We start from the raw sequence: 56070 nt of genomic DNA, 5'->3' as shown, positions 1-56070 counted from the left end.
TCACTAAAAATCAAAAAGGTACATTATGAATACCCTTAACTTAATGACATTGAGCTTTCGCTGGAATGACATGCATTTTTTAGTTTTGAGGAGATCCTGACTTTCGTCAGGATCGCAGTGCATAAAAAAAAGCTTTTGGGTAGCATGATATAAAAGCAGGCAGTGATACGACTCAGATTCCGGCGAAGGCCGGAATCTCCTTATTCTACCCCCAGACCTTGTCATTCCAGCGAAAGCTGGAACCTCTGTCTACTTTATGTAATTTCATTTCGAAACTTTTACCCTAGACAAGTGAAAGTCCACTCTCCCCTCATTAAAACCGATAACTCACCCCCACCTTCACCTGGTAATTCGCAAAATCCATCCCCGGCACATAAAACCCACCCGTAGCCGGAGTATAAAGCACATAATTGTAATTCAGTGTTCTGACCATACTCCCATTAAAACTGACGAGCAAATTTTTATAATCCCAATCAGCATATAACGAATAACTCATATCCACCCAGTGTTTAGCAGGATTCAATGTCTCGATAAAAATCGGATAATAGAGATCATTATTATGAAGATAACGTTCGATCTGGAGACCGAATCGTTTGATATCTTTTACCCAGCCAATATTCAGGGACTGCAAGTTGCTCCCCGGACCGATACCTGCACCGAGGACCTGCCCATGATTCGTGTGTCCTTGGCGAATCTTATTGCTGGTGTACCAGCCCCCTAAGGCCGGGATGTTTGTTTGCTGTATTTCTGTAAGTTCTATGCCTGCCTGGAGAAACTCTCCGGGGCGGCGAGCCAGTGGGACTAATTTGCGCAGCCCAATAAGCCAGGCAGCGCCCTTATTCGGTTCATATAAGAATTCTTTAAACGACCTGGGAGAATTATGGCCATACTCCCCATAGATCTCCGCGTTTGACTCTTTCCACACCCAGCGGAAGAACATGGACGACATGTATTCGCGTGTTTCACTATCATCCTTTTTTTCAAAGGGCTGCAGCAGGGGGATGAAATCTCCGACCTTCTTTCCGGCATCTTGACTATACACCTGTGAAGTACGGCTTGCCCCAATAAACAAACCCGGTACGCCTTTAGGGTTATATGTCAGAACGAAGCCTGAGAGATATCTTTGATCCTCACGCTTGGGAACGTATAATGTCCTCCCCTCATAGATCCTGTTAATTTCAGGCGGATTGAATCCGGAGTTATCCAACATTCCCACAACCATTTGCCCTTCAAAGGAACCTATCGGAGTGCTAAGCGGTCGAGTCGTATTCAAAGTGATATGTTTAAACCCCGGTGCATTATTGCTCATTAGCAATGAACTGCGAATACCCGGCCCCCAGAATAAATTCTCTGTCGAGAGTCCTATCGATACCGGAGCAAAATTTAAGCGTACACTGCTTTGTCCCCAGAAAGCTTTTGAGTAAGTCTCTTCTCCAAAACGCTCAGGAATATCCGTTACATTGAAATATCTGTCATAATAATTCGCCCAAACCGGGTCATGGTAGTCTGTTGGAAGGCCCTCAAATTCATTGTTTTGAGCAGAGACAAATTCCGGCTTTAGCTGAATGCTAAGAGGCCCATATTTTGCATATATGCCAAGACTTCCCTGTGTTTGATGGCCTCCGGCAGGGATCATCGCTCCATCATTCCAGCCATAGGGCACCCGGGAGTTGTACTGATGCAACAAGGTTACAGGAAGCAGCTGAAGGTATCCTTTGCTACCTCCGACACTCAGGGTACTTGCCAGTTTGGTAAAACCCCTTTCCTCTATCGTATCGAGTGCCAGCCCGCGAACACCTGCATCTAAGCCGGTAAATAGTGGCCGGACAGTAAAAGATATCGTTGAGTCTACTTTCCCCAGCACCTGCTCCCGGCGGTAAAGGTCTTCAAGGATATGCATGCCAGCAGGAAGTGATTGTGAATATCCGGATGTAGTCCAAAAAAATAAAAGTATGTAAACACTATATAAAAGCTTCATTTTAATTCCCGGGTGTCAATAGCTGTTATACGCATATTATCTACAGACCAGCTTTCATTACAGTTTTTGTTTGCCGGATCAGGATCTTCCAGTCCCGCAAAACAACCCAGGTCGAGTGTGCTGGCCGTATGGAGAAAGGTCCGCTGGATACGGTACATAGAAGTGCCACCCTTACTGTCTTTGAGAGCACATGCCCCTGGTAGGTCAGTCTTGATCGCATTACTATTGGGTTTGTTGAGAGCAAAGTTGAAAATGTTGTTAAAGAATGCAGGTCGAATGTCGGGATAAGACTGGGTACAATTGGTGCAGCCGCCATTTGCGAAGCTCGCATAAATCACACTTCCCCGATCGATGTTCATAATCCAGATGTCCTTTCCATTGGGGCTGACAGCATTCCCATCCCAGGTATCATGAATATAAAGGTCGAAAGTGATCTTAATCATATCATGTGCTTTCATGTCTTTAACCTCTACTGTAAATCCTTCTTCGGAATATCTGCCCAAGACTCCAGTACCGTTATATTCCTCGACCTTACCATTAACTATATTTACTGGAACGCCCTTTTCAAAATCGTTGGTGAAAACTACAGCCTCCTCAGGTATGCCTTTACAAGCCGCAAAGAATACAATCAGTCCCAGAAATAAAAAATATTGTTTAAAGAGTCCGGTAATCATTTGTCTATTATACAATATCTGGTTAAAAGCTATACATAATTCCCAGCTGGGCATTCACATTAAATACATTTTGCTTTGGACGCCTGTTAATTCCGTCGTTCCATTGGTAGTTCATCGATTGGATACCAGATAATTTTCCGTTTATTAGAAGCTTATCAAAAGTCCAGTCTGCCACGGCCCCCAAGCTGAAATCCAGCCATGGAGCATAACCATAAGCAGTCGCCAGATCCCCATTATGCTCATAGCGTTCCAACTCCAACCCTATTTGCTTCAAGCCCTTAACCCAACTAATATTTAAGGACTGTAGATTTCCTCCGGGCCCTATCCCCGCTCCGAGTACCTGCCCACGATTTGTATAGCCATGAAGAACCTGGCTGTGAGTATACCACTCGCCTGCTTCGCGAATCGTGCGATCGATAGATTGCTCCATTCGCGTGATCTCTGCAGAAAACTGTATAAATTCATCGGATCGCTGCTTATAAGGTATAACTTTTTTCATGCCAAAAATATAGGATCGTGAATGTTCAGGCGACATTAAAAAATCACGGATATTAGAAGAATGATCATTTAACCCATATTCGAAATAAACTTCAGCTTTAGCTGACGGAAGTAGCCAGCGTGTAAAAATAGAAGTAAGCTGGTCCCGCCGCTTCGCATCCTCGTTTGTATTAGCTTTTTGAAACGCCTGGAGAAGGGGAAAAATATCGCCAAAACTGCCATCCATGTCATCATGATAGATCTGGAAGCTTCGTGTCAAACCCAGGAATAAGCCCCGAATCCATTTTGGCTGATAGCCAAAAGCAAAACCGGAGAGATACCGCCAATCATCCGGAAGAGTTTGGTTGAACCCGGATCCTTCAAGCCTGCCTGCTACAACCTGGGATTCGAAAGAGCCTACAGGTGTTTTTACAGGCCGACTAGTGTTTAGAGTGATGTGCTTAAAACCAGGTGCAGTGTTAGACATCAGTAATGAATTGGATATCCCAGGGCCCCACCACAAGTTTTCATTAGATATTCCAACTGAAATAGGGTCAAAATTTAATCGGATGCTGCTCTGTCCCCAGGAAAGCTGTGTATAGGGCCTATCACCAAAACGCGGTGGAAGATCTGCTGAACCTAGTAAATTTGCGCGAGTCAGGAAGTCATCGTTTCCAGCAAAGACAAAATCTGGCCTGATCTGGACTGTAAACGGACCCAGTTGTCCGAAAACTCCAGCACTCAACATACTCTGATACCCTCTTGCTGGTATCACTGGCCCGTCATTCCTTGAATTGAAAGGGCTAGAACTATATTGTTGCTGCCATGTAACTGGAAGGATGGCAATAGTTCTTATAGCGTCTTTTGATTGAAAAACCTGGGTAATTGCTCTTTGAGCTGATGTATCTTTTAAAAGATTTGGTAAAAGCAGTGGACGAATTGTAAAAGAGAGTGAGGAATCAACTTTCCCAAGCAATTGTTCCCGGCGGTAATAATCCTCAAAGGATCCCAAACCTACAGTTAAGTTTTGAGCCTGAGAAGGAGTAAAACCGAAAATCAGGCAACTACAAACGAATAAACCTGTTTTACATCTTTGCCATAAACTCCCCAAGTCATTCCCAATGTTTCCCCTAATCATATAAAACGCAGCCCTCAAATATCGGAAAGAGATTTTAAAGGTTCTTCTGCCCGTATGTCGAGCTCTTCGTAAATTGAATTGTTACTCTTAAACTCTGGTACGATCTCCTTCATTTTTACGACTACCTGCCGGTCTTTATATTCGCAACTTAGCTGGACCAATTCCTTAATATGTTTACTGACGGTTTGAAAATTATACTCTCGTACCTGAGCCACCATAATCTTTTCATGGTGAGTAGGCATGGTATTTTCAAGATCGTTTAATAACTCCTCGTAGAGTTTCTCGCCCGGTCTTAAGCCGGAAAACTCGATTGCAATATCCTGGTTAGGTACGAGTCCAGATAAACGGATCATCTTTTTGGCCAACTCGATGATCTTAACAGATTTACCCATGTCAAAGATGAAAATTTCGCCCCCGTCTCCCATTGATCCAGCTTCAAGCACCAGTCGGCAGGCTTCAGGGATGGTCATGAAATAGCGTGTTATATCCGGGTGGGTAACTGTAATAGGACCCCCTTTTTGAATTTGCGCCTGGAAACGAGGAATTACAGAGCCATTCGATCCCAGCACATTTCCAAACCGGGTAGTAATAAAGCGGGTATTTACTTTGGAACGGTCGCCATTCAGATGGCTCAGGCCGTTGGTATAGGTTGTGGGTTCATTATAGCGATATGAATTATATAACGATTGAACATAAATTTCGGCTACACGTTTGGAAGCTCCCATTACGTTGGTTGGATTCACAGCCTTATCCGTAGAGATCATTACAAATTTACTAACGCCATATTTAACAGAGAGATCCGCCAGGGTTTTGGTACCCATTACATTGGTTCGGATAGCTTCTGCAGGATTATGTTCCATTAAAGGGACATGTTTGTAGGCGGCAGCATGATAAACATAATGAGGCTTGAACGTCTGAAAAAGCATTTCCATCCGGCACAGATCCCGAACGTCCCCTATAAAGGAATGGAAATTGTTTTCCAAATTATTTTCCTGCAATTCCAGTTGAAGCTCATGCAGGGGTGTTTCACTCTGATCATTTAGAATGATCATCTGAGGGTTGAATTGCGCAACTTGTCTTACTATCTCCGAACCAATTGACCCGGCAGCACCGGTGACCAATACCCGTCTACCTTTTAGCTGTTCACCAATGGTATCGTTATGGATCTCAATCGGCTCGCGTTCCAACAGGTCTTCGATCTTGATATTTTGGAGCTGTTTAGCCGTGGGTTGGCCATTGATCCAGAAACGTACGGGTGGCAGGGTTAACACCTTAACGTCATTTTCAAGGCAAATATCCACAATGCTATTCTTGCGATCAGGCGGAACATTTTGTGTAGCAATGATCAAATCATTGATTTTTTCCTGCCTAAGAAGAGATGACAGTTCCCTTGTATTAAATATCTTAATTCCATCAATTGCTTTACCGGCTTTCCGCTCATCATCATCAATAAATGCCGCCAAAAGCATATTAACTCTGTTATCATGGTCAAGTGTACGTTTAGCAGCAATGCCTGCCTCCCCTGCTCCATAAATAATAACTTTACGTTTATCCATCCGGTAATTCTTTATATACATAAAGAAATACTTCACCATGACCCGGTAGGTAATTAACAGTAAAAATCCGGTTAGGCCGTTAATGATTAGTATAACATTAGAGATGTAAGCTTCTTTATGAAAGCTCACGAGGAATAGATTCACAAAGAAAAATAGCCCATTACTGATTATTATAGAGAAAAGTATCCGGAATGAGTCTTGAGCGCTCGTATAACGAATGATGCCCGCGTAGGTTTTTATACTGAAGAAAACAAAGCTATTTAATACCGTGAATACGAGAATATTCCGGCTCAACTCGTTCATATCAATTTCTGAGATATTAAAATTATATTTCAGAAAATATGCAAAACAGAGTGCAAATACGCATACTACCAGATCGAGACAAAAAATGATCCACCGGGGTACAATATTGATGAGGTTAAACAAAAGCTTCCTGTTTACTGGTTTACTCTACCCACAAATATAGTAAAATTAGTGTTCCATTTAAATGTAATTTTTTGCTGCTAACGGTAAACCTACTCCGGATATATTTTAATGAACAATTATTGAATTGCAAACCAACTCAGATGTTCCGGCCAGTTATTTGTCAGGCGCTATTAGTATCGATTACTTTTTTACTAAGCAAATACCCCCGGCCCTCTACCAAAAATCGGATACAGACAAAAACCGACCCACATATTATGAAAAATAAGAAAAGCTGAATCAGGCTTAGATCGATATAGATTATTATTGCACTAATCAACAGTTGTACTAGCGCATATAAGACTGACACGCTCAATTGCGGCCATTTTTTCACATTGGCAAGGTATTGGTAAAAATGGCTGCGATGAGCTTTAAAAATATTCTCTCCTCGAATTAGCCGGAAAATAATTGTTATAACCGAATCCAAGCCGTATACAAGCAGTAAGCCTATATATTTTAGATCTCCTGCACTAAGGATCAGAAGTAAAAGAAAAAATATAATGACAAAAGCGATGCTGACGCTTCCTACATCTCCGGCAAAACACCTGGCCTTCTTTCTAAAATTAAAGAAATTAAAAACCATCAAAGCCAGGATCGATACAATGAGCCATTCGTTTAAAACAAATGTCAATTCCCATTGATTAATAAAACATAAAGCCAGCAGGGTGACGAGGCTGTACGATCCAGTTATACCATTAATCCCATCCATGAAATTATAGGCATTAATAGCACCAATAACAAGAATAAAAGAGAGTATAATTATCCAGAACGGATACGATATTAAATCAGCTTCCTTAAAGAGCAAAAAAACCGCGATTAGGTGGGCCAGAACCCTGATCTTGTTGGAGAGAGGGCGCAGATCGTCATAGAAACTTACAAAACTGATAAGAAGCAGTCCTGAAACAAATAATGGGTAATCAAACCCGGTTAGTAGGGCATGCGTTATAACGGCGATGGGGAAAATTATTCCAGCGCCACGTATGGTGACATGTTTATGAGAACTACGATGATTTGGCTCATCGATAATGTTGAAACGATCGGCAAGCCAAAAATATACATGAAGCAATAGAAATAAGCCGGGCAGGTATAGCAAATAGAGCATAATGGCAAAGGTTAGTCAATTCATTGAAATAAACAACTGCTAGCCGAATTAACTCGCCCTTTTTTATCGAAAAAACCTTCAAAACTATAACCCCTTGTAATCCTTTACGTCCAGATCTTATATCCTTTTAGTACAGGTATTGGATTCCAAGACAACTCTTTCCTTGCTTTGGAATCATCAAACGTCAGATCCGAAGTGATCTTCAAAAGTTTATCTGAATTTATTGGTGCCTTAGCTCCAATAAGATCCCCCATTTTTGCAATAGTTTTTCCGACCCAACTTGGAATATTATAAGGCCTTTCTTTCCCTAACTGTTTTGCTATTAATGACGAAAGCTCTGCAAAAGATGGATGATACCCGTCTGTTAAATGATACACTCCCCCCACTCTTGCAACAACGGGGAGAATTAATACTATATCTTCAGCCATAACAATACTTTTCCTGGCTTTGCCATTTGAAATATTAAAATAATAACCCCCCTTGATTGCCCTTATCATCGCCCCTAAATTTCCCGGCGGATCTTGACCTGCAATTAATGGTAATCTTAATATCGTACAAATTACATTGTTCCTATTACACCATTCTAAAATTACCTTTTCGGCTTCTATTTTACTTAAGCCGTATGCGTCCCGCGCTAAAAGCGGGCAATTTTCATCAATTAAACTCCCTTTTTTTAACCCATATACGGCCACCGAACTTATAAAGATAAACGACCTCGGTACGCCTGCGTTTTCAAGGCCTCTTAATAGATTTTGAGTTCCCTCAACGTTCACGTCAAAAAATAGCTTACCTTCTTTAACGAGTTTTGGTATAACGTGGGCCATACCTGCGGCATGGATAACCATATCAAAATATTGCAAGAGCGGAACTCTCGAAGCAAGATCAGCATTGATATCAGCATTCTTTTTAGAAAGGGTCACAACACTATCTCTGGAAAGCCCTTTCAATAAAGCTTTCCCAAGAAACCCTGTGGCACCGGTTAAAAGGATCATAAACTTATTTTAATAAATTTAAAATAGACCTATATGCAAGGCTTTCTTTTTGTAATAAGTCATTTCTTATTGTTAAAGCCATATTTTTTTTTTTCAATAAATCTTTCATGTCTAAGGTATCCAAAACACTTTCTATGGCATCTACCCGGGCAGAACTTTTATAACTACAATGTCTAAACATGTTCCATGTATCGACAAATTCATCACCACAAAACCAGAGAGCCCCTCCAGAACATACTGCGCTAACAGCTTTTGAAGGAACAGAAATATTATTCCAGCTTTCTTTTAAAGAAACTAAGTGGATATCTATCAAACTCAGATCTGACTTTTCTATAAAATCGACCAATTGAATATTATTACATTTAATTGAATTGATATGGTTCATTAAACTGTCCTTATGAAATCCATATATGGAAAGTACTAGTTTAAACTCCGGTCTATTTGCTATGCAACTGATCACATTTTTAAGAAACTCTAATGAATGAGCCCTACCTAAATTACCCAGATACCCTATTGTAATCACATTTGAATCTTTCCAGAATGGTTTAACCAGTTCAGATTCGCGCATTTCATCATGAATGCCACAGGGCAAAATAATTTTATTGATAGGCTTCTTGTATTGATCTAAAAGAAATTCATACTGATGCTCTCCCAATGCTATAATTGAGGCTGGACGATTTGCATATGTAATTCTTTTTAATAATATGTAAAAAAGATTGTTGCTTTTCAGCATTCCATGTGCAACTAATGCTTCAGGAAAGATATCAAACGTCCAATAGAAAAAATTCGTTCCTTTTAGTAACAGTGAGTGCCATAATGAAATTAAAGGAGGATTCGACAAAGATATCACATTATTGATTTTAAGATCTCTGGCACCCATAACTAATCTGTATCCATCTATCAAATCTACAAGGATCTTCATTAAAGATGACTTAGGATCTGAAATTAACCCTTTTATTCTGTATATTTTAATATCTTTAAGTAAATCCACAGAATATTTCCCATCATCGATAAAATCGCCTTTGTATTTACTGGCCGTGGTCACAACATGGATACTGAGCTTTGGATCCAGTGTTTTAAGGCCCTTGATCATTTGATATACCGAATCTGAATCTACATTTAAACTTGGCAAGAAATACTTTGTTATAAGGACGACCTCTCTTTTCACGCTAATTTCTTCGAGTCCAGGCTTCATATATTTCCTCAAAAGTGACCTGCAGCGATTTTGTGATATCCCAGCCCGGGTAGTGATCTTTCATTTTCCTTAAATCACTATAATAGCAGATATGATCGCCGATTCGGTTCGTTTCGTCATATACATACTTCATTTCTTTCCCGCTTATCCCAGAGATGATATCAAACGCCTCTAAAATGGAGCATGTGTTTGCTTTGCCTCCACCCAAATTATACACTTCTGCAATTCTTGGGGCTTTAATAAACTCTTCTATAAATCGGGCTACATCATATGAGTGGATATTATCCCGCACCTGCTTACCTTTGTAACCGAAAATGGTGTATTCTTTACCCTCTAAATTGCATTTCACCAAATAACTCAAAAAGCCATGGAGTTCCACCCCAGTATGGTTAGGGCCTGTCAGACACCCACCCCGTAAACATACGGTTGGCATGTTGAAATATCGTCCGTACTCTTGAACGGAAATATCTGCTGATACTTTAGAGGCTCCAAAAAGGGAATGCTTGGTTTGGTCGATCCTGAATGTTTCAGGAATGCCATTTTCAAATTCGATATCTGCATAATCAAACCTTTTTTCCAATTCGTTCATTGCAATTTCGTTAGGGGCATCACCATACACTTTGTTGGTAGACATATGCACAAACGGAACTTTCAGGCTATATTGTCTGGTCGCCTCCAGCAAATTAAAGGTGCCTACTGCATTTGTATCGAAATCATCGAAGGGGATGGCTGCTGCTTTATCATGACTAGGCTGTGCCGCTGTATGTACAATCGCATCCGGGCGTATGCCCGCAATTAGATCTATAACACCTCGCCTGTCTCTGATATCCAGCTCGTGGTGTGTGAATTTGCCTATTGTCTCCTTCAACCTGCTTTCATTCCATCTTGTATCTCCACTTGGGCCGAAAAATACAGCACGCTGGTTATTATCTATACCATGAACTTCCCAACCGATATTTCCGAAATGAATACATACTTCCGAACCGATTAAACCCGATGAACCCGTAACTAATAGCTTTTTCATATTTATTTAACTGCTAATGAGATTGCTTGATCAACTCATTAATCTTTCTCATGTTTGTATTTAAATTGAACTTCTCTTCGACAATGGCTCTGCCGGCAATTCCATATTGCTTTCTTAGAGCTGCATTCCTTATTTGATCGATTACAGCAGCGGCCATCATATTTACATCGTATGGCTTTATCAATCTTCCAGATACCTGATCCTCGACGATTTCAGTCATTCCCCCTACTGCAAAAGCAATTACCGGTAGACGTGATGCCATTGCTTCTATTAAAACATATCCAAAAGATTCGCTCTCGGACGGATGAAGTAATATATCCGCATTCGAATATTCATAATGCATACTGTCTGTACTGCCCTTAAAAGTTATATACTGTTGTAAATTATCCAAAACGGCTTTATCTTCGATCATTCGCTTATACTCATTATCATGCTGAGGGCTTCCCCATCCGATAATTGTACAATGAAAATTTTTTTGCAAAAGTACTACTTGTTTTAACACCTCCAAAAGATAATGGGCTCCTTTATGAGGCAAGGAGTGTATGACTGTTATAATATTGATTATTTTTTCATCTCTCATAACCACCCCCACTGGAACAAACTCATTAAGGTTCAATCCATTATAAACCATATGGATCGGTCTTCTTACTCCGCATTTAACTAATGAATCTTTAACAGCTTTTGACACGGCAACGTATTTATAAATTATCAAATGCTGGATTCTGAATACAAATTTACTAAGGGAGCTAGCCTCAAATGAGAGGGAATGGACAATCGTAATAAGTTTTACAAAAAGTGAAGGTAAAATGAGGGAAAAAGATAACAGTTCGGTATTAACAAGACAAAAAGTATAGCGCTTCCTCATTAACAAAAAAGGGAAAATAAAAAATAAGAGCGCCTCTGACAAAAACCTCCGGGCAATTTTAAGGTAAATATTCGAGACATGAGAGAGCATTAAGGACTTAACATATATCACATTGCAGCCCCTCTCGCTAAAATCCTCGGAAATTTTATCCTTGAAAGGATAAAGAATTGTTATTTTATTACCATGAAATAAATTCTCTCTAATAAATCCCGTTATGAAGGTATTAGGGCCAATTCTTCCTACCCAGGGGCTGATTATTATTATACTTTCCAAATTATGAATGTTGACCCGATTTTATGTATGCGTTTATATAGAAGCTCTATATCAGTTAATCGCGGATAACTAAATCCTCATAGATTTTGCCGATTGAATTTACAGAGAATGTTTCTGCGAACCGTTCATTCACAGGTATTCTGTTTGAGGTGAGTAATTGACAGATCATTAGCATAAAGGCTTCGCGATTCTCGATGGATTCAAAAAAGCATCCCTCACAATTCTCCAGGACTTCCCGTACACCCCGAGTAGGTGTAGATAATACAGGAATACCTGCAGCGATGGATTCAACCCCTACCATTGAAAAAGTTTCCGAAATAGAAGGTATAATTACCAGGTCTGAACGAGATATGTACTTCAACGGATTACTGACGGCCCCGTGTATGTCAATATACTTTGCCATTTTCAAATCGCTAACCAAATCTTTTAAAAACTGATGCTGTTCTCCATCACCGATCAGAATCAGTCGGCAATCGATCATTTTGACGAGATCTGGCATTAACCGCACTAAAGCGTCCGGGTTTTTAACACGAGACAAACGTCCGACACACACTATTACCTTAAAATCACGGTCACCAGTAAGCCATTTATGTGAGGTTTTCTCCGCTTTCAGATCCCTAAAATTACTTTCTATAACCGGATTGTAGATCACCTGAATTTTGTGTTCGGGAATGGGGATATCATTGACAAGGTGATCTTTTACCGCCTGGGAAACTGCGATTACGACGTCGCTATGCTTATAAAACGATCTCAAGGAAGACTTATAAAACTTCTTCCAAACAATCATTTTTTTTACGTCAAAATCATAGAAGCTGTGATGCGTCAGGATAACTTTTGTCCTCCTTCTTAAAATGAATTTAAGAATGACTACCGTCAGAATATTTATAACTTGAGGGCCACAAATTACCACCGACGGACTTTCACGCCTAAAAAACTTCAGGGATTCGAAAAAACACTTCCCCACCCTTTTGTTTAATGAATGGATAATTACACCTTTATTTAAATGTGTTTCCAGGGGACCAATTTGCCGGCAAACGAGGAAAGATGTGTTATAACCTCGTTCGCAAAAATAATTCGCGAGATTAATTAATACCTTCTCAACACCACCCGAACTGAAAGTTGGACAAAAAAAAAGAACTGAGGGTTTCATTAAGAAAGTTTCAATTTAGTCTTGACCAAATTTTTTGCGTACAAAACAAGAACATTTCTAATAGATTTGTCAGTAATTTTTGCGCCATGCTTTATTAAAACATCGTAAATGTTCTTATAAAACCTTTCGGCACCCGTACTCGTTTTTGTTAATTCCCACTCCCGGTAGGCCGCAATAGCAGTACCTTTAATGTCCACAATACCACCAAAGTTTAGAAGCTTAAGCCAAAGGTCCAAATCCATGCAATAATGGATCTTATCGTCCAGATAGTTTACCTTTCTTACATTCTCCGATACGTAAAACGAACCTGGCTGAAGTACATCAAACTTCCTGCGTAACAGGTATTCCCTATTATATACGTTTAATGTCGATTCACTAATTAGCTGTCCATCCGTATCTATCACACTATAATTACTATTGTAATATATCGCTGCCTGAGCATTGGCCTGATATGCTGCAACAATTCGCTCAACACAATCAGGATATAATAGATCATCGGAATTGATCCAGCCGACCAGTTCGCCCGAAGCCATTTTGAAACCTTTGTTTATTGCGTCAGACTGGCCCTTGTCCTTTTCGCAAATGATAGCCGCTTTATGCCTGTACTTCTCCAGAACATCAGCCGTATTATCAGTTGAACATGCATCAAGTATGATATACTCAATATTTTTATACGTTTGATTTAGCACAGAATTAATTGTTGCCTCTATAAACTGCCCTTGATTATACGAAGGCGTAATAATACTCACTTTAATCATCCAAATTTTTTACTGGTCGCGCTATAGCGCTTTACCGCGTTTTAATAAGTTTGCCTGGATTTCCTCCCACTACTGAATATTCGGGGAAGTCTTTAGTTAGAACAGCTCCGGCTGCAATAATGGTACCGCGTTTAATTGTCCTTCCCGGCAACATAATGACGTTCATTCCAATCCAAACATCATCTCCTATAATACAGAGCTTATTTTCAGTAAACCCCTGGGCTATCATCGGTATATCGGTTCTTGTAAAAAGATGGTCCCGAATGAGGATGTGAACGTCCGGGCCCATCATCACATTAGAACCTATATGGATATTATTAGGCACAATGGCGTTAATCCCAATTCCAGAATTGTCCCCTATATGAATCGATCTGCCATGTCCAAACCAGGCACCTCGTTCCACATTTACATTTTTTCCGCAGTACTCAAATATATTTTTAGCGCAAATATACCGAAACTCTTTCGAAAACTTGCCTAATAAGGGGAAGTTTGAATTAGGGAAGAAGCGAAACAAGCCGTAATACAGGCACAAAAAAAATATTCTAATCATGGTTGAGATACATGTATTTGCCGTATGTAAAAATAAAAAAACATGGGTAGCAGGAAAAAATCCGCCTGGGAAAAGCGGCCACTCGCGAAAGTAAGTACTAATGACATTATCAAAAACATCAGCGCTGCAGATCCCACTGAGAAACTTCGATTCTTAAAAAACCAGATACAAAACGCAAAATAGACAAGGAGATAAAGAGACGTCCCCAAGATGCCATAACGCAAAAAAAGATTCGACCAGGAGATATCATCCTGTTCCAGTTGGGTTGACAGGTTATTTTTATCCTTATGGCCTAGTAAAAATGTTTCCTTCGGAAAATCCCGCTCATGTATAAATCCGACGCCAAATAATTTCATTTTCGTCTCCGCGGAGATGTATAAATATCTTTCCGTCATATGAAAAATCCGGTAGGCAAACGTCATATTGCTGCCCTGCTCGACGGTTTCGGCAGCTGCAGCGGCGGCAACGTCTTCACCCGAAGTCATCAGCCTTGCCCCAATTACCGGCAGAGTCAGGATGAACATGACTCCAATCCAGAAAACCACCTTTTTTTGCGTTTTGAAAAGCCCTAAAAAAACCGAGACAACAACAGTTATTATCAAGCCTAAAATCAGCGTCCGGGTGAGGGTAAATAAGAGTGTTATTAAGAATAGAATTGTAATAAGGTTTTTATTTGGGATTTTCAACTGCCTATTCATCAATAGGATAAACAGGCAGGGAAGTATAAAATATGGAATATTAGTGTATCGGATCCAATGAAAGCCTAGTTCATCAAAATTCGATATTCCACCATTTGTTAAAAGTCTTATACCCGTAGGTATCTGCATTAAACAAAGTACTGATTGAACTACCGTTATTATAAGTACAAATTTAAATAAGCGTTCGAAGAGGGGCTTATCTACCTTAGCAAGCCAAAAATAAGTCAACAGGAAGAGGTTGACCCTGAATATAAGGAGAAAGCCAGCAAGTGAGGGGTTGAAAGCCGATAGATCAACAACCGCAGCAATAAACAGGAAGATTATGAAGACAACTAAGGCGACAAAGACGATCGATTTATAAGGAAAAACGATCTGCTGTGTAATTAAATAGCTGAGCAGGATGCTTAACGAAAAGATCAGCGCATAATCTTTCCCATAGATATTCAAACCGAAAAGCATTATTGGCTCAGGAACTAGTTGAAAGCCATCCGTTAGCAGAAATAAAAATACGGTTAAGCCCAGAAATTTATTACCGTTTAAGAATAATATAACGCCGAGGATTGTTATTAATAAGAACATTAAGACTGCATTAATTTTTTAATCCTTTTATACGCTATCACGATTACAGGTGAACAGAAAAATAATATAAACGCTCCCCCGGTAATCGCAACAGCAAATTGATTTAGATTAAACACATCCTGCAAATATCTCATTAAAAAGTTAAAATAGATTAAACATCCGAGCGCTGTCCACAACCCCGGCAGCATTTCCCGGATAAAATAAATTATGAAAGCACCATTACTTCTGTTAAGCGATTGAAACACGGTCCTTAACATTAGAAAATCCAGAATTCCAAAAACAAATACCGTAGAAATTGCAACGCCAACGATTCCATATCCATATATTACGCTTAGGTAACATAATAACGTTTTTAAAATCCCAACAATGATAAAGATAAGAGCGGTTTTTCGCTGTTTATCCAGAACAAACAGTGCATTGGCAGAAAAGCTGTTTAACAGGTACAAGAACGTTGCAAATAAAGCAATTTGCGCAGAGAGTACACCGGGTAAATACTTGGGTAAGAAAACTGACACAACCCATGGCAAAATCATAACTGCAAGCCCCAAAAAAGGTGGAATTACATAGGACAAAATACTGTGGGGTATGACCACGTGTTTCTCAATTACTTCCTCACTTTTAGAATACCCATAACGTTCGTTGAGCTGAGTAAACAATACTACACTAAAACTCGCTATAAATAATCGTAGCGGAATGATAACTAAGCTCGCCAAACTATAAAACCCCACTTCTTTAAAATCCAAATATCCGGCGATGATCAATCTGTCTACGCTGTCAAAAATTGTCGTGCTAATGTCCTGCAGATATAGGGGAAGCGAAATGACCAATAATGACTTAAAAAGTTTATTATCCCAAAATATGTTATAGTTGAAAGGCCTCTTTACATAATAATAAATCGAATTGCAGATTGCTATAACCACTGTAAAGATTAAGAGCCCCTCAATTCCCCATATATAGACCACGGGTATGGATAACACTGTCAAAATACCATTGAAAATGCCGGCATTTTTTAAGAGCTGGTAGTTATTTAATCCTTTGGCAAGAATATTACTATATCCACCAATAAACTGAAACAAATAGATAAAAGCCACGGTAACAACAGATATTTTAAACAAATAATTGGTTATGAAAAGTATCGCATACAACAATAAACTAATTGATAATAAGGGAGTTACAAAAAGTTCGTAAGTAAATACCAGATCAGCTATTTTTTTTGCTTCATCATGCCTGCCTTCCGATCTCAGCATTACGAAATCTCTTCGCATTACAAAAGGTAAACTGAAAGTGAACACAATAGAATAGGAAATAAATACCTTTGCAGTCTGCCATACCCCGTAGTCATTTGGGCCCAATATGAGAGCATAAGAATATCCTGCAATGAAGGCAGCGAGAAGGACGATCGACTCACCGGTAAGCAAATAGCTAAAACTTTTGCCAATCTTTAGTTTAAGTTTTTCGTCCAATTTCAGTTAGTTACGTATTTTTTTTATTCCATTTTGAAATAAGATTATTCCGGGCCTTTATAAAAGGAAGTTCAATAAACCTTTCCGAAAGCAAAGCGATAAGAAACGATATTGAAATACTCCCAAGAAAGTATAAAAAGAATCGCAGATACACACTGGATATTAATTGCCTTGTACTTCCGTCAATAAATCCCAAAAAATATACAAAACCAAAAATGAGAAATATAAAGAGAGTAGTTAACCTTTCCAATCCCCCTCAAAGCATCTATATACCTAATTTTTTCTGGTTTCAAACGCTTTTTACTGGTTCATCTTAGTGCCTGTTGGCAAGTGGATGATTTTATTTAGTAAAGGGTTACATTCTTTTTATTGTTTCTTGTTCAATCGCATCAATAAAAACATTTGCCTTTTCGAAATAATTTTCGTCGACATTGTATAAATCGACTGGGTAAGTATTTTTCCAGACCCTATAGATAAATTTTTCTACTGAAGTTGCATCGATATTATGGGTGTCAATCTTTCTGAATACATCCTCAAGTTCATAAAGTGAGTTTATATCAATAGTGAGTCCCTGCTCCCTGTAGAATGATCTTCCAAAAGTTACTACAGGTTTTCCATACAGTAGCCCTTCATATCCAACGCTTGAATTGATCACAAATATCCCTTTTACCTTCGGTACAATGTTATGGGAATTAGCATATGCCGGCAGTAAAATCACATTCGGCAATTTCGACAGCTTTCGCATATCTCTAATACTATATAATCCTCGCCCCATAGGATGTTCCTTGACAATTAATTTAGAAGGGTAAGGCAAGTATTGAGTTATGGTTTCAATTAAGGAAACCTGATCGTAAAATGGAAGGCCCCGCTGAGTCAATTGAGAATCATAGGGAACATGCATTGGAAAATAATAGCAGTTACTGATATCATTCAAAGATTCTTCATCGGCATACTTTGTATAGGCATATTGCCTCCGTAAAATTCTTCTGAAGTACATGAATATCGAGTGGCCCAGGTAACGCCTCGGATCCGTTTCCTCAGATTTCACATACTTGACAAACTTCCTCCAGGCTGCTCCTATATAAAACAGTTCAAATCTGACATCGTGTTTCTTAGGATCTCCCCACAAATTGGTTTGGTTGGAAGTGTATTTTTTTATGTAATCCCTGATCCAGTCCAACTGTTCTTCAGGGATTACATCGATTGGCTCCATAGGTGTTTGAGAATACCTGGTTTCAGCATCATGGAAATGTATTCTAAGGTCCAAATTAGAAATACCCCAATAAATTTGCCTACCCTTGTTCATCCTGCAAAGTATCCTAAAAATACTGTGGTCAAACTCATCACCCTCATATGTTATGTAAAACTTTGCTGCGGGCTTGTCTTTCAGTAGTTCAACTGAGTGTACTAACCGAGAAAAATATTTTATGCACTCTGATTCACTGAGGTCGTAGAACTTCTGTTCGCTGACATATAAGCTCTTTGGATTATGAAAACCTAAACTCCCCACAAATTTTAATGCCCAATCAGTATCTACTTCACCAGTATATTCATCCAGGAAAATGTACCCTGTCTCTTCATTGGCAACAAACACATCTTTAACCTCATTATTAGTTGTGTAAAGGACTACAGACAACCCTTTTCTTTCTAATTCCTTTTTGATGTGCAAATAAAAATTACCCAACCACGGGCCTCCCGCACCAACGTGTAAACAAATATCATAAATCATAATAAAATTGGAGTCACGTTATAGATCGTTAAAACATAAAGGAATCAATAGGAGAACCTTTGCTGATATTTTTAGTTGCCTTCTTTTCAAGTAAATAATCATATAACTTTGGCTCTAAACCTAATCCCGGCCGGATGATCCGGGTATTTAATTTAGTGAAATTCTCCCCTTCGGCAATATCCTCTACAGCGAAAACAGATCGCTTAAAGATCCGGCTTTTCTCTTCAACTCGCAGAATCTCGTAATTTATTATCCCCAGGGATAAAAAGGCTCGTTCTGTTTCTACGACCAAGGCTTTCAACTCGTCTGGTTCCAGGGAAAATGATGCGTCAACTCCGCCTGCGGCCCGATCAAGTGTAAAGTGCTTTTCAATGATCCGCGCGCCTAATACGACGGATCCGACCGAAACCCCAATACCCATTGTATGGTCAGAAAGGCCCACATGGCAATTGAACAGCTCCGCCATATGAGGGATTGTTCGAATATTGGTATTTTCCGGACTAGCAGGGTAAGTGCTTGTACATTTCAACAATATCAGATCCTCACACCCATTCTCCCTTAAAACCCGAACAGACTCAGCTATATCGGTCAAATTGCTGACACCTGTTGACATAATTACTGGTTTTCCTGTCGCGGCAACCTTCTTGAGCAGGGGCCAATCAGTATTTTCAAATGACGCTATTTTGTAAACAGGAACGTCTAAAGTCTCCAGGAAATCAACCGCTGTTTCGTCGAACGGTGAAGAGAATGCCAAAATACCTTTTTCTCGTGCCCTGTCAAATATAGGTTTGTGCCATTCCCAGGGAGTGTAAGCTACTTTATACAGATCATACAACTCCATTCCGTTCCATATTGAGTCTTTATCCTGAATGGTATATGCGCCCGGAATTGTCATGGTGTCAGCCGTGTAGGTTTGCAATTTTATTGCATGCGCCCCTGCATCGGCAGCTGCATCTACAATTGCCAAAGCTGTATCTAATGACTGATTGTGGTTTCCCGACATCTCTGCGATAATAAAAGGAGGATAACCCCTTCCCACAACTTTATTTGCGATTCTAAAATCTTTCATCATATTCCTTTGTTAACCTAAATAATGATATGTTGTTATATGCTTTTTTCTCAGATTCCACAAAACCCACGTTTCGGAAAAGCTTATATGAAGCAATGTTAGTTTCTTTAATATAGGCTGTTATAGTTTCGGTAGGATACAAATTCAGAAAGTTTGTGCAAGCCAAATTCAGCATCTTGGCTCCTAAACCCTTACCCCTGAATGTGCTGTCAATTGACAGTCCGATAATGGTTTCCTCTGGAGATTGGTCAATTCGGACTTGCCCAACCGGTACCTCCTCCGCATTGAAGAATAGATAAAAATGGCAACTCTTATTCTCAAGCTTCTGGCCGAACCAAATGATATGATCTTCGTAAGTAATTAAGGATTGCTGTATAGAATTTTCTCGAACTAAAGGATCATTAGCCCATTTGAAGTAGAGCTCGCTATCCTTAATGTTAGCCTTCCTAAATGTTAATTCTTTCATAAAGATCTAAATGCTTCTCTGATCCGATCTGGAGATTTGCCATCAATTAACTTCCTTTGATTCTTAATCATTCTGTTAGTTCCCTTTGGGTCATCGATTATAGCCTGCAAAGCTAGCGTAATATCTGCGTCAGATAACAAGTTAAAATCATTTCCATTAATTGCACATTCCCTATTTATTAGTCCTGTAAGTAAGTTCTTTTGATTATCGGCCGTATATCCGGATAACATTCCAAGGCCAATAGTTGAAATTTCCATAGAAATGCCGCTAGCGGGACATATCGCAACCTGGCATTTCAAAAGTATTTCGTTCAGTTCTTCATCATCCACATTATAATACAAAAACGTGGCAGGGTGCCCCTTATTGATCGTCAGATAATTTTCAAGGGACTCCTTGTGTTCATATAAAAATCCGACAACAATATGGATCTCATTTAAAGACTTTATATGAGAGACCGCTTTTAAAAATTTTAATGTATTATTTGGTGAATCAGATCCTCCCATATTCAAAAATACTGAAGAAATATCTTTGACTGAACGGCAAGGCAAAAGAGCATTTTGAAGAAAAGTTCTTCTCATCATAATATATTCCGTTCCTAACAACAACCGGGTATAACTTTCACAAGAATAATCGTCTTTGTGTACATGGTTCGAAACGTTGACTACTACATCCGCATAAAAATAAATGTTGTGATAGTCATCGATACAGACGATTTTATAATTCTCTTTCTTAAAAGATAATTGATAATCGCTGGTGATATCGTAAAAATCAAACACAAGGATTTCCACTTTGTCTTGTAGAAGCGTTAAAATAGTGGACGAACTGCCAATATCAGATAGCTTGTCTAACAGCACCAAATTGTAGCCCCTGATTTTAATAAGTTCCAAAGCCCGGCTATCCTCGGCGTATATTATGAAATTGATGTTAAATTCCGTATCTAATATATCAGCCAGCGATAATGATCTCATCAAGTGACCTAATCCAATTCTGTTAGTAGCAACAGTTACAAAAGTTATATTCTTTTTCAGGCTTTTTTTTGTTCTATATGACCATTAATAAGAGAAAGGCTTGGGTTATTGCCCATTACATCACATATCTGATCCATATTCAACGTATGAGCTTTATATTTTTCGATTAATATGCTGAGCAATTCCAGATCTTCAGGAGTATCGAGAGTCAGACGATAAGTGCTTGAGTCTTTATCTTGTTTAAGCTGCCGGATAATTGTTCGGCCGGATTTGTTCTTCCAAATATAAGGGGTAACATGCTCTTTGTCTGAAACTTCTGTTGCGTTTTCATAAGCAAATTGTAGCTGTTCGAAGGAAAATATCTCAAAATCGCATCCTCTGGGGAAGGTCCTTTCAAGCGTATTAGAAAGAAATAATTGTGGATTCTGCGCTTCAAGGAATTCACTAATACCCTGATTAATAATATCTGCGTCAATTAAGGGACAATCGGAAGTAATCCTGACAATTGTCCCTATTTTAAAAAATTTGGCACATTCAAAGTATCTCTCCAATACATTATCTTCACTCCCCTGAAAATATCGATGATTATTGGAAATGGCAAAGTCTACTATTGTTTTATCGTTAGGGTTGGTAGTAGTTGCAATGTAAACTGGATAAGTTAAAGAGCTTAGCCTTTCGAGCTGGTACTTAAAGAGCGGCTTTCCCTGAACATTCAGCATTATTTTGGATGGGAGACGTGTGCTTCCCATGCGAGCTTGTATAATTATCCCTACTTCTCCGTTGAATATCATATGCGTACAGGGAAACCTTTCGAAGCCAATTCCATTTTTATATCATGAGGCGTAAATTGAGTGAAGTGAAATATGCTAGCTGAGCCAACTGCACCAATACTAGTTTTTGTAAATAAATCGCTGTAATGACCTAGCTCGCCGCCTCCGCCCGCAGCAATAATTGGTATTTTAGTATTTTCCGATACGTATTCAATAAGCTCAATATCGAAACCAGACATCATCCCATCATTATCTACGCTGTTAAGCACAAACTCCCCTACCTCACACTCCTCCATTTTTTTAATAAACTCATCGAAACCTATACTCAATCCCAAAGTATTATGGATCATATATCTGCCTTCCTTCTTAATAGCGTCAACAGAAATAGTGATGCACTGGCTTCCAAAAAATCCTACTGCCTCCTTAATGAAATTTACATCAGTTAAAGCCTTAGTTTTAATAACCACCTTATCAGCGCCTATTTTAAGTAAATCTTTAATGTCAGAAATGCTTGCTATTCCCCCACCGATTCCAACAGGCATATAGCACTCCTTGATTACGTCACCAACTAATTTTAGATTTATCTTCCTGTTTTGCCGGGATGCGAATATGTCGACAAATACTAATTCATCTACTCCCCTGCTATTGTAAACTTTAGCCGCCTGGACGGGATTGCCTACCATCCGAGGGTTGGAGAACTTCTTTGTTTTAACTAAACCAAATCCATTGAAAGTCAGGATCGGTATAATCCGCACTTTAAGCATGAGTTAAAAAGGATTTAAGAACGGCCAGGCCGGAATTTTGACTTTTTTCAGGATGGAATTGTGTGGCAAAAATATTATCATGCTGGATACTTGCCACATATTCTAATTCATAATTTACTGTCGCCGCTATGATGTCTGGTGATTCCGGCACAAAATGATAACTATGAATGAAGTAAAAGTCATTGTTCGGTATACCTTTGAAGAAAGTATCATTGCGAACTTCGATATTATTCCAGCCCATATGTGGAATTATCTTCGATTTCGGATCCAGGCGAACTACTTCCCCTTTAACCCATCCCAAACCATCGCTCTCACAAGATTCGAATCCTTTTTCTGCCAGAAGCTGCATTCCCAAACAAATCCCCATGAATTTTTTCTTTTTCCGCAAGACTTCGTTTGAAAGGAGTTCAATGAGGCCCCGTTCTTTCAGATTTTTCATCCCCTGATAAAAAGCGCCGACACCAGGTAAAATAATATGCGTTGAGCCTTCTATTACTGAAAAGTCGGACGTTATGCAGCAATCAATCTTAAGGAATCTGATAGCCTTCTGTACAGAAGCTACGTTACCCATTCCGTAATCTATTATTGCAACCATAATTTATTCAACTGAAAAAGTTCTAATGAGATTGCCGTTTACATCCTTTTTAAAATTCCCATTCTCATCATGCTCAAAAAGAACGGGATTGGTAAATGTATCAATTACCTCGTCGATTTCCTGTTGGCTCATCCCCGAATACTCAATAAAATCAGCAATCGCAATTTTCGGATATTTACCATCGTGGTCATTTACCAGGCCCAGGGCAGCCTCTCGTGTTAACCTATTGTTTCTTATGTCGATACATGCGTGGTCGGTTGCACGACCAAAACCATACTTCACAAATTTGAGATAGTCATGCAAGCCAACTAACTTTTCATCTAAATTTTCATAATTAGTGTAGGTTCCCTCTATAAAACCATCCTCCTTTACAGAGAACCCATGCTTCTTTACAATTTCAAGCTGCTTTCTCGCATCCCAGAAAAAATAATGTCCCAGAAATATACCTGTTACGCCAACTCGCTCTATATCTTCGTCTGACGGATAAAAATAAGGGGTAAGCTCCTTAAGCGTTATCCCATCCACACCAACCATATCCTGAATCCTGTTCCCTAACAGTCCTCCAAATTCCTCCAACCATGTACGATTTAGAACCCTGTTTTTTACGGACTCCAGGGAGGGGCCCCCATATTCCTGCTGTGGATTCTCACCCCAAATGATTAATGGAATATTAAACTTAACAGCAATCATTACAGGAATGGTAAATATCCCAATGTGGTTCGGCCACATTTCATCACCTATCCGCTTGAAGCTTTCAATCACCATTTTTCTATATGCCTGGCTGTTCTTCTTGAAATGGATTACGTCAATACCCATTTCAGATAAATTATCCAGGTTCCGCTGCCCCAGTTCAGTGACCATCGTAGTTTCGAAACATACACAAAGAGGGTTCAGGCCGCATACATATTTCATATAATATGCCTGGTATGTGCTATCTTTTCCACCGCTTACAGGCACAATGCAATCCCAACCAGGGACATCACTACTTTTTTTGTAGTTTTCAATTATTTCAAAGAAATTCTTTCCCCTTTCCTCCCAGTCTATCCCCGCATCTTTCTCCGCCGCGGCAGTGCATGCACTACAAACGCCGTGATCATCAAACGTTAAGTCTGGTTTGGTTTCCGGGAAAAGGCATTTTGTGCAATATTTAATTTTCATTTGTATATAATTCGTTTTTTAAAGGTGATGAACCTGCCTGCCGGTAGGCAGGGCTATCATGATTTTAATATTCATGCCCCTGTGGGATTTGGCAAAATCATGATGGTTTCATCAGCGTATAATTTGTTTTTTTGCGATGGTGAAGCTATCATGAGCATATTCATTACGGTTTGCGAAAGGCATGCTCATGATGGTTTCATAATTATAATTTATCTTATTCAAGGCCACTCATTAAACCTGGGAGACTTTTTCCAGTAAGAACCAGGTAATGTCATCTTGAGGAAACGAAACATCCCTTCTATACGAAAAGCCATAATCGATTAGTTTAAAGTCAGAATATTTGTCCAAAAACTCGCCGGCAAAATCCCTTTTAAAAAGTTTATCCTGGTGCCCCCTATAAGGTATTGCCACAGGGCTAGGATTGTAGTACTCACCAATCAGCACATACTTTTTTGAAGCAGAATACAATTTCTCATAAACCGTCTGAAGCATGTCCGGGTTAATGTGTATTAATACACCTTTAATCAACGCAAGGTCAAAAGCTGTATCTGCTTGATATTCAAAAATAGATCCGCTATACACTTTTTCCTTACCAATCAGGGAACTTAATTGCGAAGCCGCCTCTTCATTAATTTCTACCGCATTCATCGAAATCTGCGGAAACAGAAGCTTCAAAGCTCTCAAATTCATTCCAATATTGGCTCCAAACTCAATGCAAGAGGAAATCTTCCCGGCCTGTTTTAATGATTTGGAAAAGAAATTTAGATTGGATGCCAATAAATCATCGCTTTTGTTTCTATCGATATAGTCTACTCCGAAGCTGCTAGCCCAAAATTCTTCTTGCTGTGTGTTAAATTTTTTCATTGTGTGCTTAATTTTTACTCAACCTTTACTAAACGTTTATATTCATTATTATAAACTCAAGTAATCGTTTTTATTTATCTTTTAACAACATGTTTGTATTTAATTTTACTTCCCTAAAGAAATCTCTAATTGACTGTATAACATAATTCTGCTCTTCATCGGAAAGGGACGGATACATTGGAAGACTTAAACAACGTTTATAATAATTCTCAGCACAAGGGAAATCACCTTCACGCCATCCGAGCTCTTTATAATAAGGCATCAAATGGGTAGGGATGTAATGCACCTGTGCGAAGATCTTCCGTTCTTTAAGATAGTTATATAGCTGCAGCCTCTTTTCAGTTTGGATAAGGTATAGATGATAGGCGTGCCCTGAAGGAACGAGATTAAGTTCATTGAATTGCGCTATAATTTCAGGCATCTTTCTGAACTCTTCATCATATTTTCGAGCTATAAGTGTTCTTCTGTTTAATCCTTCTTCTGCCCTTTTAAGCTGGCTTAGTCCCAAGGCGGCCTGAATATCTGTCAGCCGATAATTGTAACCAAGCTCCTGCATCTCCATATACCAGCCAGGGTAATGAACAGAATTGCTTTGTCCATTTGCAAAATCACGAGAATTTTGAAATTCATCCTCAGATCTGGTTATGCCGTGAGTTCGTAATTTCAAAAGCTTGTCGTACAATTCTCTACTATTAGTAGTTATCATACCTCCTTCACCAGTAGCAATATGCTTTACCGGATGGAATGAGAAAATGGCCAGATCGGCAAAGTTACCATTACCGCAATTTTGAAGGTTATTTTGGGAATTTTTAAAATAACCACCAGGCGCATGGCATGCATCCTCAATAATCCACAGCCCATGTTCATCTGCGAGATTCCTAAACGCTTCGAGATCCACAGCCTTTCCCCCAAAGTCAACGGGAATAATTCCTTTGTAAGAACCTTTAGGAGAATTTTCCAATAAAGATTTTACCTTGTTAATATCAAGCAAATACGTTTGCGGGTCTATATCAGCAAAAATAACAGTTCCTCCACAATACCTTACGCAATTAGCAGTCGCGGCAAAAGTAATCGGTGAGGTGATTACTTTATCACCTTCATTTATACTCAAGGCGATTGCGCATAAATGCAGTGCGGCTGTACCATTGGCTACAGCGACAGAAAATTTGCAACCGATATATTCTGAAAAAGCTGTCTCGAATTCAAGGATCTTAGGACCTTGAGTTAAGTAGTCAGCACTAAGCGTCTCTACTACAGCATCAATATCATCCTGAGTTATAAATTGTTTGCCATAAGGTATAATATGTTCAGTCATGCTTTGATGTTAATATTCCATACGACGAAAATAAGCATGGAATGCCCATTACCTTTGGATAGGAAATAAGCGATTCACGACAAAAAAAATGATCACCGCAATCCTCCAAACTTTTTTTGGTCAAAGGGCAGCAAAATTTGCTGTCAGAATCTCTACCTGTATCTTCTTTTTTAATAATATATAAACCGGTGGGGTTCAATGGATTAGATGACACATTAAACAACCGGTATTCGACCAGATCATATTTTAAATCTTTGATGACATTGGCTAAATTTTGAACGTACCCGTGCTTTTTCATCCGGCTTTTCCCCTCCTCGCTGGCAAACTCATTAGTAGGCTCGAGAAGTACCAAATATTTTTTTGACACTCTGTAAAGTTCTTCCAAGGCTTCCTTTTCCCGCCCCCCGTTAGGTTCTATTGAGTGTGAAGTATATACAACATCAATTGAAGAGTCGCTTAATGGTATATTAAAAAGATCGGCTACAAAGAGATCAGCTTCAGCTCCAATTTGTCGGAGATAGGTTTGTCCGCAGTGGATACGGCTCCAGGAAATATCAAAACCAAGAAAATTGAGAGAGGGCTTATTGAGTTTTAATGCTACATTCCCGAGAGTAGTAGCTTCTCCTGCGCCCACTTCAAGAACTGAGTTAAAATCTCCCAGGTTTGAAAATACTTCGGCGATTGCTGAGGTATAATTGTCGTTATACTCCGGATTCTTATTAATAAAATCTATATAACTGCCACTTTGAAAATCATAACTAATAAGGATATCCTCAATAGTATTTGACGCCCTTCCTTCTATACCTTTTATGAATTCTATAATATTCTGACCCTTTGCAAATAATTCTTTAATTCGTGGTATTAGCTCAATATTATTCATTTACACTAAATTGCGGATCTATATGCTCAATAATTAATTGTCTCAAACTGCTCACAGTTTCCCACTCCTTATTATCCCCGCTACTATATTGGAAGCCCTCAGTCACCTTTTTTGCATCAAAGTGCTTAATAAACTCATCGATTTTCCAGCTGGGACTTTGAGGCAAAATGGTATAATATTTACCCAGATCGTAAGTGAAAAACGAATCAGAAGAGGTGATCATTTCTTCATGAATCTTTTCCCCAGGTCTGATTCCGATCACTTTGTGTTCGCAGTCCGGACCTATTGCTGTTGCAATATCGGTTATACGGTAAGACGGAAGCTTTGGAACGAAAATTTCCCCACCCCAGGCGGTAGATAGAGCATGAAGCACCATATCGACTCCCCCTTCTAAAGAAATATTGAATCGGGTCATACTTTCGACCGTTATGGGCAATATACCTTCGTTCCGTTTTTTTAAGAAGAAGGGAATAACTGATCCGTTAGATCCCATTACGTTCCCATACCGGACAACTGAAAATTTAATATCTTTATCCCCTTTTATGTTGTTTGCGGCGACAAATAGCTTATCTGATGCAAGTTTTGTAGCCCCATACAAATTTATAGGCGCAGCTGCCTTGTCCGTTGACAGGGCAACTACATGCTGCACATCCGAATCTAAAGAAGCGTTGATGATATTCTCGGCGCCATTTATATTCGTCTTGACACATTCCATAGGATTGTATTCTGCAATTGGCACGTGCTTCATAGCCGCTGCATGAATAACGTAGTCTATACCCTTAAGCGCCCTTTTTATGCGTTCCAGATCCCTAACATCCCCAATAAAAAAACGAATTTGAGGAAAAAGATGCTCTGGGTAGTCTTGAGCCATTTCAAATTGTTTTTGTTCATCCCTGGAAAAAATCACCAACCTCTTTATACCCGGCCAATTACTTAAAATTCGACTTGTGAGTGCTTTACCTAGCGAGCCAGTGCCTCCTGTTATGAGCACTGCTTTATTATTTAACATTCTTTCAAATTATATTGGCTTTTCAAAGCCGTTGTTAGTACAAAAATAGCGAATTTATGTTAGGGGAACTAGCCTAGCAAGATTAATTTGAAATAGGAGTAACCATTTCGAAGTGAGGTAGTTACTCCTTTATTAGAAGGTTATTGTAAAATCTTCTAGAAATGAGAAAGCCTACTATAAGTATCCCTGCGAGTAAGCCTCCAATTATCATACTTTTCAACTTTCCGAACTTATCTTTGTCAAGCGGCATAACAGGTTGGTCAATAACCTGAATGAGAGGTGTTTCTTTTCGCAAAGAAAGTTTCGCCAGTTCGAGGTTCTGAACAAGTTGAGTCAATATCGCTTTGTTAGCTTCAGCATTAAATTGGGATCGCTGAGCTGGAGCTCTCAATATTTGCCGGGTGGGGTTTAAATTTGGCGTAGCATCTGCAATAGCTGCGGTTTGATAAATAGCACCACTTAATACGTTGCGAACAGAATCAGTCTGCCGCTGAATAATCGCTAAATTCTCCAGTGCTTTTTTAGTCTTAGTCTGCACATAGAAATCATTCACGTTCTGAACGATTTGATTATTAAACGCTTTAGCAAAAAATTCATCCTTAGAATTTACCGCCACCTTGATAATGCTGAGTTTTTTATCGGGTTTACTAACTGACAAGTACGATTGGTTAATTGATTTTACAGTAATACCAAGTATACTATCTTGTATTCTCGTAAAATTACCATGGTCATTGGGTGAAAACGTTATATTTTTAAGGTCTTCCCTATCATTCCATCCCTCTTTCAAATCGTTAAACTCTATGTAATGATCAATTAATAATTTGCTTTTCCCTTGGTGGTCCACATAGCTTAATAATGTTTTCTCAACCATGCTACGAGACCTATATAATTCGATGATGTTGTCGCCCTGAAACAAACCACCCCCCCCACCACCATCTAGTCCAGCCAGGCTGGCTAAGCCACCTAATTGGCCGAGCATTCCACCCCCACCATTATCCTCTTCCAAAACGAACGTTGTAACTGCAATAAAAACAGGCTTAGTAAAGTAAGCGACCCCAAGCCCTATAATACCCCCTGTAATACCAGTAACTAGAATAATTAGCCATTTAGACAAAAGGTACTTCCACCATTCTTGCACTTTCAAAATGAGCTCCTTTAATGAAATTTCATCATCCTTAGGGGAGGTTGTCTCTAAAACTGACTGCTTTTCCTGCATAATTGTAATCAGATTGTATTTTGGTAATCGAACAGCTTCAAAGATTATGGACCTGAAGTCAAATTCAAAATCCCTAAAATAATTGCACCGAGTGAAGCTATTCCAGTGGTAATTCCGAGTAACTCTTGGGCAGTCAATTTTTGATTACTATCCTCCTTTTTGGGAACAAAGAGCTCGGCTCCCTGCTCTATACTCGGATAATCATTAAAGAATAATATCTTTCTCGTGCTTTTCACTGAGCCGTTGGCATAAATCACATACGATCTCCTCTTCAACGATTTATTCGAAAAACCACCACCTTGTGATATATAATACTTAAACGAACGGCCGCTATTGAAAATAGTTGAAACAGGATACAATATTTCACCACTGACTTTAACTGTCTGGAGAAGTTTGGGTACTCTTAAAACATCCCCCTCCTCGAGTCTAAGATCATACAGGCTGCCAGGCTCCTCCAAAACTTTTTCAAGGTTAATACCGACGTAATCATTTTTTAATTTTAATATTTCTAGTTGCTGAATCGTGTCTGTAGCGACTTGACCAGTTTCTTGTAATCGCTGCAGCTTCATAAGACGGAGCTCTTCTTCGTCAGTTTGATTAATAGAATTTTTTCCTGCCCGGGGTGCACCCGCTCTCTTTAAGGCAGCACCCTTCGCAAAGGCAAAAACTGTTAAACCACCCGCGCGCGTAACTAGATCTGACAATTTCTCATCTTTTGATGCAATCGTATAACTACCGGGATACAATACTTCGCCTTCAATCTTCACCTCTCTTTGAATCTCATAACCTACGGAACTCCTAATGTTTACTATATCAAATGGTTCTAACAAAAATTGTGGCGTGGAAAAATCTAGATCCCTGGCAATATCCACTTGGAATACTTGGGCAGTCTGGGCTGCCCCCGTTGATTGGTTGCTGTTTTTAACCCTTCTTGACACTTCTATTCTTTTAGGTGACGAACTTTCATTAAAGCCTCCAGCTATTAGAATAAGCGCTTCCAAAGTCATTTTTTCGGCAAACGGATAACTTCCGGGAGACCTTACTTCGCCGCCTATGGCAACTTTATATTCTTCCCTCAGATCGAATATTGACGAGATATGTATTACATCCTCGCGCGTTAAGGGCACATCTTGTACTTTCTTATTTACGATATCTGCTACATTAAAGGGTATAAGCTGAACTTGTCCATCAGCCTGCAAACGAGTAATATAACCGCGCTGCATAAAAGCATCCTCTTTTAACCCCTCAGCTTTTGATATTAACTGCGAAAGAGATAATCCTGGCTGCAGTTCATATTGCCCAGGTCGGAATACTGCGCCATTAATGCTCACCCGGTTTACAAAACGATCGAGGACCTTGTCTACGAAATACTTATCGCCAGTTTGCGGAATATAACTGTTATAGAGATTACTCGTAATATCAGCAATTTTACGCTCTGTTTCAGTATTTTTTAGAACCTTAACACGAGCCTGGTAAGCGTTTTCTGTAAATCCTCCAGAGAATTTAAGTAGATCTACGAATGACTCATTGTTTAATAATTCAAAAATGCCAGGCCGTTTAACCTCCCCAACAATCTCTATTCTCGATTTGTAAACAGGTACTCTTATTATATCCTGATCCTGGAGCCTCAAGTTATTAGTCATTTCACCCTTCATCAGGAAGTCATAGATATCTAATACCGCTATTATCCTCCCCCCCCGGATTAGTTCAATGGCCCTAAATGAACCCCTTTCTGTTGGCCCTCCGGACGAATAAAGAGCATTGAAAGCATTTGCTAGGGATGGAAGTGTGTAAGTACCCGGCTTCTGCACTTCCCCAGTGAGAATAACTTTAATGCTTCTGATGTTACCTATTGCAACATTAAGACTAGTGCTCCCATTTCGTAGCCCCGAGTAAACGGTGGCCATTCTGGTTCGCAATCTTGCTGTAGCAGCTTCAATTGTAAGCCCTCCTACCGGGATAACACCTACATATTCCACATTTATTGTGCCCTCGGGGCTAACATTTAAATTATAAGACGCTTCGGAATTACCGTAAATATCAATTAACATTTGGTCATTAGGCCCTATAATATAATTCTTGGGGGTTGCCATGTTAAGATTTGGCTCGAAAGTCAAATTTGAGTTCCTAAAAAGATCGGCGCCAAAAATTTTTGATCGGAGTTCAAGCAATGCCTTATCTGCTTCCGTAGCTGGATCAACATCTTTAGGAATTGTATCTTGTCCGTAATTCAACTCTCGTGCACTCTTCCGGGGCGCATTGGGATCCTGATTAGCTGCCCGATTTTTATCTTGCTCTTTCAAAGCCTCTACCCTTTTGCGAAGTTTCTGGATTTCTTCAGCACGCATCCCTCTTGCCTGCGCTACTTGTTCTAATTGCGCATCACCCAAGCCTGTTGCCTGCACCTGACGTATGAAAGATCTTACCTGATCATCTGACAACTCGTCGACACGAACATTACTTAAATCCTGCCCGGTAGTTTGAGCGTAGGTATGAGGATGAAATAATAAGATGCCCACGAAGGTAAACAGGAGTATTACAGTGTATTTGAAATTCATTCCGGTATTTTCTATCATAAAACTTTTCGATTGCAAAGTTCTTTATTTTTTGCATCAAAGCAATAGGCAAATTGTACTAATTATCGAATTCCTGCAAATGTACTTAATTTTTCAATATGAAGAACCGTGGCCTGGGGCAGGTTCGAGGTATTTAGAGGAAAAGTATTAATAGGCCTTAGAGGTAAGGTCAAGAGTACGTCCGATTTTCTACCGGAATAGAACTGTATTTGACACGAACACTATTAAATCAATCGAAAAGTGAAGATATACATAATTACAATTTATCCGCATTCTGAAAGGATCTAACAGTTTTTATAATTCCCTCTCTAACATTTACGGGAAGATCCTTGCCAAGGGCTCTCCTAATTTTAGTGTTATCCACTTGATAGTTTTCCGTAAGTTTTTCAAGCCGTTCACCGGTTAATGGTAACCTCAAAAATGAACCAACTCTAGCTATAAGTTTAATAATTGAGGGATTGATTTTCCATAATGTAGCCTTACGGCCTGAAGATAAAGCTATTAATTTGACTAGTTCATTAGTAGACAAAGCATCATCATCCGCTACTTGATAGATACCGCTTGCAATATCATCGCGCTGCAACAGTTCCTTGATAACAAAACATAGATTTTCTACGCTTAAAAAAGAGCGTTTGTTTTCAAAAGCGGCCAGGAAATATGGAATTCCCGTTGAAATCATCTTATAAAGAAGAGTGAGATTGCCTTTATTTCCCGGCCCATGAATCAGGCAAGGCCTAAGAATATAAAAAGATTTACCGATAGGTAATGGTTGACTCTGAATGTATTCCTCCGCCATTAACTTTGACATTCCATATAATGTTGTAGGGTTCGGCACATCCGTTTCCTTCAACAAGTCTTTTACCTGATCTGCACTAGCTTTTACCGAACTTATGAAAATAAATTTTCTGGCATTCGATTGCAAAAAGTTGTCATATAATGTCTTGGTTAAGCTAAAATTTACGTCAAAATATTCTGAAGGGACTGATACCTTTCTCAGATCATGGGCTTTCCCAGCCATATGAACAATAACATCGGCTTTCAAATCCCCCAAATGAGGGTGTATAGTTCTTAAGGAGAGTGACTGGAGCGAAAATTCCTGCGTTCCCAAATATTTTATTAAACTCTGGCCAACAAAACCAGACGATCCTGTCATTAAAATCTTATTCATATGTACTTTAGAATAGACTCAGTCATTTTTTGATTTATAGATTCTCTCCTATATGAATTAATAAAAGCGCTACGGTCTAAAGGGGAGCCACTATCGTAACCCAGAACTTTTGCGGCTAATTCATATCCATTGCATGGCTGCACCATAATTGATCCAGGTAGATTTTTTTCAACAAAATGCTTTGAAAAACCATTGACACCCGCTATAAGGGGCTTGGGGAATACACCTAATTCAAACACCTTTGAAGGTAAAACTTTTTTAAACGCGTCGTAGTCATTAAGATGCATAAATAGGAAGTCGGCATTATTATATTCCTCAATCAGCGATGCACGATCTACTGGGGGTAATATTTCTACATTGGGGGTATTCCCTACTGAGTCTAACAGTTTTGATTTAGCACCCCCGTCACCAATTATCCTAAATTTAAATCCATCTCCAAGCGCTTTTGCAGCCTCCGGCACAACACGATGTAAGCCCTGGCCTTCTCCAATATTTCCAGCATACACAATTGTTCGTTGTTTTTTTCCAATTTCTGGGACAACTTTAACTGCATCAATAAAAAAAGGGTCGATACCGTTACTGTACTCACTATACTGAGCTTTGTCATACTTCTTAAAATAGTCGCGAAATCCGCCACTAATTAAATTTATATGAGAAGCATAATTGAAAGTTTGAGATTCAATGTAGCTGATAATAGGTATGACCGGACCTTTTATTAGAGGATTAGAAAACACATCTTTAATCGTATCTAAAAAAATGTCACGAATGTCTAAATAAAGGGGTATCCTTCTTTCACGGGCAATCTTATATCCTAAATAAGCTGTAAAAAGCCTTGATGAAGATGCAAAAATTAAGTCGTACTTTTTATTAATAATCAACCGCTTTACCTCGTTGAAATATTGCTTAAAAGAATTAATTTGGTCCCAAACACCACTCTGATGAAATGGAATGTTAATCCTTTTTATTGATATATTCCCCTTTCTTTCGAATTCTAGTGCCTCTGTGGTATACGTCCCGTATCGGTTTGGCAAGGTGGTTATAACATCCACCTCCACGTTACTGGACATTCCCTGTTTACCGAGTTCGTATGCCAAGGGACTATTGCGAAAAGATCCGGCGCAGAGATCCGGTTCAAAATAAAAACTAAGAAATAGTATTCTTTTTGGCATATTAAACTTTAGAAAATATGGATTTACAGTTTAATGTGAAATATACCTCAATTACTTTCGCTTTAAGTAATCGATTAAATCCTAAGGCATACTCATAGTCTTTAATTTGGAAGCCGTTGACGTTTTCAAATCTAACGCTTAAATTATTATCAAAAGCTATTTTACTATCTGATGAACTTAATATTCTTACTGAAGGATGTAAAAAGAATCGCGAAACTGTCCTATCACCTGAATTCACGGAATCGAAAATGGAAATAGAGTCGCTATTGATTGAAAAAACCCTGTTATGTTTAATTCCTGAATATTCAGCACAAGCTGAAATCATATCCCTATCCTGTACAAGTACTTTTACTCCGGCCCTTCGGCCTACCCGAAAGCCACCCCAAACTTCCGACTGATCTTTGCTATTTACTGTTACCGTGTTATGGGCCTTCGTAGACCGCTCCCACTGCCTCCTGGATGATACTTCGTATGTCGAAGTTCCCGGGTCTACAATAAAAGGCTTACCATGAACAAATAATATAAAGCTCAAATGATCCGCATGATTATGCCCGGGTTGATATGCGGGGCTGATGCCTTTAATGTCAGCAATTAATACACAAGAGTCATTCTCTAACTTGCGGTAGCCGGAATCTTGAAGAGCGACAATTGTTGAGTTTACATTTAAAGAATCGGCAATACTAAAAAGTTCCGCAGTTGTTAAGGCTATCCCATCAGCCGAGTCATTGAAATGAGGTATATCCCCATTTGGAAAAGTCATCTCTCCAAGCCAGCCAAGCATCAGGCCAGCTTTAGTTTTTAGAATTGAAAACAAGGTTTCGCCTTTTGGCAAATAGCTTAAAGTCTCTAATACTCTAAACAAAATTATCTGGTGATACATTGGACTTAATTCAAAATGAGCACCATCCTCAAGAATTTGTTCTTTTAACTGGACGATCAAAGTATTATGTGCTTTAACCTTCCACTCTTGATTATTGAAAAAATATCCTCCCATGAGCATGGCGAAAGCATTCTCGATTAAATGATTGCCTAGTATATGGTGTTCATAATTGTCGTTAAGGAAAGTCAATTCAGAATACAGGTTCTCAACAATATCATCGTACCGACCGATTCTTACTTCATCATTACTTAGAAAACGAATTAAACTCATTATCCGCAGAGAAACCGGGTACGGCTCAAGCTTAACATGTCCCGAATTTAAGGAGTCGTATAGATCTCGAATCCATGAGACCCGAATTTCCTCTGAAAGATTCTTTTGGTTTAAATAGTTAAGATATTGAAGGTTGTAATTCCACAATTTTCCATAACCATTAAAGTTCCAATCTATTTTTTCAGCAAATGAATGTGTTTGATTAAGAAGTTTAAAATGATTGGGTCCGACAACAATTACTTGCGAAGGAATAGCAATTAAAGTTAATGGGGAGAGAGAAGAACCCATTCTCTGTTTATATTTCGAAAGTGGTTTAGCATGGAGTAATTTGTTTTTTATCTGAAAAATTACCTGACCTGGTTTTAGATACCAAATAGTACGTAAGAGTCTTGGAAATTGTAGAAGCATCTTAAGATAACTTAAGCAGGACATCTACGATTCGTTCAGCAGCTTTTCCATCCCAAAGAGGGGGAATCGATCCATCTTTCCAAGATCCACTTAACAATGTCTTCAGAGCAGCTTTTAAAGCTTCTGGGTGAGTGCCGAGCAATTCATTTGTCCCAATTGTGCATGTTTCCGGACGCTCAGTAGTAGAACGCAGGGTCATACAAGGCACTCCCATTACAGTAGTTTCTTCAGTAATACCTCCCGAATCAGTAATTACTCCCTTTGCATGTTTAACCAGATAATTAAACTCAAGATAGCTCATTGGATCAACAAGTTTGATATTATTTATTTTAATACCAAAGGATTTAAGTCGGTCTTTCGTTCTGGGATGAACCGGAAAAATAACAGGGAGCTCATTTGCATTCTGTTCCATCACTGCAATGAGCTCCCCCAGTTGAAATTCATTGTCTACATTTGAAGGGCGATGTAACGTAATGACAAAATACTCGTCCGGTTCTAGGTTATATGTATTCCAAAATGATGGCTTAACAAATCTGGATTCCTGAGCTTTCAAAGTATCGATCATAGTATTGCCTACAAAAAAGATGCTCTTTTGTGAAATGCCGGATTTTACAAGATTTTCTCCCGCTGACTCCGTTGTTGTAAAAAAATAATTTGTTATACTATCAGTTACCAGACGATTAATTTCTTCTGGCATTGAAAGGTCACCTGACCTAATGCCTGCTTCAACATGCGCAACTTCGATATGCAATTTTCTTGCCGATATGGCGCAAGCCATTGTTGAAGTCACATCGCCTACGACCAAAACAAGATCCGTTGGATTTTGTAACAATTCCTGTTCGAAACGGACCATAATGGCCGCGGTTTGTTCTGCTTGAGTTCCACCACCCGCCTCCAAATTCGCATCAGGTTCGGGAATTGATAACTCTTCAAAAAAATCTCCAGACATCTTTTTGTCATAATGCTGACCGGTATGCACAAGACGAAAGTGTATATCTTTTCCATCTTTTTGAGCTCCCTTTATAGCATGTATTATCGGAGCAATTTTCATAAAGTTAGGCCTTGCCCCAGCAACTATGGTTATTTTCATATTCTTAAACAGTAATCCATTTTCCTTCCTTTAAACTGTCGATCGCTGCAAAACTAGCTTTCGTAGTATTAACAATATCTTCGAACGGGATAATTGGGTCGCTACCCGTTTTTACCTGCTCAAGGAGCAACTTACATTGGGCTTTATGGCCTTTATCCAATTGTGTATTCATAGATGAAAAACCCTTAAATCCGTACCCTTTCATCTTCCTGAAGTTCTCTATTATCAATATTCTTCCCTGAGAATATATTTCCACTCTCTCCTTATCATGTTCTTTATTTCCATTTGAAAAATAGTTGATAACTCCCTGAGAACCATTTTCAAACTTCAAAGTAATTATTGCATTGTCTGTATTCTCCGAGGGGTTACTTCCCATAGCGCTCATAGAAACATTTAAGACTCTACTGCCGGTGAAATAAAGCATTAAATCTATAAAATGACAAGCTTCTCCAATAATGCGGCCTCCGCCAGTGTTCATATCTTGAACCCATACATCAGAAGGAATAAAACCAGCATTCATCGTGCAAATAATGTTCATCACAGAATCTCCAAGCAACAGTTTAGCTTTACGAGCATGGGGGGAAAATCTTCGGTTAAATCCCACAGAAACGGATATCGGCTTTGTTGCAACTTGGTACGCTGCTATTATATTCTCGAGCTCCTCCCTTTTTATGGCCAGTGGCTTTTCTACAAACACATTTTTCCCTGCCTCAATCGTTTCTATTACCATAGCAGAATGGAGGTCATGGCGCGTAGTGATCATTACCAGATCGACGTCATGATCATCTAATACCTTCTTGTAGTCAGTAGTACTGTATTCAAAGGAATATTTTCTTGCTAAGGATTTAGATGACAATCCGCCAGCGCTGGAGATATATTTGTAAAAAGCGCCTGTATTCTTTAGTGCAGGCAGAAGTGTCATTTTTGTGAAATTGCCTGCTCCAATTATTCCGATCACACCTTTTGACGGCGGCATCAATGAAGTGGGGAGCCTGAGGACTGTCTCATTAGCAATTCCTGTAACAGGATACTCAAGTATAGATGCTATAGACTCTCCTCCCATATTATTGTATATCTTGAGATAGTCTTGCAGTGGAACTCTTTCAGTTATCAGAGGATTAACATTCACCCGCTTTTTTTGCATTGCGTCAAGAACGGCTTCGAAATTTCTTTTTTCGGTCCATCTTACATAGCCTATAGGGTAATCCTGCCCTCTAAATTCATAGTTTTCATCATACCGGCCCGGTCCATAAGAACAAGAAACTTGGAAAGTCAGCTCCTTTTTAAAAAAATCTGCGCGTTGTATATCGAGTCCGATAACCCCAACAAGCACAATTCGACCCTTCTTTCTGCTCATTTGAGCAGCCTGACTTATAACATCGTTACTTTTAGTAGAAGCAGTTATAATTACACCATCACATCCAACACCATTGGTGAGCTCCTCTACTATCTTTACAACGTTCACTGCCGACGCAAGGAAAGCCTTTGCTCCACTATCCACAGCCAATCTGACTTTTTGAGGATCAAAATCAAACCCTATTACATTACAGCCATTTGCCAGTAGGAGCTGCGTAGTGAGCAGACCTATGAGGCCAAGCCCTATTACCACAATTGTCTCACCCATAGTTGGATGAATTAATCGAATTCCCTGCAACCCGATAGAACCGATTACTGTGAACGAAGCTTCTTCGTAAGTAACGCCTTCCGGGATTTTCGCCACCAAATTTTGTGGAACGCAAACAATCTCCGCATGAGGTCCATTGCTTGCAACACGATCGCCTACTCTGAATTCTGTAACATTCTCACCCACAGCGATTACCTCCCCAGCATTGCAATATCCTAAGGGTATAGGTTCGTCCAACTTGTTAAAAACAGCCTCAAGAGTTGGTAATAAGCCTTCCGTCTTGATTTTATCTAACACTTGTTTAACTTTTTCCGGCTGTTGCCGAGCCTTGGAGATTAAATTACTCTTTCCAAATTCAACCAGCATTTTCTCCGTACCAAGAGATACCAAGCTCCTATTGGTTTTTATTAGCAATGTCCCTTTACGAACTAGCGGAACTGGAATATCCTCTAAAATAGTATGTCCCCTTTTTAAGTCTTGTATTATTTGTTTCATTTTGGATCTACAAATTGTCTCATCCAACTTTCAATAGCTAACAAAGCCCAAATAGAGTAGGAAGCGTCTATCTTACCTGATTTATTTTCCACAATTAAATTCCGAACCTTCACGGGGTTGAAAATACCCCGGGCATTAATTTGTTCCTCCCCGAGGTAAGAATTAATCAGTTCGGAAAGATCTTCATTTATCCATTTGCGCACGGGCGCGCCAAAACCAGCCTTTGAGCGATAAATTATATCATGTGGGAGGTATCTCTCCGCAACTTTTTTTAGAATATACTTCGTTTCAGAACCTTTCATTTTCAGTTCAGGAGGAATTTTAGTGGAGAATTCAACCAATTCTATATCAAGATAAGGCACTCTAACTTCAACTCCAACAGCCATAGATAACTTATCGGTATAATTCAAATTGTGATCTACAAGAAAGGTTTTTAATTCCCAGTATAACATCTTATTTAAAACATTACCCTCTAAGGGTATCTCTCGATTTAAATCCACCAGATTCTTTAGGGGATTGTAATCCTTCAATTGCAATTTAAATTCAGGAGCAAATAATTCATAAACCTTTGAGTACGAAAGCCATTCGAAATAGCCAGATAATCGTTCATCCTGGTTATTATCGATGTTTTTTACAAGTTTCTTAGCTCGTCTCATAAATGCCGAATTGGAGCGATCGGTTGATAAAATGAATTTAATAAGTTTTCCAAAGGGTCTGGGAATCCACCTATAAAACTTTTCCAATGCCAATGCCTGATGTCGCCGATAACCAGAAAACAGATCATCGCCGCCAGTGCCACCAATCAAAACTTTAATTCCCTGTTCACGAGCTTTAGTACATATATTTAAAACGTTTATGGGTGCAGCGTCCGCCTGGGGTTCATCAAGATGCCAAATCATTTTGTCAAAATTAGCCAAGATATCAGAATCAGCTTTAACGATGTTTAATTCGACATTTAGATGTTCTGCGACAATTTTAGCATAATCCAGGTCATTTGCAAAGCCTTCCGATTTAGAAAGCGCATCGGTATCTATTGTGAAACAGGGAACCTTGGCTTCGGGATATAGTTTTCTTGCAATTGCAACTAACAGACTAGAGTCCAATCCACCTGAAAGGAAAAAACCCACAGGCACATCAGAAAGCATCTGACGCTTTACTGCTTTTATCAATTTCTCCTCAAGCATATTTATCAACGTTTCCTCAGAGTCATTGAAGTAAGAACCTGCAAAAGGTATTTGATAGTATGGTTTAGAAGTAGCGATTTGAAAATCGTCTGCTTTGAAATGAAAAAAATGTCCGGGGGGCAATTTGGAAACATTCCGAAATGGAGTGTGGCTACCCGGACTCCACAAAAATGTCAAGTAGTTTGCAAGAGCCTTTGCATTTATCTCTTTATTAAATTTGAAAGGAAGCAGAGCTTTTAACTCCGAAGCGAAAACGAATTTTGTTTCATCTTGATAAATGTATAAGGGCTTCACGCCAAATTGATCTCTTATAATTAATACCTCTTCAGTTTGCTCGTCGTAAATGCAAAGTGAGAAAATACCGTTAAGCATTTTAAATAATTCCATCCTATACTCAACATATCCGTATAAAATAGTTTCAGTGTCAGATGAAGAGATAAAATTATATTTTTCGGCCAGCTGAACTCTCAACTCCCAATGATTATAAATTTCTCCATTGAAGATAATAACATATCTGCCATCATTGCTAACCATCGGCTGATGGCCATGTGATGAAACATCTTGAATAGATAATCTGGTGTGAAACAATTGAATTTTCCCGCTGCTGTACGTACCCTTGTCGTCAGGCCCACGGTGAGAGATATTGTCAGTAAGATTAATTGAGTTTCCCGGTGTCTTTGATATTATTCCAGCAATTCCGCACATACAGGGTCTATAAAAAAATATCTAATATGGCTTCACTAAATTTGAAACCCGAAAAGTGGCAAATATACTGTTTACTACACTCAATGCGGAATATATTAATTCCTAATTGGAACAACCCTCGGCTTCCGACCATGAATTCCCTCTTTTTTTAATAACAGTAAGATTAATTTTATTATCATCAAGAAAAAGAGTCCTTTAATAGCTCCAATTATATTTGGAAACGCAGTATCACGGGCTATAAAAAAAATGTGCGTAAGTATAAATGGACTTAGATACAATATCACCCGGGTAAAAATGTACCTATAAAGTTGAATTAAAAAAAAACCGTACGCAATACTAAATATTATTAAAATAAAATAACCATACTGATAAAACTCTGCAACTATAGATGAGCCCACCCCCCTTCCACCGACGTAGGCTTCCAAACTGATTGAGGCGGTAAGTTGATGGTTCAAAGAATTTCTGTATTCTAACATTTCCTTTGACTGTCCTCTTGTCATAATGCCAAAATATCTAAAATAAAAATAGGGGTACAGAACGGGCTCTAATACATACGGATAATTAATCGGAAAGGAGTCCTGATGTTTGAGGTATCTGCCCACGACTTGTAAAGTCCCCCCTGTCTCCAAAATTGCAGCTTTAATGATATTGCTCTCTACCGCCTCCTCATTAGTATTTTTCATGTTGCTGTTTCTGCTGATTTTTGAGATCATAGAAAACGCTATAATACCGACAATAAAAAAAGAGGCCCTCCAAAGTAGTTTGTAATTGACCTCTAATTTGTAGGCGTTGAAATAATACCATATAATAAAAAACAATGGCAAAATAAACGAGATACGAGCACCTTTCAAACTATCTAAGAATGACAGAATTGTATAGACAATTGCTAGCTTCATAAACTGTTTTTTAGGTGGCGCTAGAGTAAGATAGTAGGAAAAGAAACCAATATAAAAAACCTGAGAATATTGTATAATGGGGGAAAAATAATTTATCTCTTTAAGGCCCCCGACATATATAGCTATATATCCAACTTCCAGCACATATTTAAATTCCAAATATAACTTGAAAGCATATATAAGAGCCCAAAACATTAAAGAATAGTAAATTAACACATATTTACCAGGAACAACTTGTTTCAAATTAAAGACTTCTTTCTTCCCAAACAGAAAATACATTGCGTTGATGCAAACAATACATGTGTTAACTCCTAATGTAGCCAAAGCCATAGACTTAACGCCAATGTTATCATACAATAGTAATTCCGTTTCGAAAAAGTCGCGGGTAGGATCGAAGACATATACCAGTGATCGTCCATATAGGAAAAGAAAATAGAAAAGTTGAATTATGGAATGAATTGTTATTAAACCTCCAATCTTGATTGTTTGAAAATAAAGGATGAAGAATGTCACAACCGAAAACAGATTTAAATAATAAAAAAAATTCTCACTAACATCCTCGGCTGGTTTCACATATAAATAGAGCAATATGTTTGTCAGCAAAAACAAAATAGCAGATAAAAAGTATATATATCTTTGCCCTTTCATTCTTTCTCTATTTCATCGAAAACTTTCAATGCTGCTTGAATGTGAACTTCTTTAGAAAATTTGTCATGATAAGTTTTATAAGCTTCATTTGAGAATTTATGTCTCAGGTCACTATCTTTGTAGAGAGAGGATAGGAATTCAATAACTGCTTCAGGTTGAAAAGGGTCGTATAAGTAGCCATTATAATTGTGAATTATCATCTCGCCAACGCCAGAAACGTCAGCTGCAATAATCGGTTTACCCATTGCCATGTATTCTGCGACCGTACGGGGAAAAGCTTCTGCATAGCTTGTGAATAGCATAATATCGCCCGCACGCATATATACCATTGCTTCCTCAGAATGACCGTGAAAAACAAAATGATTTGCAAATTTCGAGTTTGTCATATCATTGTAAATGATATCCCCCCCCCATGTACTACTTATTATGCCGACCATATGAAATTTTACATTTGGTATGTCCGATGATACCTTTTCTATAATCTTCAAAATAATGTCCTGAGCTTTCCTTTTTTGTATAGATCCTATTACAATTACGTTGAAACATGAACTATCTAAATTAAGTAGGTCTTTGGCCTCCTGCTCTGTTAATTTCTTGACGCGATTAACTTCCTCTTCGTTTATCGAATTAGGCAGATAATAACTTTTAATTGGGTGGGCCAATATTGGCGCCCAGGCTTTTCGCCCATTATCCGACACAAAGATTAAGTTGTCAAATAATTCGAGATATTTTGCTGCATCACTTACGGCCTTATTTTTATCTACGTCAAAACTTTGCCAAACAAAAGACTCCGGCGACCCCCGTACGATGCATACTTTTTTAAAATCCTTATAATTCTCCAGCCGTGAGTCATTATACAGGCTGGACCAAGAATTGACATAAATTATGTTTTCTCGGTTTGGTTGGTAATATTTGGAAATATCTACCTTTCTTAATTTAAAAAGATCGAATACGCTATAGTACAGACTTCTGAGGAGACTTCGAAAAGTAAAATTCAAAAGTGTAGAATCACGCTTTAAGACTAATGTTTTGTGAATTTGACCAACCGCCTTTCCATAAAATCTCTCATTTCCAGGCTCAAACTCAATGTGATCGTTGGTTATTAAAACGACGTCATTATACTTCATCCTTAAAAATTGAAAAAATTCAAATCCAGAGGTGGATGAGCCCCCATTTTTTTTACTATTTATACTTTCTGATATGTAAATGATCATATTTTATATTTTAAATCCTCATCCCATAAAATGAAGGATATGAGTCGGTTAATAATCATAAAATTCACTTTTCCACCCAGATATCCTTTCCATAAGAATTTAACATAATCTTCGTCAACAAAGCCTGATTTGTAATTTACAATTAATGAATCGAGTTCGATAAGGTTTTGTTTGAAAAGGCTTTCGAGGTCCACTTTGAATCCCGCTTTTTTAATGCCGTTAAACCTGTTATCATAGTTATCCAACATGTTCCGAAGTAAAAATTTGTTGTTAATGCCATTATCTTTATCCAAGAAAATTTTTTCAGAAAATCGCTGTTGAAGCTCGAAAAGCCTGAAATCCAGAAAGGGTTCGCGAATTTCAATTGTATTTAACATTCCAGCGATATCAGTTTTGTAATTTAATTGGTGTACTAGTTCGGTAGATGTCTTATAATTCAAAAAGGACAGGAAATCATTTTCTAAATCAAAATTTCTGTAATCATCTCCTCCGGTATGACCCGTGAGTTGTTTGGAAAATGTATCATATCTATTTTCCGTGAAAATAATTACATCCTTGATGCTTTTACCTCTCAAGAAAGCGTGATAGATGCTTAGTCGATCCAAATATTTCGAATGAAATTTTTTGTTGAAGATAATATCTGCTATTGGGGCAATCAGGAAATAAGGTAACGGGATGTTCGCCCACTTGCTATTTTTCCGGGTAGCATAGTATATAGTTTCGTAAAATTGGTATCCACCTAAAAGCTCGTCTCCTCCATCGCCAACGAGGATAACTTTATTGTAATCCTTTGCGAATTTCGAAAGACTATATAATCCAAGAGTTGCAGGGTCGGAAAATGGTTCATCGTAGTTGGCGCATAAAAATTTAAAATCCTGCCATAATTCAGATTCCGAAAAAGCTACATCATATTGAGTTACACGATCGTCATATGGTATAGTCTCTTCATTAAAATTTTTAGCTGCATTTTTATAAGTAAAACTGTTGATTGAGTTAACACCGTTGTCTAAAGCGATGTTCATAACCAGATTACTGTCAATCCCAGAGCTCAAGAAAATACCGACTCCGACATCGGCCACAAATCTGTAATTGACAGAAGATTTCAGTAAGGGTTCAATCGCCTCTTCAGCTTTTTCAATTGTATTTATGGAATTAGCAGATCTTGAGGGGTCGTTTAATTGCCAATAATAGCTCTTTTGGATAGAAAATGTTTCAAGTTCCAGTGTTACTATCTGGCCATTTTCCACTTTCGCCACTTGGTGAAAAACCGAGTCAAAGCTATTTACATAGCCATATTTAAAATACCTTGCAAGTAGAGCAGGATTGACAGCAAGTCCACCTTCTATTAATGGGTTCTTAAAGAAAGATTTTATTTCTGACGAGAAAAGTAAGCTATTGTTATCATAATAGTAAACCAAGGGCTTGACACCCATTCGGTCCCGAATCAAAAAGATCTTTTGCTTCACTATGTCATAAATTGATATAGCAAACATTCCGTTCAGAAGCTCGATTGATTCAGCTCCGAAACAATGAAAAAGCTTAACGATAACTTCGGTATCACTAGTAGTGTCTAAATAGTAACCCTTAGATACCAGTATTGGGGTTAATTCTTTATAATTATATATTTCACCATTGAATGCGATAACTAAATTATCATATCGGTATGGTTGATTAGCCCTGGAGTTTGTATCAATTATCGAAAGTCGATTATGCCCTATAGCAACGACATGTCGTTCATGGGTTGAATCAATAAATACACCTCTGTTCTCTTTTCCACGATGCGCTATCCGCATAAGCATGGAATCAAGTATCATGCTAAAATCAAAACCAGCATTCTTACTTATAAAGCCAGCTAAACCACACATATTTTCATTTTATTATAAATCTGAACAATTATTTAGTGACGAGCGATGGTGTTACATGGCTGCTCTGGCAGTCGTTTCTTTTCTGACTTTCAAAAATAACAACATCAGGACAATAGGAAAAGGCGATACGAAGAATAGTGCGAAGTGGAAATCCAATAATCCCAGATAAACACCGAGACATTCGAGAGCATATATCATTACTATTAAAAGGTTCATTATGGAAATGAATCTCAGTTTATTCTGATAAAAGAAATAGTTAAAAGTTACATAGTTATACACAGAATGGAAAAGTATGAATAGACTGAGTATACTAAATTCCAAAAGCATGTTTGGAATAGTATATTCTTTTACAAAGAAAAAGAATATGAGTTTATGCAATGCGATAAGAACTAATATGGTTGCAACCGATACGATAGCCGTATTACGCATGTAGCGAGAATCCTTAAATTCTGATCCACTCTGGTCGACGCTTTGTTTAATTTTCATTGGATATAGAACCATTACCGCTGAAGTTATGAAAGATGTAGCGAGGTTAACTATTTTTATTAAAATCGCATAAACTGACAAAGTTTCAATAGTAAGAAAATATTCGGATACTATTATCGCCAATATTGGTAAGATGTTATAAGTCAAATTGAAAGGAAGATAACGAATTGAATTTTTAAAAATTTCTTTTATCCTCTGCTTATCAACATACTTCAACGAAAAGTAATTTTTTAAAAATGTTAAATTGACCAATGTTTCAAATAGCATCGCACATGAGGCTATATAAACATAAATTATAAAATCAGATTGCTCTCTGGCCCAAATAAAGAGTACTGCTAATAAAATAATTCTGGTAATCGCCCTTCTAATAAAAATGTACTTATTTCTAAGTGTAGCCTGGAAATAAATTTCCATAGACCATGGAGCAAAGATAACTGGTAAAGAAGTAATTAGGACATATTCATAAATGAAGCCAAATTTATAATAAAGGTAAATAAGTAAAAGAATTATTGGAATAACAATTAAGCTATACATTATAACAATGGAGTTGGTAAGGTAAGATTTAGCAACAACCTTGTCTTTAACTTCAGCAAATACTTTTAGTAAATAAAAATTGAAAAATGATAGAACTAGTAAAAGTAAAGCCCAGTAAGAATTTAACAAACTGAGATACCCAAGATCCTCAAGCTTAAAGTGCCTTATTAAATAAAATTGGATTATTATTGGAAAACCAATGCCTAATACTTGATTTAGCAAGTTCATTGCTAAGTTTGCATTAACAGACTGTGATTTACGAGCCATTTTTTGACAAAATTTTCCTTAGATCTCTTTCAATCCTTGTGATAGTATCAACGGGATCCCGCTTTTCATTTAAGCCATACACAACAAATGTTACGTCTTCAAGCATTGATTTAATCTCATGATCCAGACTAGAACCGTAGGAGACGACAACATTACCATCTGGTATTTGATTTGGCTCTGTTATAACCCAAACTTCCTTCAAATCCGGTATACTTGTTTGTTGCGGATGCGGCTTAAATGCTACCTGATAAGGTCGATTTGGATGTTTCAATAAATAAGTGATCAATTCATTTTGAAATATAAACTCATACTCATGACCAATTATCAAAATCTGCAGGCAATTTATAGAAGCATTGGGCCACTTCAAAATATTTAACTTCGATTTTACAAGAATGAACTGTATGCTTGGAGATATAATAAAGGTGCGAAAATATCTAATCGATTCCTCGTTGATTGCATAAACAGTTTGAATATTTGTTAATTTTGAACTAAAATCAGGCATATAAATATCCCCTTCTTCTTCACTTTTGTACTCTAACTGTCCGTGCTGAACGATAATTCTATTTTCAGTAGTACACATACTATCAACTAGCTTAATCCACCTATCATAATGATTTGATATCCAAACAGAAGTAAATTTTTCGTTCTGAAATGTGAAGTATACCCAATACCAATAAAATGAAGAATACGAAAAGAACTGTAACCGGGGATACTTAAAAAGTAATATACACGGTGTTATTAAACTACAGATAATAGCTTTTAGTAAACAATAAATACCTGTGACTTTGATAAAACTAATAGGAGTTATAGCAGATTTGAATTTACTCTTAGAACTATGAAAAGGGAAGATAATTACATTCTCTGGGTAATATTTTTCAGTGTTATCTATATATGTCAGAAATTTAATATCCGAAAGGCTAAAGTAAACGTTTTTCGGTAGGCTGCATTTTTGTGACACTAAGACTGGGAACATCCATCGTATGAAAAAGTAAAATGAAAGTAGCGGGTTTACCAATAATACCCAAGCAAATAATCCAGGTATGTATATTATGTTCAGTATGATTAAAAACCGATGAAACTTAGTAAAAAAAATTATAGATCTGGGCAAAAATTTAACAAACCCTTTTATCTTAAATGCGGAATGATAAATTTTTTCTTGTTCGAACTCAAAATGAATAGCTTCGAGATACAATAAAATAGGATTCTTCATTGTAAAAGCTTAAAATACAGAAAGAGGCTTACGGTAAACGAAGGGGTTAATGAAATCATGTGAAGATCTTTTAATGCCACTTATGTAAGGGAGTCCTTTCCCAAGTTTACATCTACGCACCTCCAAAAGGTCTGCGAAACTATTAACGAGTTCGCCCTCGCCTTCCCCCGTTCTGCCAAAACACTTCGTTCCGTTTCATTTTGTAAATAGTATTCAATTACATCAATTGCTTCCTGAGTCGAAGAGAATGACGCGAAATGTTCTCCAGGTGAAAAGTATCTTAAAATTCCAGGTACCGCTGGTGCAATCAATAATGTTCCACATGCCATAGCCTCGATATATCTGTAAACCAATTGAGGGATCCATGCCCAATCCGTGTCGGCCGTTTCTATTTGCCCGGCGGTAGTTACAATTATTGGAGAATTTATTAATGCCGACCAATACTCAGAATCTGGAACACGTTTAGCGCCCAAAACACGCCCTCTTATTTCTAATGTAAGGTTTCGCACTTCCAAGCCTTCGGAAATTTCCTTTAGTTGAGACGTCCTTGGTTCATAGAGTGAGCCAATAAAAACGGCCTTATTAGGCGGAACATCAGTAATATTATCTTTTAGTGTTTTAAGTAATTTAAGTGTATTTTCTGAAAATGGCATCAGGCTCGGACCCATCAAACGCCTATGGGGGAAAATTGGGAATGCAAGGCGCGTTGACATAAAACTGATAACGATACCGTTCATCGCTGTTACAATCGCACTTTGAGTTCTCCATGTCCTAACTGATAAATCGGTTAGAAGCACTATCGGGATAATGCTCCGAGAATACAGTAATAACGATATTCTAAAGGCCTGCCATAAACCCAGGATCTTTTCCTGACTGCCAGTGCGTGGATCATAAAAATAATGAGTGGGGGAAAATTTGTCCAATTCATTTCTGACTTGACTTAAATACGATTCGCCTGGTCTAATTATGATCTTATTGATCTTGTTGACACTAAGAAATTCACAAGCCGACTGGTATAATTCCTTGAATTCAATGGAGTCCCAACCATTTATTCCTGCTTCGATGCATAATTTGCTATTATATTCCAGTTCCTTATATTCGAGACGACTTTTCCGAAACAATCGGCTGAATAGCAAAATCAACCAAGTTATACTATACGGTATAATTCCTAATCTCGGAATAATCCGATTTGATAAGCCTTCTTTCATAAATCGTGTGTGCTATCCCATATTGCGTGTATCTCCTAGTATTTTTGCAGGCACACCGCCGACAAAACTGTAATCCGGTATGTCTTTAGTGACTACAGAATTTGCGGCCACTATCACATTATCACCTATTCTAACTCCTCCTGAAATAACTACCCCAGCGGCTATCCAACTCCCACTACCGATATGAATGTCATAACCGGAAGCCGGTACTTCTTCCGGTCCTCCGCCAATATTTTTCCTTTCCAATTTCGGATCAAGTGAAGCTCTTTGCCCATTCTTAAATATGTGTCGGCCTGTGATTACCATTACATTATTCGAAAATATTGTGTTGTCACCTATAAAAATAGAACCACTCGACAAATTAAAAATTGTATTCGCTAAACCACATCTTTTACCTACATGCAATTCACCACAATCGCCCATAATATAGGTAGTGTCATAAATATAAAACATAAGTATCCTAATCAAAGGTCTCAATGGAGATCTGAGACGTAACTTCAGCCATAAGCCAAAATTATTCATCATAAATTCATATATTAAATTGTGCTTAATTTAGTTTGACGCACGACAAAGCAACTCTATCATTACTCCTTCCCTATAAATAACGCATCGGCCCACCATAACCACTCCTCATGTGACCTATGTGGGTACAACCATGCAAGTCGATAACCATGTTTGTCAAGCACCGCAAAAATTTCATGGTAAGGCTTTTGAGAATCATAAAAAATGGTAAAATTAACCTCTACCAGAATAGCTTTAATAGTACTAGGATGCAAGAACTTACCTGCAGATAGGACGACTTCCATATCCGCCCCTTGTGCATCGACTTTTAATAAATCAATCGGCAATTTGTCGAAGGTCCCGGACTCAATGAAGTCATCTAACCTTGTGGTATTAACAGTAACCTTCTCAGTTAAAGTTAACCATTTAGATGGTTGATTAGGCAATGGCTCCAAGAGACTTGAGCCTACGTCACTTTCAGTAACATGGAATGTGGTTTGACCAGTTTTTAGAGAAACAGCTGATTCTTGAGGTATGATTTGTGGGTGTTCTGCCGATAACGACTTTAAATCTTCAAAAGCTCCTTTAACAGGTTCGAAAGAATAGATTTTAACTTCAGACAAAACCTCAAGAACTTCTAACGCAAATTGGCCTCTGTTAGCCCCGATATCTAATATTGTACTATTTGGTGCCAACAACCGAGATAAGTCTCTTTTAAGTAATTTTCCCGTTACCGTATGATCTTCAACTTCTAGATCAGGGCGTGATAATTTATTTTCCTGCATAATTATTTTTTTAATATTAATATTCTGTATAAATCTATTCTTATAGTTATTGAAGCATTAAATTGGCTAAGCCCTCAAAAGTAAAAGCTGGCTTCCACCCAAGGGATTTAATAATTTTTGGATTGCTTACTAAAATATCATACTCCGCTTTGAAATCCTCGTTTTTTTCAACGTAGTCATTCCAGTTTTTTCCAATCTTATCAAAACAATATTCTAACCATTCGCGAATGCTGTAAGACATTCCACTCCCAATTACTGCCTCATGTATGTGGTCCTGATTAACTAACAGCCATATGGCGTTAACTATGTCGCCCGCATAATTAAATTCTTTTTTTACATCAATATTTCCTAGAAGAAGCTTTTCCTCACTACCGGCCAAAATTCGCTTCGCAGCCGCCACAATTTTCTGATTTACATGTTGTTCACTTCTGTGAGGACTATCATGATTAAAAAAATAGCCTACATAAACTTTAAGATCGAATTTCTCCCTGTAATATCGACCTGCATATACAGATTGAATCCTGGAGACAGCATACGGGCTTGAAGCATGAAAGGGTGTATTTTCATCGATTGGCAATCCGCTATTAACAAACTGCATCGCACTGCCTGAAAGAAATATTTTTGAATGCGGACAATGGATTCTTACCGCTTCCAATATATTTAGTGTTCCTGTCGAGATTGTCTCATGATTCTCGAAGAGTGCCTCATGCCTTGTAGTAGAACGGGCAGCAAAATGAAAAATATAATCCGGCTGGTGCTCCAAGATTTGTTTGGCAATGAAATCGTAGTCAACAATACTTCCACGGACTTGCCCCCCAGACCTCGAAATGCCAATCACGTCAACTCCCTTCTTAGTTAACAGTTCACTTAAGAAAATCCCATCCTGACCTGCCGAACCTATAACAATCGCTTTCAATCTAATGCTAAATTATTTCAATTTCTGGCAGTGGGAAAATAAATTTGCCGCCACTCGCGATGTAATCTTTTTCTCTTGCCAAAATATTATCCTTAAAATGCCATGGTAGCACAAGAAAATAGTCAGGCTTCATTTCTTTTGCTTCCGCTTCAGAGATAATAGGAATATTAGTTCCGGGAGTAAAAGAACCGAACTTGTCTGGATTTACCTCGGCAATATAAGGTATTTCTTTATGAGTTAATCCACAGAATTGCAACAACACATTCCCTTTGGTACTTGCACCATAACCAATTATCTTCTTTCCATCCGCCACAAGGGCATTAATAAGATCCATTAGATTTTTACGATGTCTGAAAACTCTCTCTTCAAAATCCCTGTAAGGTTTAGGAGTATCTAGCCCCATTTCCTCTTCCTGTTTCAACAACCAGTCTATTATGGGTCGGTTAGATTTATGAAGAGCATCTTTTTTACATGCCGTAACTGCAAAACTTCCTCCATTAATGGCGTTCATTTGTACATCGATCACACGTAATCCGCAGCCCTCTAAAATGCTTTTTACTACCTTAAACGAATAAAACTCGAGATGCTCATGACAAATCGTGTCATAGCTGTTAGTTCGCAACATACTGGGCATATAACTTTGCTCAAAATGCCAAATACCATCGTCTGCTAGACATTCTTCTATATCACGGACGAACTCCATTGGACTTTCAAGATCATAAAACATAGCAATAGATGTGATAATTTTCGCCTTGTCTTTAGCAAAGCTGCCCTTAAATTTATCGGCCGTGAAAAAATCAGGGATTAAAACAATTTCATCTGTATAATACTCCTTAAACTTCAAGCCTGTCGGGTCTATGCCAACTTTCCTATGTTTTCCGGAATACGCCTTTAATGAAGTAGCGTCATTGCTACCAATGTCAATTACAAGATCATTATCCTGTAAATCGACGAGGCTTTCTAACGTACGAATCTTTTGTTCGAGATGCCTTACCATCGAAGAATTTAATCCTGATCTGTAGCCATAGTTCTCACCATACATCTCATCTAAACTATATGATTGCTTCATCTGGAGCAAACCACTGTCTGGGCACCAAACTAAATCCAGCGGACCTTTAGTTATCTTCTCGTCAACCGATTTTGGAAACACTCCTGTTAAATATTGCTCACCAAGAGATAGTACGGTCACTAAATTAGTACTACCACTTATGCGACATTTTGAAATTTCTTTATACATTTCTTGTATTTTATTTTATAAAGTTATTAAAATTCTCATTAGGGGTCATAGATCAAATAACTTGTTTGCAAGTTAGGTCCAATTAGCTACATTAATGCCTGAATCAATGATTTTCTTCCTTGCTTTCGGCAAACCATTACCAATGAAATTAAATAAATTCGCTGTTGCAACTGCGCTCACGCCATTTATCTTAAGACCCTCAGACAAATGCATTTCATTTCCTGCTCCCCCGGCTATTATTAATGGCATCTTAATCTTTGTAACCATCTCGCTAATCACTTCCAAATCAAAACCAAATCCCGTCCCGTCCTTATCTATGGAATTTAAATAGATCTCACCAACATTCAACGACTCAACATATTTTAGGTATTCCTCCAGTGGTATATCGATCTTCGTGATGCCATCATTTATATAGACTTCGTTCACCCCTTCGCTTTTCTTATAGTCGATTGAAGCCACTATGCTTTGGGAGCCATAAATCTTAATCAGACTCTCTACCAATTCAGGTTTTTCAAACAGCGCGGAATTCAAAACAATTTTATCAGCCCCGTGATTAAAAAGCATTTCTGCATCCTCTTCACTCCGTATTCCTCCTCCGGCAGCTATTGGTATAAAAACATCATTAACGAGTTCAGAAACAGTTTCTGCAAACTGCAACATCGATTTCACATTTTTGGACGCATTTAGCACAATTAGCTCATCAAGGGAAAAGGCTATCTTTTGAAATCTATAATTCCTTTCAAGCCACGTTAAATTTCCGACTTTCTGCAGCCTGAAATTTCTGCTTTGCATGAAAAATCCATCACTATATATGAGAGTAAATATAATTCGCTTTCTTAACATCAGAATTTCTCAAGAAAATTTCGAAACACATGAAGCCCATTATTTTGGCTAAGTTCAGGGTGGTACTGTACACCAGCGATATTGTTATTTTCAAAGCTTGCTACAAAATCATCTCCGTATTTGCAATGACATTGACTGATATCATAGCTGCTTGTCATTTTATAGCTATGAGTAAAATAAAAATCTGCCTCCTCTTCAAAACCGTTGTAAAGTTTTAATTTATTATTAATCATCACCTGATTAAATCCAACATGTGGAATCTTGAGGTGAGTGTTGTCAAATTTGGTAACGAGACCCTTAACTAAACCCAAGCCGTTGTTGATTCCATCTTCGTTGCTGGAGATGCCCATGAGCTGCATTCCCAGGCATATCCCCAAAATAGGTTTAGAGCCGTTAACGACAAGTTCATTTAAGCAAACGTCTAAGCCTCTTTCCCGTATCCGGGCAATTGCCTTACCAAACGATCCTACTCCTGGTAGTATCAATTTGTCACCATTTTTTAAAACTTTGGGATCAAATGAAACAATAACATCCTGTACACCTAAATAATTGAGTGTGCTTTTAATAGATCGAATGTTACCCATGCCATAGTCAACAATAACAACTGTCATATCTCAAACTCTTCCCCAGGCACAAATTTAGGTTGCCAGATTCCATCAATTTTCTCGAAAAGTGATCTATTTACATATTTATCTAAAACCGAATCAAATTCCTCTTTAGTCATCTGATAATAATCAAGATAGGTTTCTATCAGATCATGTGGATAAGCATTATCATACATTTTAACCAAATTTAATGCCTGATCTCTGGTCATAGATCCTCTTCTGATTTCAATTCCAGCATCCTGAGTAGCGCGTCCAAAACCGAACTTCAAATACATTAAATAGGCATGCAATGCATATAAAGCTTGGTCATTTTGTGCAAAGTTTGTAAATGTATCGGTATTGCCTTCTTCTTTTTCAGTTAGCCCACAATTCTCTTTCGCAACTATATAATTCCGGTAGGAATCCCATGGCTCAAAATATGACATATGAGTAAAGGAGAGCCCAATCTCTGAAATTTCATGATCATCAGGGAACTTAAAGAATGCCAAATCAGCCTCAGTTATATCCTTGTCCTGCCGGATTCTTTCAAGCACTTTTTCATGTCCACCTTCAAGATAAACACGCTTCATATAATTAATATCATATAGTGCGTTATTCTTACTCTCCGTTGATCCACCGTATTCAACTTCACCATCCTCTCCATAAAAAATCAAAGGAATCTTAAAATTTCCTGCGGTTTTAATTACTGCAGTCATAATTGCTATTAACCATCCATAGTATGGGAAACCCTTCTCAATAAAGCCATATTTATTAAGACGATCAAGTACAAGCGGATTGGGTGTTAAATGAATATGGTTATACCCGGAATAAATGAAATTAAGTAGATTCTTGTCGCCTATTTCAAGCGCCAATGCAGGTCTCACAGTTATTGCGAGTGGGTTCATTCCATATTTATGTTTCAACACATATGAAACATAGGATCCGTCTTTACCCCCACTCACTGTAGTTATACAATCAAAATTGCCGTTTTTAGATCGGTATTTATCTAACAGGGTATTTAACTCCTTTTTTCTAAGTTCCCAATCGACCGTCTTTTTTTCCTCCATCCATTGGCAGGCATTGCACCATCCTCGCTTATCAAAGGCAATTCTTGGTCTGGTTGACATATTTAAGCAGTTCTTACACCAGAAAATTTTCATCGTACTCATAAATTTATTAAATAATTAAATAGCTGTCCATCCACCATCAATGATCAAATTTTGCCCGGTTATATACTTTGCATCGTCAGACAACAGGAAAGTAACTGAAGGAGAAATATCATCAGGCAACCCCATTCTTCTCATGGGAACTTTATTTTCATAATTTTTCACAAAAATAGGATTTTGTTGATCGAAAATCCCTCCAGGTGACACTGTATTTACACGAATATTATATGGGCCAAGATAAGCCGCAAGGTATCGGGTGAAATTCACAATCGCGCCCTTAATAGCCGAATATGCCGCTGGCATAGTCATATTAGTGCCATCATACACAGTAAAGTCCGGACCTACAACCCCGTAAACTGAAGCTATATTAATAATGGAGCCGCTTTTATAGCGTGTCATAATCT

The 56070-nt window shown here is 38.3% G+C and carries 48 protein-coding genes; all 48 read right to left on the bottom strand.

Features of this window, described 5'->3' with window-relative positions; all coding sequences use genetic code 11:
* Positions 1 to 313: 313 nt before the first annotated feature.
* Positions 314 to 1978: a capsule assembly Wzi family protein gene (locus WKF69_RS02245; protein ID WP_340379203.1), complete on the bottom strand. Its 1665-nt coding sequence runs from the start codon at positions 1976 to 1978 to the stop codon at positions 314 to 316.
* Complete coding sequence (locus tag WKF69_RS02240) at positions 1975 to 2652, bottom strand: hypothetical protein (RefSeq protein WP_340379201.1); 678 nt, start codon at positions 2650 to 2652, stop codon at positions 1975 to 1977. Before WKF69_RS02240 ends, WKF69_RS02245 begins: the two co-directional genes overlap by 4 nt.
* A 22-nt stretch (positions 2653 to 2674) precedes the next feature.
* Entirely contained in the window at positions 2675 to 4267 is a 1593-nt protein-coding gene (locus WKF69_RS02235; RefSeq protein WP_340379199.1) for a capsule assembly Wzi family protein, read from the bottom strand.
* A 14-nt stretch (positions 4268 to 4281) separates the two neighbouring features.
* A complete protein-coding gene (locus tag WKF69_RS02230; RefSeq protein ID WP_340379197.1) occupies positions 4282 to 6249 on the bottom strand; it encodes a nucleoside-diphosphate sugar epimerase/dehydratase in 1968 nt (655 codons plus the stop codon).
* Between the two features lie 160 nt (positions 6250 to 6409).
* Positions 6410 to 7387 carry a UDP-GlcNAc--UDP-phosphate GlcNAc-1-phosphate transferase gene (locus WKF69_RS02225; RefSeq protein WP_340379195.1) on the bottom strand — a complete coding sequence of 326 codons (978 nt, stop codon included), beginning with the start codon at positions 7385 to 7387 and terminating at the stop codon, positions 6410 to 6412.
* 104 nt (positions 7388 to 7491) lie between these two features.
* The gene (locus WKF69_RS02220; RefSeq protein ID WP_340379193.1) at positions 7492 to 8379 is read right to left on the bottom strand and encodes an NAD-dependent epimerase/dehydratase family protein; all 888 of its coding nucleotides are present in this window, start codon (positions 8377 to 8379) and stop codon (positions 7492 to 7494) included.
* A 4-nt stretch (positions 8380 to 8383) separates the two neighbouring features.
* Positions 8384 to 9574, bottom strand: a complete 1191-nt coding sequence (locus tag WKF69_RS02215) for a hypothetical protein (protein WP_340379191.1) — start codon at positions 9572 to 9574, stop codon at positions 8384 to 8386.
* Entirely contained in the window at positions 9549 to 10598 is a 1050-nt protein-coding gene (locus WKF69_RS02210) for an NAD-dependent epimerase/dehydratase family protein (RefSeq protein ID WP_340379189.1), read from the bottom strand. The genes WKF69_RS02215 and WKF69_RS02210 overlap by 26 nt, the downstream gene beginning before the upstream one ends.
* Positions 10599 to 10611: 13 nt before the next feature.
* Positions 10612 to 11736 (bottom strand): glycosyltransferase family 4 protein, encoded by a 1125-nt coding sequence (locus tag WKF69_RS02205; protein WP_340379187.1) that lies wholly within the window; start codon positions 11734 to 11736, stop codon positions 10612 to 10614.
* Positions 11737 to 11791: 55 nt separating this feature from the next.
* Positions 11792 to 12886 carry a glycosyltransferase gene (locus tag WKF69_RS02200; protein WP_340379186.1) on the bottom strand — a complete coding sequence of 365 codons (1095 nt, stop codon included), beginning with the start codon at positions 12884 to 12886 and terminating at the stop codon, positions 11792 to 11794.
* Positions 12886 to 13644 carry a glycosyltransferase family 2 protein gene (locus WKF69_RS02195; protein ID WP_340379184.1) on the bottom strand — a complete coding sequence of 253 codons (759 nt, stop codon included), beginning with the start codon at positions 13642 to 13644 and terminating at the stop codon, positions 12886 to 12888. Before WKF69_RS02195 ends, WKF69_RS02200 begins: the two co-directional genes overlap by 1 nt.
* 31 nt (positions 13645 to 13675) lie before the next feature.
* Positions 13676 to 14194 (bottom strand): DapH/DapD/GlmU-related protein, encoded by a 519-nt coding sequence (locus tag WKF69_RS02190; protein WP_340379182.1) that lies wholly within the window; start codon positions 14192 to 14194, stop codon positions 13676 to 13678.
* Entirely contained in the window at positions 14191 to 15471 is a 1281-nt protein-coding gene (locus WKF69_RS02185) for an O-antigen ligase family protein (protein ID WP_340379180.1), read from the bottom strand. Before WKF69_RS02185 ends, WKF69_RS02190 begins: the two co-directional genes overlap by 4 nt.
* Complete coding sequence (locus WKF69_RS02180; protein WP_340379178.1) at positions 15471 to 16934, bottom strand: oligosaccharide flippase family protein; 1464 nt, start codon at positions 16932 to 16934, stop codon at positions 15471 to 15473. Before WKF69_RS02180 ends, WKF69_RS02185 begins: the two co-directional genes overlap by 1 nt.
* A 355-nt stretch (positions 16935 to 17289) precedes the next feature.
* The gene (locus tag WKF69_RS02175; protein ID WP_340379176.1) at positions 17290 to 18663 is read right to left on the bottom strand and encodes a hypothetical protein; all 1374 of its coding nucleotides are present in this window, start codon (positions 18661 to 18663) and stop codon (positions 17290 to 17292) included.
* Positions 18664 to 18691: 28 nt separating this feature from the next.
* The gene (gene pseI / locus WKF69_RS02170) at positions 18692 to 19735 is read right to left on the bottom strand and encodes a pseudaminic acid synthase (RefSeq protein ID WP_340379174.1); all 1044 of its coding nucleotides are present in this window, start codon (positions 19733 to 19735) and stop codon (positions 18692 to 18694) included.
* Entirely contained in the window at positions 19719 to 20198 is a 480-nt protein-coding gene (locus WKF69_RS02165; RefSeq protein ID WP_340379172.1) for a GNAT family N-acetyltransferase, read from the bottom strand. Before WKF69_RS02165 ends, pseI begins: the two co-directional genes overlap by 17 nt.
* On the bottom strand, positions 20195 to 21214 hold the full coding sequence (gene pseG, locus WKF69_RS02160; protein WP_340379205.1) for a UDP-2,4-diacetamido-2,4,6-trideoxy-beta-L-altropyranose hydrolase: 1020 nt from the start codon (positions 21212 to 21214) through the stop codon (positions 20195 to 20197). Before pseG ends, WKF69_RS02165 begins: the two co-directional genes overlap by 4 nt.
* An 8-nt stretch (positions 21215 to 21222) precedes the next feature.
* Positions 21223 to 21957, bottom strand: a complete 735-nt coding sequence (locus WKF69_RS02155; protein WP_340379170.1) for a glycosyltransferase family protein — start codon at positions 21955 to 21957, stop codon at positions 21223 to 21225.
* Positions 21954 to 22700: an imidazole glycerol phosphate synthase cyclase subunit gene (locus tag WKF69_RS02150; protein ID WP_340379168.1), complete on the bottom strand. Its 747-nt coding sequence runs from the start codon at positions 22698 to 22700 to the stop codon at positions 21954 to 21956. Before WKF69_RS02150 ends, WKF69_RS02155 begins: the two co-directional genes overlap by 4 nt.
* Positions 22693 to 23295, bottom strand: a complete 603-nt coding sequence (hisH, locus tag WKF69_RS02145) for an imidazole glycerol phosphate synthase subunit HisH (RefSeq protein ID WP_340379166.1) — start codon at positions 23293 to 23295, stop codon at positions 22693 to 22695. The genes WKF69_RS02150 and hisH (WKF69_RS02145) overlap by 8 nt, the downstream gene beginning before the upstream one ends.
* Before the next feature lie 3 nt (positions 23296 to 23298).
* A complete protein-coding gene (locus WKF69_RS02140) occupies positions 23299 to 24453 on the bottom strand; it encodes an N-acetyl sugar amidotransferase (protein ID WP_340379165.1) in 1155 nt (384 codons plus the stop codon).
* A 231-nt stretch (positions 24454 to 24684) separates the two neighbouring features.
* Entirely contained in the window at positions 24685 to 25317 is a 633-nt protein-coding gene (locus WKF69_RS02135) for a pseudaminic acid biosynthesis-associated methylase (RefSeq protein ID WP_340379163.1), read from the bottom strand.
* Between the two features lie 70 nt (positions 25318 to 25387).
* Positions 25388 to 26632, bottom strand: a complete 1245-nt coding sequence (gene pseC / locus WKF69_RS02130; protein ID WP_340379161.1) for a UDP-4-amino-4,6-dideoxy-N-acetyl-beta-L-altrosamine transaminase — start codon at positions 26630 to 26632, stop codon at positions 25388 to 25390.
* Positions 26625 to 27512, bottom strand: coding sequence for a class I SAM-dependent methyltransferase (locus WKF69_RS02125; protein ID WP_340379159.1), 888 nt, complete (start codon positions 27510 to 27512; stop codon positions 26625 to 26627). The genes pseC and WKF69_RS02125 overlap by 8 nt, the downstream gene beginning before the upstream one ends.
* Positions 27505 to 28521, bottom strand: coding sequence for a UDP-N-acetylglucosamine 4,6-dehydratase (inverting) (pseB, locus tag WKF69_RS02120; protein WP_340379157.1), 1017 nt, complete (start codon positions 28519 to 28521; stop codon positions 27505 to 27507). Before pseB ends, WKF69_RS02125 begins: the two co-directional genes overlap by 8 nt.
* A 121-nt stretch (positions 28522 to 28642) precedes the next feature.
* Positions 28643 to 29737: a lipopolysaccharide biosynthesis protein gene (locus WKF69_RS02115; protein WP_340379155.1), complete on the bottom strand. Its 1095-nt coding sequence runs from the start codon at positions 29735 to 29737 to the stop codon at positions 28643 to 28645.
* Positions 29738 to 29781: 44 nt separating this feature from the next.
* The gene (locus WKF69_RS02110) at positions 29782 to 32313 is read right to left on the bottom strand and encodes an SLBB domain-containing protein (RefSeq protein WP_340379153.1); all 2532 of its coding nucleotides are present in this window, start codon (positions 32311 to 32313) and stop codon (positions 29782 to 29784) included.
* A gap of 256 nt (positions 32314 to 32569) precedes the next feature.
* Entirely contained in the window at positions 32570 to 33481 is a 912-nt protein-coding gene (locus WKF69_RS02105; RefSeq protein ID WP_340379151.1) for an NAD-dependent epimerase/dehydratase family protein, read from the bottom strand.
* Complete coding sequence (locus tag WKF69_RS02100; RefSeq protein ID WP_340379149.1) at positions 33478 to 34650, bottom strand: glycosyltransferase family 4 protein; 1173 nt, start codon at positions 34648 to 34650, stop codon at positions 33478 to 33480. Before WKF69_RS02100 ends, WKF69_RS02105 begins: the two co-directional genes overlap by 4 nt.
* A gap of 1 nt (position 34651) precedes the next feature.
* A complete protein-coding gene (locus WKF69_RS02095; RefSeq protein WP_340379148.1) occupies positions 34652 to 36088 on the bottom strand; it encodes an alginate lyase family protein in 1437 nt (478 codons plus the stop codon).
* A 121-nt stretch (positions 36089 to 36209) separates the two neighbouring features.
* Positions 36210 to 37298 carry a UDP-N-acetylglucosamine 2-epimerase (non-hydrolyzing) gene (gene wecB / locus WKF69_RS02090; RefSeq protein WP_340379146.1) on the bottom strand — a complete coding sequence of 363 codons (1089 nt, stop codon included), beginning with the start codon at positions 37296 to 37298 and terminating at the stop codon, positions 36210 to 36212.
* 4 nt (positions 37299 to 37302) lie between these two features.
* Entirely contained in the window at positions 37303 to 39444 is a 2142-nt protein-coding gene (locus tag WKF69_RS02085) for a bi-domain-containing oxidoreductase (RefSeq protein WP_340379145.1), read from the bottom strand.
* The gene (gene asnB / locus WKF69_RS02080; RefSeq protein ID WP_340379144.1) at positions 39414 to 41306 is read right to left on the bottom strand and encodes an asparagine synthase (glutamine-hydrolyzing); all 1893 of its coding nucleotides are present in this window, start codon (positions 41304 to 41306) and stop codon (positions 39414 to 39416) included. The genes WKF69_RS02085 and asnB (WKF69_RS02080) overlap by 31 nt, the downstream gene beginning before the upstream one ends.
* Before the next feature lie 95 nt (positions 41307 to 41401).
* Positions 41402 to 42850 (bottom strand): O-antigen polysaccharide polymerase Wzy, encoded by a 1449-nt coding sequence (wzy, locus tag WKF69_RS02075; protein WP_340379143.1) that lies wholly within the window; start codon positions 42848 to 42850, stop codon positions 41402 to 41404.
* Positions 42847 to 44064: a glycosyltransferase family 4 protein gene (locus tag WKF69_RS02070; protein WP_340379142.1), complete on the bottom strand. Its 1218-nt coding sequence runs from the start codon at positions 44062 to 44064 to the stop codon at positions 42847 to 42849. The genes wzy and WKF69_RS02070 overlap by 4 nt, the downstream gene beginning before the upstream one ends.
* Positions 44061 to 45929 carry an asparagine synthase (glutamine-hydrolyzing) gene (gene asnB, locus WKF69_RS02065; protein ID WP_340379141.1) on the bottom strand — a complete coding sequence of 623 codons (1869 nt, stop codon included), beginning with the start codon at positions 45927 to 45929 and terminating at the stop codon, positions 44061 to 44063. Before asnB (WKF69_RS02065) ends, WKF69_RS02070 begins: the two co-directional genes overlap by 4 nt.
* Before the next feature lie 51 nt (positions 45930 to 45980).
* Entirely contained in the window at positions 45981 to 46415 is a 435-nt protein-coding gene (locus WKF69_RS02060; protein WP_340379140.1) for a hypothetical protein, read from the bottom strand.
* Between the two features lie 790 nt (positions 46416 to 47205).
* On the bottom strand, positions 47206 to 47796 hold the full coding sequence (locus WKF69_RS02055) for a hypothetical protein (RefSeq protein WP_340379139.1): 591 nt from the start codon (positions 47794 to 47796) through the stop codon (positions 47206 to 47208).
* Between the two features lie 710 nt (positions 47797 to 48506).
* On the bottom strand, positions 48507 to 49547 hold the full coding sequence (locus WKF69_RS02050; protein ID WP_340379138.1) for a glycosyltransferase: 1041 nt from the start codon (positions 49545 to 49547) through the stop codon (positions 48507 to 48509).
* A 99-nt stretch (positions 49548 to 49646) separates the two neighbouring features.
* Positions 49647 to 50159 carry an acyltransferase gene (locus WKF69_RS02045; RefSeq protein WP_340379137.1) on the bottom strand — a complete coding sequence of 171 codons (513 nt, stop codon included), beginning with the start codon at positions 50157 to 50159 and terminating at the stop codon, positions 49647 to 49649.
* Positions 50160 to 50218: 59 nt separating this feature from the next.
* The gene (locus tag WKF69_RS02040; RefSeq protein ID WP_340379136.1) at positions 50219 to 50920 is read right to left on the bottom strand and encodes an FkbM family methyltransferase; all 702 of its coding nucleotides are present in this window, start codon (positions 50918 to 50920) and stop codon (positions 50219 to 50221) included.
* A gap of 46 nt (positions 50921 to 50966) precedes the next feature.
* A complete protein-coding gene (locus WKF69_RS02035; RefSeq protein WP_340379134.1) occupies positions 50967 to 51836 on the bottom strand; it encodes a GDP-mannose 4,6-dehydratase in 870 nt (289 codons plus the stop codon).
* A gap of 7 nt (positions 51837 to 51843) precedes the next feature.
* Positions 51844 to 53073, bottom strand: a complete 1230-nt coding sequence (locus WKF69_RS02030; RefSeq protein ID WP_340379132.1) for a class I SAM-dependent methyltransferase — start codon at positions 53071 to 53073, stop codon at positions 51844 to 51846.
* 72 nt (positions 53074 to 53145) lie between these two features.
* Entirely contained in the window at positions 53146 to 53865 is a 720-nt protein-coding gene (locus tag WKF69_RS02025) for a HisA/HisF-related TIM barrel protein (protein ID WP_340379130.1), read from the bottom strand.
* 50 nt (positions 53866 to 53915) lie between these two features.
* A complete protein-coding gene (gene hisH / locus WKF69_RS02020) occupies positions 53916 to 54527 on the bottom strand; it encodes an imidazole glycerol phosphate synthase subunit HisH (RefSeq protein WP_340379129.1) in 612 nt (203 codons plus the stop codon).
* Positions 54524 to 55660, bottom strand: coding sequence for an N-acetyl sugar amidotransferase (locus WKF69_RS02015; RefSeq protein WP_340379127.1), 1137 nt, complete (start codon positions 55658 to 55660; stop codon positions 54524 to 54526). Before WKF69_RS02015 ends, hisH (WKF69_RS02020) begins: the two co-directional genes overlap by 4 nt.
* Before the next feature lie 24 nt (positions 55661 to 55684).
* A partial coding sequence (locus WKF69_RS02010) for an SDR family oxidoreductase (protein ID WP_340379125.1) occupies positions 55685 to 56070 on the bottom strand: 386 nt, incomplete at its 5' end.

It is taken from the genome of Daejeonella sp. (assembly GCF_037719425.1).
Classification (GTDB): Bacteria; Bacteroidota; Bacteroidia; order Sphingobacteriales; family Sphingobacteriaceae; genus Daejeonella.
The sequence above is the reverse complement of the archived record's forward strand: the minus strand, read 5'-3'. Positions and strand labels throughout refer to the sequence as shown.

What these genes read in the sequence shown, in the direction of transcription:
- WKF69_RS02245 (WP_340379203.1), bottom strand. Translation starts at nt 1,978, where the DNA reads ATGAAGCTTTTATATAGTGTTTACATACTTTTATTTTTTTGGACTACA.
- WKF69_RS02240 (WP_340379201.1), bottom strand. Translation starts at nt 2,652, where the DNA reads ATGATTACCGGACTCTTTAAACAATATTTTTTATTTCTGGGACTGATT.
- WKF69_RS02235 (WP_340379199.1), bottom strand. Translation starts at nt 4,267, where the DNA reads ATGATTAGGGGAAACATTGGGAATGACTTGGGGAGTTTATGGCAAAGA.
- WKF69_RS02225 (WP_340379195.1), bottom strand. Translation starts at nt 7,387, where the DNA reads ATGCTCTATTTGCTATACCTGCCCGGCTTATTTCTATTGCTTCATGTA.
- WKF69_RS02220 (WP_340379193.1), bottom strand. Translation starts at nt 8,379, where the DNA reads ATGATCCTTTTAACCGGTGCCACAGGGTTTCTTGGGAAAGCTTTATTG.
- WKF69_RS02215 (WP_340379191.1), bottom strand. Translation starts at nt 9,574, where the DNA reads ATGAAGCCTGGACTCGAAGAAATTAGCGTGAAAAGAGAGGTCGTCCTT.
- WKF69_RS02210 (WP_340379189.1), bottom strand. Translation starts at nt 10,598, where the DNA reads ATGAAAAAGCTATTAGTTACGGGTTCATCGGGTTTAATCGGTTCGGAA.
- WKF69_RS02200 (WP_340379186.1), bottom strand. Translation starts at nt 12,886, where the DNA reads ATGAAACCCTCAGTTCTTTTTTTTTGTCCAACTTTCAGTTCGGGTGGT.
- WKF69_RS02195 (WP_340379184.1), bottom strand. Translation starts at nt 13,644, where the DNA reads ATGATTAAAGTGAGTATTATTACGCCTTCGTATAATCAAGGGCAGTTT.
- WKF69_RS02190 (WP_340379182.1), bottom strand. Translation starts at nt 14,194, where the DNA reads ATGATTAGAATATTTTTTTTGTGCCTGTATTACGGCTTGTTTCGCTTC.
- WKF69_RS02185 (WP_340379180.1), bottom strand. Translation starts at nt 15,471, where the DNA reads ATGTTCTTATTAATAACAATCCTCGGCGTTATATTATTCTTAAACGGT.
- WKF69_RS02175 (WP_340379176.1), bottom strand. Translation starts at nt 18,663, where the DNA reads ATGATTTATGATATTTGTTTACACGTTGGTGCGGGAGGCCCGTGGTTG.
- pseI (WP_340379174.1), bottom strand. Translation starts at nt 19,735, where the DNA reads ATGATGAAAGATTTTAGAATCGCAAATAAAGTTGTGGGAAGGGGTTAT.
- WKF69_RS02165 (WP_340379172.1), bottom strand. Translation starts at nt 20,198, where the DNA reads ATGAAAGAATTAACATTTAGGAAGGCTAACATTAAGGATAGCGAGCTC.
- WKF69_RS02155 (WP_340379170.1), bottom strand. Translation starts at nt 21,957, where the DNA reads ATGATATTCAACGGAGAAGTAGGGATAATTATACAAGCTCGCATGGGA.
- WKF69_RS02150 (WP_340379168.1), bottom strand. Translation starts at nt 22,700, where the DNA reads ATGCTTAAAGTGCGGATTATACCGATCCTGACTTTCAATGGATTTGGT.
- hisH (WP_340379166.1), bottom strand. Translation starts at nt 23,295, where the DNA reads ATGGTTGCAATAATAGATTACGGAATGGGTAACGTAGCTTCTGTACAG.
- WKF69_RS02140 (WP_340379165.1), bottom strand. Translation starts at nt 24,453, where the DNA reads ATGAAAATTAAATATTGCACAAAATGCCTTTTCCCGGAAACCAAACCA.
- WKF69_RS02135 (WP_340379163.1), bottom strand. Translation starts at nt 25,317, where the DNA reads ATGAAAAAATTTAACACACAGCAAGAAGAATTTTGGGCTAGCAGCTTC.
- pseC (WP_340379161.1), bottom strand. Translation starts at nt 26,632, where the DNA reads ATGACTGAACATATTATACCTTATGGCAAACAATTTATAACTCAGGAT.
- WKF69_RS02125 (WP_340379159.1), bottom strand. Translation starts at nt 27,512, where the DNA reads ATGAATAATATTGAGCTAATACCACGAATTAAAGAATTATTTGCAAAG.
- pseB (WP_340379157.1), bottom strand. Translation starts at nt 28,521, where the DNA reads ATGTTAAATAATAAAGCAGTGCTCATAACAGGAGGCACTGGCTCGCTA.
- WKF69_RS02115 (WP_340379155.1), bottom strand. Translation starts at nt 29,737, where the DNA reads ATGCAGGAAAAGCAGTCAGTTTTAGAGACAACCTCCCCTAAGGATGAT.
- WKF69_RS02110 (WP_340379153.1), bottom strand. Translation starts at nt 32,313, where the DNA reads ATGATAGAAAATACCGGAATGAATTTCAAATACACTGTAATACTCCTG.
- WKF69_RS02105 (WP_340379151.1), bottom strand. Translation starts at nt 33,481, where the DNA reads ATGAATAAGATTTTAATGACAGGATCGTCTGGTTTTGTTGGCCAGAGT.
- WKF69_RS02100 (WP_340379149.1), bottom strand. Translation starts at nt 34,650, where the DNA reads ATGCCAAAAAGAATACTATTTCTTAGTTTTTATTTTGAACCGGATCTC.
- WKF69_RS02095 (WP_340379148.1), bottom strand. Translation starts at nt 36,088, where the DNA reads ATGGGTTCTTCTCTCTCCCCATTAACTTTAATTGCTATTCCTTCGCAA.
- wecB (WP_340379146.1), bottom strand. Translation starts at nt 37,298, where the DNA reads ATGAAAATAACCATAGTTGCTGGGGCAAGGCCTAACTTTATGAAAATT.
- asnB (WP_340379144.1), bottom strand. Translation starts at nt 41,306, where the DNA reads ATGTGCGGAATTGCTGGAATAATATCAAAGACACCGGGAAACTCAATT.
- wzy (WP_340379143.1), bottom strand. Translation starts at nt 42,850, where the DNA reads ATGAAAGGGCAAAGATATATATACTTTTTATCTGCTATTTTGTTTTTG.
- WKF69_RS02070 (WP_340379142.1), bottom strand. Translation starts at nt 44,064, where the DNA reads ATGATCATTTACATATCAGAAAGTATAAATAGTAAAAAAAATGGGGGC.
- asnB (WP_340379141.1), bottom strand. Translation starts at nt 45,929, where the DNA reads ATGTGTGGTTTAGCTGGCTTTATAAGTAAGAATGCTGGTTTTGATTTT.
- WKF69_RS02060 (WP_340379140.1), bottom strand. Translation starts at nt 46,415, where the DNA reads ATGAAAATTAAACAAAGCGTCGACCAGAGTGGATCAGAATTTAAGGAT.
- WKF69_RS02055 (WP_340379139.1), bottom strand. Translation starts at nt 47,796, where the DNA reads ATGTGTACTACTGAAAATAGAATTATCGTTCAGCACGGACAGTTAGAG.
- WKF69_RS02045 (WP_340379137.1), bottom strand. Translation starts at nt 50,159, where the DNA reads ATGATGAATAATTTTGGCTTATGGCTGAAGTTACGTCTCAGATCTCCA.
- WKF69_RS02040 (WP_340379136.1), bottom strand. Translation starts at nt 50,920, where the DNA reads ATGCAGGAAAATAAATTATCACGCCCTGATCTAGAAGTTGAAGATCAT.
- WKF69_RS02030 (WP_340379132.1), bottom strand. Translation starts at nt 53,073, where the DNA reads ATGTATAAAGAAATTTCAAAATGTCGCATAAGTGGTAGTACTAATTTA.
- WKF69_RS02025 (WP_340379130.1), bottom strand. Translation starts at nt 53,865, where the DNA reads ATGCAAAGCAGAAATTTCAGGCTGCAGAAAGTCGGAAATTTAACGTGG.
- hisH (WP_340379129.1), bottom strand. Translation starts at nt 54,527, where the DNA reads ATGACAGTTGTTATTGTTGACTATGGCATGGGTAACATTCGATCTATT.
- WKF69_RS02015 (WP_340379127.1), bottom strand. Translation starts at nt 55,660, where the DNA reads ATGAAAATTTTCTGGTGTAAGAACTGCTTAAATATGTCAACCAGACCA.